The sequence below is a fragment of the Acidovorax sp. GW823-FHT01C06 genome (assembly GCF_058798375.1).
The window spans coordinates 55,465-110,705 of sequence record NZ_JBXAKN010000005.1 but is presented as its reverse complement, the minus strand read 5'-3'; the positions used below and the strand labels follow the sequence as shown (position 1 = coordinate 110,705).

The 55,241-nt window shown below is 69.9% G+C and carries 51 protein-coding genes (1 of these 51 running past the window's edge); 24 read left to right on the top strand and 27 right to left on the bottom strand.

What is annotated here, in order from left to right:
• Window positions 1-38: 38 nt before the first annotated feature.
• Entirely contained in the window at window positions 39-2,162 is a 2,124-nt protein-coding gene (gene priA / locus AC1RCS_RS12750) for a replication restart helicase PriA (protein ID WP_492245090.1), read from the bottom strand.
• Window positions 2,163-2,938: 776 nt separating this feature from the next.
• On the opposite strand from priA, the gene AC1RCS_RS12745 reads away from it, so the two are divergent.
• Entirely contained in the window at window positions 2,939-3,382 is a 444-nt protein-coding gene (locus AC1RCS_RS12745; protein ID WP_370627860.1) for a NuoB/complex I 20 kDa subunit family protein, read from the top strand.
• Window positions 3,383-3,388: 6 nt separating this feature from the next.
• Here AC1RCS_RS12745 and AC1RCS_RS12740 read toward each other — a convergent pair whose 3' ends face one another.
• The 4 genes from AC1RCS_RS12740 to AC1RCS_RS12725 form a co-directional block, all read right to left on the bottom strand.
• Complete coding sequence (locus tag AC1RCS_RS12740) at window positions 3,389-4,273, bottom strand: helix-turn-helix transcriptional regulator (RefSeq protein ID WP_492245091.1); 885 nt, start codon at window positions 4,271-4,273, stop codon at window positions 3,389-3,391.
• A gap of 14 nt (window positions 4,274-4,287) precedes the next feature.
• Entirely contained in the window at window positions 4,288-5,400 is a 1,113-nt protein-coding gene (gene hemE, locus AC1RCS_RS12735; RefSeq protein WP_492245092.1) for a uroporphyrinogen decarboxylase, read from the bottom strand.
• 144 nt (window positions 5,401-5,544) lie between these two features.
• Entirely contained in the window at window positions 5,545-7,128 is a 1,584-nt protein-coding gene (locus AC1RCS_RS12730) for an MFS transporter (RefSeq protein WP_218296896.1), read from the bottom strand.
• Window positions 7,129-7,281: 153 nt separating this feature from the next.
• A complete protein-coding gene (locus tag AC1RCS_RS12725) occupies window positions 7,282-7,806 on the bottom strand; it encodes a MarR family winged helix-turn-helix transcriptional regulator (RefSeq protein WP_218296897.1) in 525 nt (174 codons plus the stop codon).
• A 125-nt stretch (window positions 7,807-7,931) separates the two neighbouring features.
• On the opposite strand from AC1RCS_RS12725, the gene AC1RCS_RS12720 reads away from it, so the two are divergent.
• The 3 genes from AC1RCS_RS12720 to AC1RCS_RS12710 all read left to right on the top strand — a co-directional run bounded on the left by AC1RCS_RS12720 (window position 7,932) and on the right by AC1RCS_RS12710 (window position 11,670).
• The gene (locus AC1RCS_RS12720) at window positions 7,932-8,885 is read left to right on the top strand and encodes a tripartite tricarboxylate transporter substrate-binding protein (protein WP_218296898.1); all 954 of its coding nucleotides are present in this window, start codon (window positions 7,932-7,934) and stop codon (window positions 8,883-8,885) included.
• Window positions 8,886-9,032: 147 nt separating this feature from the next.
• Window positions 9,033-10,367 (top strand): sulfatase family protein, encoded by a 1,335-nt coding sequence (locus tag AC1RCS_RS12715; RefSeq protein WP_492245093.1) that lies wholly within the window; start codon window positions 9,033-9,035, stop codon window positions 10,365-10,367.
• Window positions 10,368-10,449: 82 nt separating this feature from the next.
• Complete coding sequence (locus tag AC1RCS_RS12710) at window positions 10,450-11,670, top strand: MFS transporter (protein ID WP_492245094.1); 1,221 nt, start codon at window positions 10,450-10,452, stop codon at window positions 11,668-11,670.
• Window positions 11,671-11,734: 64 nt separating this feature from the next.
• Here AC1RCS_RS12710 and paaN read toward each other — a convergent pair whose 3' ends face one another.
• Window positions 11,735-13,414: a phenylacetic acid degradation protein PaaN gene (paaN, locus tag AC1RCS_RS12705; RefSeq protein WP_492245095.1), complete on the bottom strand. Its 1,680-nt coding sequence runs from the start codon at window positions 13,412-13,414 to the stop codon at window positions 11,735-11,737.
• A gap of 144 nt (window positions 13,415-13,558) precedes the next feature.
• Between paaN and AC1RCS_RS12700 the strand changes: the two genes are divergently transcribed.
• The 14 genes from AC1RCS_RS12700 to AC1RCS_RS12635 all read left to right on the top strand — a co-directional run bounded on the left by AC1RCS_RS12700 (window position 13,559) and on the right by AC1RCS_RS12635 (window position 27,141).
• Complete coding sequence (locus AC1RCS_RS12700) at window positions 13,559-14,362, top strand: enoyl-CoA hydratase-related protein (protein WP_492245096.1); 804 nt, start codon at window positions 13,559-13,561, stop codon at window positions 14,360-14,362.
• A 7-nt stretch (window positions 14,363-14,369) separates the two neighbouring features.
• Window positions 14,370-14,837, top strand: coding sequence for a hydroxyphenylacetyl-CoA thioesterase PaaI (paaI, locus tag AC1RCS_RS12695; RefSeq protein WP_369643529.1), 468 nt, complete (start codon window positions 14,370-14,372; stop codon window positions 14,835-14,837).
• 27 nt (window positions 14,838-14,864) lie between these two features.
• On the top strand, window positions 14,865-16,172 hold the full coding sequence (paaK, locus tag AC1RCS_RS12690) for a phenylacetate--CoA ligase PaaK (protein ID WP_369643528.1): 1,308 nt from the start codon (window positions 14,865-14,867) through the stop codon (window positions 16,170-16,172).
• Window positions 16,173-16,194: 22 nt separating this feature from the next.
• Window positions 16,195-17,208: a 1,2-phenylacetyl-CoA epoxidase subunit PaaA gene (gene paaA, locus AC1RCS_RS12685; RefSeq protein WP_492245097.1), complete on the top strand. Its 1,014-nt coding sequence runs from the start codon at window positions 16,195-16,197 to the stop codon at window positions 17,206-17,208.
• Between the two features lie 25 nt (window positions 17,209-17,233).
• Window positions 17,234-17,563, top strand: a complete 330-nt coding sequence (paaB, locus tag AC1RCS_RS12680) for a 1,2-phenylacetyl-CoA epoxidase subunit PaaB (protein ID WP_186457925.1) — start codon at window positions 17,234-17,236, stop codon at window positions 17,561-17,563.
• Window positions 17,564-17,574: 11 nt separating this feature from the next.
• Complete coding sequence (gene paaC / locus AC1RCS_RS12675; RefSeq protein ID WP_492245098.1) at window positions 17,575-18,351, top strand: 1,2-phenylacetyl-CoA epoxidase subunit PaaC; 777 nt, start codon at window positions 17,575-17,577, stop codon at window positions 18,349-18,351.
• A complete protein-coding gene (paaD, locus tag AC1RCS_RS12670; protein ID WP_492245099.1) occupies window positions 18,351-18,902 on the top strand; it encodes a 1,2-phenylacetyl-CoA epoxidase subunit PaaD in 552 nt (183 codons plus the stop codon). The genes paaC and paaD overlap by 1 nt, the downstream gene beginning before the upstream one ends.
• A 25-nt stretch (window positions 18,903-18,927) precedes the next feature.
• Entirely contained in the window at window positions 18,928-20,013 is a 1,086-nt protein-coding gene (gene paaE, locus AC1RCS_RS12665) for a 1,2-phenylacetyl-CoA epoxidase subunit PaaE (protein ID WP_492245100.1), read from the top strand.
• A 134-nt stretch (window positions 20,014-20,147) separates the two neighbouring features.
• The gene (locus AC1RCS_RS12660; protein ID WP_492245101.1) at window positions 20,148-20,777 is read left to right on the top strand and encodes a TetR/AcrR family transcriptional regulator; all 630 of its coding nucleotides are present in this window, start codon (window positions 20,148-20,150) and stop codon (window positions 20,775-20,777) included.
• 125 nt (window positions 20,778-20,902) lie between these two features.
• On the top strand, window positions 20,903-22,060 hold the full coding sequence (locus AC1RCS_RS12655; protein ID WP_007852100.1) for an ABC transporter substrate-binding protein: 1,158 nt from the start codon (window positions 20,903-20,905) through the stop codon (window positions 22,058-22,060).
• 111 nt (window positions 22,061-22,171) lie between these two features.
• A complete protein-coding gene (locus tag AC1RCS_RS12650; RefSeq protein WP_145697155.1) occupies window positions 22,172-23,200 on the top strand; it encodes a branched-chain amino acid ABC transporter permease in 1,029 nt (342 codons plus the stop codon).
• A complete protein-coding gene (locus AC1RCS_RS12645; RefSeq protein WP_492245102.1) occupies window positions 23,197-25,110 on the top strand; it encodes a branched-chain amino acid ABC transporter ATP-binding protein/permease in 1,914 nt (637 codons plus the stop codon). Before AC1RCS_RS12650 ends, AC1RCS_RS12645 begins: the two co-directional genes overlap by 4 nt.
• The gene (locus AC1RCS_RS12640; RefSeq protein ID WP_218341295.1) at window positions 25,107-25,856 is read left to right on the top strand and encodes an ABC transporter ATP-binding protein; all 750 of its coding nucleotides are present in this window, start codon (window positions 25,107-25,109) and stop codon (window positions 25,854-25,856) included. The genes AC1RCS_RS12645 and AC1RCS_RS12640 overlap by 4 nt, the downstream gene beginning before the upstream one ends.
• 118 nt (window positions 25,857-25,974) lie before the next feature.
• On the top strand, window positions 25,975-27,141 hold the full coding sequence (locus AC1RCS_RS12635) for an ABC transporter substrate-binding protein (RefSeq protein ID WP_492245103.1): 1,167 nt from the start codon (window positions 25,975-25,977) through the stop codon (window positions 27,139-27,141).
• A gap of 128 nt (window positions 27,142-27,269) precedes the next feature.
• On the opposite strand, the gene AC1RCS_RS12630 is transcribed toward AC1RCS_RS12635, so the two are convergent.
• Window positions 27,270-28,175, bottom strand: a complete 906-nt coding sequence (locus tag AC1RCS_RS12630) for a LysR substrate-binding domain-containing protein (protein WP_492245104.1) — start codon at window positions 28,173-28,175, stop codon at window positions 27,270-27,272.
• Between the two features lie 264 nt (window positions 28,176-28,439).
• Between AC1RCS_RS12630 and AC1RCS_RS12625 the strand changes: the two genes are divergently transcribed.
• Genes AC1RCS_RS12625 through AC1RCS_RS12615 form a run of 3 tightly spaced genes read left to right on the top strand, consistent with a single transcriptional unit; the run spans window position 28,440 to window position 30,169 of the window.
• Window positions 28,440-29,420 (top strand): TerC family protein, encoded by a 981-nt coding sequence (locus AC1RCS_RS12625; RefSeq protein ID WP_218296915.1) that lies wholly within the window; start codon window positions 28,440-28,442, stop codon window positions 29,418-29,420.
• Between the two features lie 15 nt (window positions 29,421-29,435).
• Window positions 29,436-29,597, top strand: coding sequence for a hypothetical protein (locus AC1RCS_RS12620; RefSeq protein ID WP_218296916.1), 162 nt, complete (start codon window positions 29,436-29,438; stop codon window positions 29,595-29,597).
• Window positions 29,588-30,169 (top strand): DUF2062 domain-containing protein, encoded by a 582-nt coding sequence (locus AC1RCS_RS12615; RefSeq protein ID WP_492245105.1) that lies wholly within the window; start codon window positions 29,588-29,590, stop codon window positions 30,167-30,169. Before AC1RCS_RS12620 ends, AC1RCS_RS12615 begins: the two co-directional genes overlap by 10 nt.
• A 169-nt stretch (window positions 30,170-30,338) precedes the next feature.
• Here AC1RCS_RS12615 and AC1RCS_RS12610 read toward each other — a convergent pair whose 3' ends face one another.
• The 4 genes from AC1RCS_RS12610 to AC1RCS_RS12595 all read right to left on the bottom strand — a co-directional run bounded on the left by AC1RCS_RS12610 (window position 30,339) and on the right by AC1RCS_RS12595 (window position 34,325).
• Complete coding sequence (locus AC1RCS_RS12610; protein ID WP_218296917.1) at window positions 30,339-31,307, bottom strand: Bug family tripartite tricarboxylate transporter substrate binding protein; 969 nt, start codon at window positions 31,305-31,307, stop codon at window positions 30,339-30,341.
• A gap of 104 nt (window positions 31,308-31,411) precedes the next feature.
• Window positions 31,412-31,672: a DUF2783 domain-containing protein gene (locus AC1RCS_RS12605; protein WP_218297010.1), complete on the bottom strand. Its 261-nt coding sequence runs from the start codon at window positions 31,670-31,672 to the stop codon at window positions 31,412-31,414.
• 14 nt (window positions 31,673-31,686) lie between these two features.
• Entirely contained in the window at window positions 31,687-33,339 is a 1,653-nt protein-coding gene (locus tag AC1RCS_RS12600; RefSeq protein WP_369643520.1) for an FAD-dependent oxidoreductase, read from the bottom strand.
• A 26-nt stretch (window positions 33,340-33,365) separates the two neighbouring features.
• Window positions 33,366-34,325 (bottom strand): MBL fold metallo-hydrolase, encoded by a 960-nt coding sequence (locus tag AC1RCS_RS12595; protein ID WP_218296919.1) that lies wholly within the window; start codon window positions 34,323-34,325, stop codon window positions 33,366-33,368.
• Window positions 34,326-34,468: 143 nt separating this feature from the next.
• On the opposite strand from AC1RCS_RS12595, the gene AC1RCS_RS12590 reads away from it, so the two are divergent.
• On the top strand, window positions 34,469-35,278 hold the full coding sequence (locus AC1RCS_RS12590) for an IclR family transcriptional regulator (protein WP_492245106.1): 810 nt from the start codon (window positions 34,469-34,471) through the stop codon (window positions 35,276-35,278).
• A 13-nt stretch (window positions 35,279-35,291) separates the two neighbouring features.
• Here the strand turns inward: AC1RCS_RS12590 and AC1RCS_RS12585 are convergent, their stop codons facing one another.
• Together AC1RCS_RS12585 and AC1RCS_RS12580 are read right to left on the bottom strand one after the other, a co-directional pair.
• Window positions 35,292-36,617: an O-acetylhomoserine aminocarboxypropyltransferase/cysteine synthase family protein gene (locus AC1RCS_RS12585; protein ID WP_492245107.1), complete on the bottom strand. Its 1,326-nt coding sequence runs from the start codon at window positions 36,615-36,617 to the stop codon at window positions 35,292-35,294.
• Window positions 36,618-36,677: 60 nt separating this feature from the next.
• Window positions 36,678-37,193 carry a CoA-binding protein gene (locus tag AC1RCS_RS12580; protein ID WP_218341301.1) on the bottom strand — a complete coding sequence of 172 codons (516 nt, stop codon included), beginning with the start codon at window positions 37,191-37,193 and terminating at the stop codon, window positions 36,678-36,680.
• Window positions 37,194-37,284: 91 nt separating this feature from the next.
• On the opposite strand from AC1RCS_RS12580, the gene AC1RCS_RS12575 reads away from it, so the two are divergent.
• Window positions 37,285-37,635, top strand: a complete 351-nt coding sequence (locus tag AC1RCS_RS12575; RefSeq protein ID WP_492245108.1) for a hypothetical protein — start codon at window positions 37,285-37,287, stop codon at window positions 37,633-37,635.
• A gap of 128 nt (window positions 37,636-37,763) precedes the next feature.
• Here the strand turns inward: AC1RCS_RS12575 and AC1RCS_RS12570 are convergent, their stop codons facing one another.
• The 4 genes from AC1RCS_RS12570 to AC1RCS_RS12555 form a co-directional block, all read right to left on the bottom strand.
• On the bottom strand, window positions 37,764-38,369 hold the full coding sequence (locus AC1RCS_RS12570; RefSeq protein ID WP_218296925.1) for a thioredoxin family protein: 606 nt from the start codon (window positions 38,367-38,369) through the stop codon (window positions 37,764-37,766).
• Window positions 38,370-38,424: 55 nt separating this feature from the next.
• Window positions 38,425-40,665 carry a protein-disulfide reductase DsbD family protein gene (locus AC1RCS_RS12565; RefSeq protein WP_492245109.1) on the bottom strand — a complete coding sequence of 747 codons (2,241 nt, stop codon included), beginning with the start codon at window positions 40,663-40,665 and terminating at the stop codon, window positions 38,425-38,427.
• Window positions 40,666-40,869: 204 nt separating this feature from the next.
• A complete protein-coding gene (locus tag AC1RCS_RS12560) occupies window positions 40,870-44,670 on the bottom strand; it encodes a DUF748 domain-containing protein (RefSeq protein ID WP_492245110.1) in 3,801 nt (1,266 codons plus the stop codon).
• A gap of 408 nt (window positions 44,671-45,078) precedes the next feature.
• Window positions 45,079-45,834 (bottom strand): alanyl-tRNA editing protein, encoded by a 756-nt coding sequence (locus tag AC1RCS_RS12555; protein ID WP_218296928.1) that lies wholly within the window; start codon window positions 45,832-45,834, stop codon window positions 45,079-45,081.
• Window positions 45,835-45,965: 131 nt separating this feature from the next.
• On the opposite strand from AC1RCS_RS12555, the gene AC1RCS_RS12550 reads away from it, so the two are divergent.
• The gene (locus AC1RCS_RS12550) at window positions 45,966-46,832 is read left to right on the top strand and encodes a creatininase family protein (protein ID WP_218296929.1); all 867 of its coding nucleotides are present in this window, start codon (window positions 45,966-45,968) and stop codon (window positions 46,830-46,832) included.
• Between the two features lie 155 nt (window positions 46,833-46,987).
• On the opposite strand, the gene AC1RCS_RS12545 is transcribed toward AC1RCS_RS12550, so the two are convergent.
• The 10 genes from AC1RCS_RS12545 to AC1RCS_RS12500 all read right to left on the bottom strand — a co-directional run.
• Complete coding sequence (locus AC1RCS_RS12545; protein ID WP_492245111.1) at window positions 46,988-47,659, bottom strand: histidine phosphatase family protein; 672 nt, start codon at window positions 47,657-47,659, stop codon at window positions 46,988-46,990.
• 96 nt (window positions 47,660-47,755) lie between these two features.
• A complete protein-coding gene (locus tag AC1RCS_RS12540; protein WP_492245112.1) occupies window positions 47,756-48,739 on the bottom strand; it encodes a threonine dehydratase in 984 nt (327 codons plus the stop codon).
• Window positions 48,736-49,377 carry a LysE family translocator gene (locus tag AC1RCS_RS12535; RefSeq protein ID WP_218341811.1) on the bottom strand — a complete coding sequence of 214 codons (642 nt, stop codon included), beginning with the start codon at window positions 49,375-49,377 and terminating at the stop codon, window positions 48,736-48,738. The genes AC1RCS_RS12540 and AC1RCS_RS12535 overlap by 4 nt, the downstream gene beginning before the upstream one ends.
• 5 nt (window positions 49,378-49,382) lie before the next feature.
• The gene (locus AC1RCS_RS12530; protein WP_492245113.1) at window positions 49,383-50,066 is read right to left on the bottom strand and encodes a VOC family protein; all 684 of its coding nucleotides are present in this window, start codon (window positions 50,064-50,066) and stop codon (window positions 49,383-49,385) included.
• Between the two features lie 26 nt (window positions 50,067-50,092).
• Window positions 50,093-50,968, bottom strand: a complete 876-nt coding sequence (locus AC1RCS_RS12525; RefSeq protein WP_492245114.1) for a PhzF family phenazine biosynthesis protein — start codon at window positions 50,966-50,968, stop codon at window positions 50,093-50,095.
• Between the two features lie 178 nt (window positions 50,969-51,146).
• Window positions 51,147-52,010, bottom strand: a complete 864-nt coding sequence (locus tag AC1RCS_RS12520) for a PhzF family phenazine biosynthesis protein (RefSeq protein ID WP_218341813.1) — start codon at window positions 52,008-52,010, stop codon at window positions 51,147-51,149.
• Between the two features lie 8 nt (window positions 52,011-52,018).
• The gene (locus tag AC1RCS_RS12515) at window positions 52,019-52,645 is read right to left on the bottom strand and encodes a glutathione S-transferase (protein ID WP_492245115.1); all 627 of its coding nucleotides are present in this window, start codon (window positions 52,643-52,645) and stop codon (window positions 52,019-52,021) included.
• A gap of 96 nt (window positions 52,646-52,741) precedes the next feature.
• Window positions 52,742-53,944, bottom strand: coding sequence for an aminotransferase-like domain-containing protein (locus AC1RCS_RS12510; RefSeq protein ID WP_218296937.1), 1,203 nt, complete (start codon window positions 53,942-53,944; stop codon window positions 52,742-52,744).
• 88 nt (window positions 53,945-54,032) lie between these two features.
• Complete coding sequence (locus AC1RCS_RS12505) at window positions 54,033-54,362, bottom strand: DHCW motif cupin fold protein (RefSeq protein ID WP_218341815.1); 330 nt, start codon at window positions 54,360-54,362, stop codon at window positions 54,033-54,035.
• Between the two features lie 81 nt (window positions 54,363-54,443).
• Window positions 54,444-55,241 carry the 3' portion of a DMT family transporter gene (locus tag AC1RCS_RS12500; protein ID WP_218341816.1) on the bottom strand. It continues 117 nt past the right edge of the window, so the window shows 798 of its 915 coding nt (coding positions 118-915); its start codon lies beyond the right edge, outside the window; it ends in the stop codon at window positions 54,444-54,446.

The window sequence follows — 55,241 nt, the reverse complement described above, 5'->3', positions numbered from 1 at the left end:
ATCAAGCGCCAGGGCCATGAAGCCCCTGGATCTTGAGCCTAGATCACCAGCGGGTCCACATCCACCAGCCAGCGCACCAGCCCCTTGTGCGCGGGCTGGGCGCGCGTGGCCTGCAGCACCGGCTGCCAGGCGGCCAGGAAGCGCTGCAGCGCGGCGCGGCTCGGGCTTTCCATCAGCATCTGGGCGCGCTCCACGTTGGCCACGCGCTGGATGGTCAGCGGCACCGGGGGGAACAGCGTGACCGCGTCCAGCCCCGGCAGGCCGGCGGCATGGGCGGCGGCCGTGGCGGCGGCCAGGAAGCCCTGGGCCACCTCCTGCGTGCGGGCATCGGCGCGCACCAGGGCCTGGTAGGCGAACGGGGGCATGGCGGCTTCCTCGCGCTCCTGGAGCTGCTGGGCGGCGAAGGCGGGGTAGTCGTGGGTGCGCAGCGCCTCGTACACCGGGTGCTTGGGGTGGTAGCTCTGGATCCACATCTCGCACTGGGTGCCCTGCGCGGCCATGTAGGCGGCGTCGCGCCCCGCGCGGCCGGCGGCCTGCATGAGCAGCGCGAACAGGCGCTCGGGCGCGCGGAAGTCGCTGCTGAACAGCGCGCCGTCCGGCTGCACGGCCGCCACCAGCGTGATGCGCCGGAAGTCATGGCCCTTGGCGATCATCTGCGTGCCCACGAGCACATCCACCTCGCCCGCGTGCACCTGTGCCAGCTGGGCCTCCAGCGCGCCCTTGGCCTTGGTGGTATCGGCGTCGATGCGGGCGATGCGCGCGGGCGTGCGGTCGGGCCGCAGCACCTCGGACAGCAGGGTGGAGAGCTGCTCCTCCAGCTGCTCCGTGCCCCGCCCCATGGAGTGGATGTCGGGGCTGCCGCAGGTGGGGCAGGCGCGGGGCACGCGCACGGTGTAGCCGCAGTGGTGGCAGCGCAGGGTGCGGTCGGCCTTGTGGAAGACTTGGTGGGCGCTGCAGTGCGGGCAGTCGCTTTTCCAGCCGCAGTCGGCGCAGTGCAGCACGGGGGCGTAGCCGCGCCGGTTGAGCAGCACCATGCTCTGCTCGCCGCGCGCCACGCGTTCGGTGATGGCGGCCAGCAGCGGCGCGCTGAAGATCGCGCGGCGCGGCTGCTGGTTCATGTCCACGCGGCGCACCCGCGCCAGGGCGCCCGCGCCGATCCGGCTGGGCATGGCCAGGCGCGCGTAGCGCCCGCCCTCGGGGTCGTCCGGCGTGGGCGGGCGGCTGGCGTGCCAGCTTTCCAGCGAGGGCGTGGCCGAGCCCAGAAGCACCTTGGCGCCCTGCTCGCGCCCGCGCCAGATGGCCAGGTCGCGCGCGGAGTAGCGGGCACCCTCCTGCTGCTTGTAGCTGGGGTCGTGCTCCTCGTCGACCACGATGAGCTTGAGGCCCGGCATGCTCGCGAACACCGCCATGCGCGTGCCCAGCACGATGCGCGCGGCGCCGCCGTGCGCGGCCAGCCAGCTCTTGAGGCGCTGGGGGTTCGTCATGCCGCTGTGCAGCGAGACGACGGCCCCCGCGCCGAACCGCGGGGCGAAGCGGGAGACGAAGCGCTCCTCCAGCTGGGGCGTGAGGTTGATCTCGGGCACCATCACCAGCGCCTGCGCCGCCGGGTCCGCCTCCAGCATCTCCTGGGCGCAGCGCAGGTACACCTCGGTCTTGCCGCTGCCGGTGCTGCCGAACAGCAGGAAGGGGCCAGATTCTGAAGAAATCCGGGCCCTGGCGCTTTCCTGTTCAGCGGTGAGTGCTATTGTTTGCATAGCGTCCGTGGTGTCCCCGGCCGCCTTCGCGGGGCGGCGCAGGCGGCGGGCCAGCTGCTCGGGCCGCAAATCGCGCAGCTGGGGCGGCAGGGCCGCCAGCGCCACTTCGCCCAGCGCGCGCTGGTAGTAGCGCGCGGCAAAGGCCACCAGGCGGCGCCAGGGCAGGTCCAGCGGGGCCACGCCCTCCAGCACGCCCGCGATGGGGCGCAGGGTGGCCCCCTCGGGCAACTCGCCGGTGCCCTCGGCCGCGTCCCACACCACGCCCAGCACTTCGCGGCTTCCGAGCGGCACCCGCACCAGCGTGCCGGGCGGCAGGGCCTGGGGGCTGGCGTAGCTGAGCAGGTCCCCCACGCCGCTGTGGGACGGGGTGTGCAGCGCGACGTGGACGATGGCGAGGGAGGCGGGCACGGACGGGAGCGAGTTACAGAGGCTTGTGGAGGTGGTGTGGAGGTTCGGGGGCTAAGTGCTTGATTTGTTGGAGCGAGCGAGTAATCCCGTCTTTCTGTGGATAACTTTGTTGACATCCTGCCCCGGCACCCTGCCGGCCCGCATGAATACTGGGCCTGAACAGATTGCACACAAAATCGGCAGCTCCAAAAAATCCTTATGAATCAATCATCTGAAGGATTTTCGGTACAAATTCTGTGCTAAGGCTGCCGGGCCCGATTATGTTGCGTCGCATCAAGATTTGTGTGCATAAGTCGAACATCGATCGGCCGTCAAGGCCCGGGGAAGCCCCAAAATTGTGCTAGCTGCCCCATTCCCTGCTGAGGCCTTCCTGCGATGTAGGCCGCAAGTGCTTGATTTGCCTCAGGTTTTGCGAGAAATCCAGAATTTCTGTGGATAACTTTGTTGATATCCCCTGTGTTTGGCGTGCAAGCCCTTGTGCCGCCGTGCTTTCGCCGGAATGCCCGCAAAAAAAGCAATCCTGCTACATCCTTTGAAATCAATGACTTACGTGCTGGTTGAGAATATTTCCGTTCGGGCCTGCCTGGCGTGCCGCGCCGCGCGGACGGCGCGGGCCCTGCGCCAGTTTTGTGCATAAGTCAGGCCTTCGGCCGCACGGACTGGCTGGAAATGCGCCCGCGCGGCCGGGCATTGTCGCAGGGCGCGGCGGGCGGCCCTGAGGTCGCTTTGCTTCAAGACGGCGGGCACCGGCCTCGCCAAGATGCCGCCATGGCTTCATGCTGGCCCGGCTGGACGACGTGGTCCAGGCCGCGCGCTCCGACAGCCTGTGGTTCATGACCTTTGGCCTGGCCTGCTGCGCCGTGGAGATGATGCACGCGGCCATGGCGCGCTACGACCTGGACCGCTTCGGCATCATCCCGCGCTCCAGTCCGCGCCACAGCGACCTGATGATCGTGGCCGGCACGCTGACCAACAAGATGGCGCCCGCCATCCGCAAGGTCTACGACCAGATGCCCGAACCCCGCTATGTGATCTCCATGGGCTCGTGCGCCAATGGCGGAGGCTACTACCACTACAGCTACTCGGTGGTGCGGGGCTGCGACCGCATCGTGCCGGTGGACGTGTACGTGCCCGGCTGCCCGCCCACGGCCGAGGCGCTGCTCTACGGCATCCTGCAGCTGCAGGGCCGGATCCGGCGGCCCCGGGTCATCCCGCGCTAGCACCGGCTAGCGCCGCGCGCCAGGCGCCGCTGGCATTTGCGCGGGCCGGCGCAGCAGCCAGTCCGCGTCGTCGGCGGGCTGTTGCGCGTGGGTCCTGAGCGCCGCGGGGGAGCGCTCGTAGAGCGTGCGTGCCTCGCGGCTGAAATGGGCCTGGTCGGCGTAGCCGTGCCGCAAGGCCGCGTCGACGACGCTCGCGCCCGCGTCGCGCATGGCCAGCAGGGCGTGTTCGGCGCGCAGCATGCGCTCGACCTCGCCGGGGCGCAGGCCGGTGATCTGGTGCGCGCGCCGCTGCAGGTGGCGGGGCGTCCAGCCCAGCTCCCGGGCGAGGGCCTGGCGCGCCGGGCGCTCCCAGCGCCCCTGCAGCACGCGCAGCCAGGCCGCATGCTGCCGCGCCACGGCGGCCCAGCGGGGCGCCAGGAACGCCTCGCACAGGGCCATGCGGGCACCGTGGCCGGGGGCGGCGTGCATCGCCTCGAGCCAGCAAAGCCAGTCGGCGCGCCCGGGGCCGGCGGGCAGCCAGTCGCGCGCGTCCTGCACGCGGTCGGTGAGGGGCTGCAGGTCCTGCCCCGTCAGCAGCGCGAGCGCGCCTGGCTGGAAGGCCAGGCAGAAGAAGTCGCCCGCGGGTTCGGAGGTGGAGTGGTAGGCGTGCCGGTGCGCTCCCGAGAGCGCCGTGCGGGGCAGCCATTGGTCCGTGGCCTGGCCCGCGCATTCATGCAGGTGCACGGCGCCGCGCACCAGCCAGAGGATTCCGGGGTACGGGCTGGCCGGCACCCGCGTGTCGCGCGGAGCGCCGGCGGGCAGCGCGGCCAGGTCGCGCCAGATGTAGGCGCGCACGCAGCCGGCGAGCGCGGGCGGGGGCGCCAGCAGGGCCGATGCGGGCAGTGCCGCCATCGCTGGTGGCCGGTTCAGCCCTGGCGCTGCGCCCGGGAGTGGCCGTGCACCGCCTCGACCAGCGCGGCCACATGCTCGGGTGGCGTGAACTGGCTGATGCCGTGGCCCAGGTTGAAGATGTGGGTGGGGCCGGTGGTGGTGGGGTCGGTGTGCGGCGTGCCGAAGCTGTCCAGCACGTGGCGCACCTGCTGCGCGATCTGCGCGGGGGGCGCGAACAGCACGTTGGGGTCGATGTTGCCCTGCAGCGCCTTGCCGGGGCCGCCGGCCTGGCCGCCGACGATGGCCCGGGCCTTGCCCAGGTGGGCCGTCCAGTCCAGGCCCAGCACCTCGCAGTCGATGCCCTTCATGTCTTCGAGCCAGATGCCGCCACCCTTGGTGAAGACGATGCGCGGCACGTCGGTGCCGTCCACGCCGGTGCGCTTCAACTGCGCCAGCACGCGCGTGGTATAGGCCAGGCTGAACTCCTGGAAGGCGCCGTCGGCCAGCACGCCGCCCCAGCTGTCGAAAATCATCACGGCCTGGGCGCCCGCGTCGATCTGGGCATTCAGGTAGGCGGCCACGCTGTCGGCGTTGATGGCCAGGATGCGGTGCATGAGGTCGGGGCGGCTGTACATCAGGCTCTTGACGAGGCGGTAGTCGTCGCTGCCCTTGCCCTCGACCATGTAGCAGGCCAGGGTCCAGGGGCTGCCCGAGAAGCCGATCAGCGGCACGCGGCCGTTCAGGGCCTTGCGGATGCTGGTGACGGCGTCAAACACATAGCGCAGCTTGTCCATGTCCGGCACGGCCAGCTGTTCCACTGCGGCTTCGTCGCGCACCACTTTGGCAAAGCGCGGTCCCTCGCCCTCGGCGAACGAGAGCCCCAGGCCCATCGCGTCGGGCACGGTGAGGATGTCGCTGAACAAAATGGCGGCATCCAATGGAAAACGCTCCAGCGGCTGCAGGGTCACTTCGGTGGCGTAGTCCACATTCGTGGCCAGGCCCATGAAGCTGCCCGCCTGGGCGCGCGTGGCCTTGTATTCCGGCAGGTAGCGGCCCGCCTGGCGCATGAGCCACAGGGGGGTGTAGTCGGTGGCCTGGCGGCGGCAGGCGCGCAGGAAGGTGTCGTTGGAGAGGGGTGCAAAGCTCATGCACCGATTGTCGCAGGGTGGGCGGAGGCTCGGCTGATCTGTGCCAAGGGCGCGCCTCTGCCAGCGCCACCGTGGAACCGGCTTTGCCGGGCCACGGGTGGCGTCCCCCCTCAGGGGGAAGACGCGAAGCGGCTCAGGGGGGAGCTATCTCTCGGCGATGTAGTGCGACATGCGCACCACCTCGCCGGGCGCCAAGAAGGCCCGCACTTCCGTCTCCAGCGCCTGGTCGGCCATGGTGGCGCGGGCGCGCTGGTGCAGGTAGTCGGCCCAGGATTCGACGATGAAGCGCTCCACGTAGCGCGAGGGTTCGCCCAGGTCCTTGTACACGCGCCAGAAGGTGGCGCCGTCGCGCCGGCGCGGGGCCTTCATCTGGCTGATGGTGTCGAGGAAGGCGGCGTCGGTGCCGGGCGCGATGCGGTAGCCCACCTCCACGGCCACGGGGCCCGCCTCGGGCAGGGGTTCGGCCTCGATGAACAGCTCATCCCAGGGGGTGGCCTGCGTCACCTCGTGCAGCGCGCCCATGCGCAGCGGCATGGGGCGCGCCAGCAGCAGGCCCACGCCCATGAGCGCGGCGGCCACGTACAGCGTGGGGGCCAGGCCCATGATGTCGGACGCCGCGCCCCAGAACGCCGAGCCCATGGCGAACGCGCCCAGCGCCGCCACCATGTGCATGGCCACGGCGCGCGAGCGCACCCACTGCGGCGCGCTGGCCTGCGTGGCGGTGTTGAAGGTGGACATGGCCGACATCCATGCGGCCCCGGCGAACAGCATCGCGATGTAGACCAGCCAGGCCATCTTGGTCAGCGCCGCGACCAGCATGGCCATGGCGAACACCACCCCGCCCGCGCCCACGATGGCCTCCATGCCAAAGCGCGCGCGCAGGCGCCCCAGCACCAGGCCCACGGCCACGGCCCCGGTGCCCAGGCAACCCATGAGCAGGCCGAAGCCCTGTGCGCCCGTGCCCAGCTGGCGCTGGGCGATCACCGGCAGCAGCGCCCACAGGGCCGAGCCCGCCGCGCTGAAGGCCATCACCCGCACCAGCTGCGCGAGGATGATGCGCGAGTGCCAGGCAAAACGCAGGCCGCTCAAGGTGCCGCCCCACAGGCGTTCGGCCGGCAGCTTGGACGGGGGATGGGCCTTGGGCGGCCAGCGGCGGATGGACTGCCACATCACCAGCGTGGTGGTCACCGTGACGGCGAACACCCAGCCCGCGCCCAGCTGGGCAAACACCAGGCCGGCCATCGTGGGGCCCACGGCGCGCGCGGCGTTGTAGGCAATGCTGACGGCGGTGATGGCCTGCGGCCACTCGTCGCGCGGCACGGGGTCGATGACCGAGGAGTTCCATGCGGGCGTGAGCACGGCCGTGCAGCAGCCGCACACGAACACCAGGAACAGCACCGACGCCGGGCCGCCCCAGCCGCCCAGCACCAGCAGCGTGAGCAGCGCGCTGGCCCCCACCTGCGCCAGCAGCGCGCCGGAGATCAGGCGCCGCCGGTCGGTGGTGTCGGCCAGCACCCCCGCCGGCAAGGCCAGCAGGAACATGGGCATGAACACGGCCGTCTGCACCAGCGCGGCCAGGAACGAGGAGCCCGTGAGCTCCACCATGAGCCAGGCGGCCGCCATGGTTTGCATGCCGCTGCCCACGAAAAAGATGCCACCGCAGATCCACAGCCCCCGGAACGCGGGTTGGCGCAAGGGGCTCCACAAAGAGGTTGGGTGCTGGGACATGAAAGGTGGTCTGCGGGGGTGCGTCGTGGTGGGGCCGTCGGGCGGGAGAGACTCGGCTGGGCGGGCGCGCGGCCGCTTTCCGGCGGCGGCGGCATGCGGGATGGAAGGATATCGCCTCATCCCTGTTTTGGGGCGGTGCCGGCGGGATGCCCCTCAGTCGGTGTGCCGTCCGCCCCGCAGCCGGTAGGTGCGCGGCACGTCGGTGCGCGCCGCGACCAGCGCCTCGGCGCGCTGCTGCATGTCGGACAGCGCATGGTCCAGCGCCCGCACATCCGGCGCTTCCAGGCCGGCCAGCAGTTCCTGGTTGAGCGCCTTCACCTGCGGGAACAGCCCGTCGTGCACCGCCTGGCCCGCGGGCGTGAGGGTCAGCACGGCCTGGCGCCGGTCGCCGGGCATGGCGTCGCGGGTGATGAGTTTCTTGGCCAGCAGCGAGGTGACGGCCCGCGAGGTGCGTGCGCGGTCCAGTCCCAGGCGCCGGGCCAGCTCGGCCGGGGGCATGCCGGGGTGCTGGGCCAGCATCATGAGCAGGCCCCACTCGCGCCGCGTGACGCCGTAGCCGCCCTCGCACAGTCGCACCACCAGGCTGCCCGCCACGGCGAGCAGGCGGTTGAGCCGGTACATCAGCAGGTCGTTGGCGGCCTGCGGGTCGGTCAGGCGGTGGCCGGGCGGTGCGGGCATCAGGGTATTTCCGGGCGAGAATTGATTAGATCAATTGATTGTGTGGCCAATACAGTGCGCCCATCAACCTCACCACCTGCGCGGCCGCGCAGGGCCCATGCCCTTGCCCTGGAGATATTTCGACCATGTGGAAACCCCTTGCCTTTGCGTTCGCCGCCGCGCTTGCCCTGTCCGCGTCCCTGGTCCAGGCGCAGGAGACGCCCCTGCGCATCGTGGTGGGCTATGCACCCGGGGGCGCCACCGACCGCGTGGCCCGCATCGTGGCCGACAAGCTGGGCACCAAGCTCGGCACGCCCGTGATCGTGGAGAACAAGACCGGGGCGGGCGGCCGCCTCTCGGCCCAGGCCGTGAAGGCCGCGCCCGCCAACCAGCCCACCCTGCTGCTGGCCAACCCCGCCGTGATGCTGGTGGCGCCCCTGGTGTTCCCCGACGCGGGCTATGACCCCGAGCGCGACTTCCGTCCCGTGAGCCACGTCAACAGCTACGAGTTCGGCGTGGCCGTGGCCAGCGCCGTGCCCGTGAAGGAGCTGCCGCACCTGATGGCCTGGCTGCGCGCCAACCCGGACAAGGCCAACTTCGGCGTGCCCGCCACGGGCAGCCTGCCGCATTTCTTCGGGCTGATGGTGGGCGATGCCGCCAAGGTGCGCGCCGAGGTGGTGGGCTACCGGGGCTCGGCGCCGCTGCTCAACGACCTGCTGGGCGGGCAGGTGCCCGTGGCGTTCGACACCTTCGACACCCTGCTGCCCCAGCACGAGGCCGGCAAGATCCGCATCCTGGCCGTGTCGAGCGCCAAGCGCAGCCCGCTGGACCCGAAGATTCCCACCTTCAAGGAAGCCGGCATGGACCTGGCCGCCACCGGCTGGAACACCTTCTTCGCCCCGATGAGCATGCCCAAGGCCCAGGCCGAACGCCTGGCCGGGCTGATCGTGGAGGTGATGAAGGACCCCGACACCCAGCGCAAGTTCGAGACCGCCAAGATGGAACCCGTGGTGGCGACCATGGCCCAGACCGATGCCATGCTCAAGGCCTACCGCGCGCAGTGGGCGCCGGTCGTGCAGCGCTCGGGCTTCAAGCCTTGACAGGAAGCACCCCCTGAGCGGCTTTGCCGCGTCCCCCTCGAAGGGGACGGCGGCCTTGCTGCGGGGCGGCCCTTGCTTGCCGCCCCTCGCCTCGGCCGTGCCTGTTGCAAAGGCAATGGGCGCGGTTTAGTGAAACTGGACTTCGAGATGACCATCAAAACCCGCCCCAACATTATCTTCATCGTCGCCGACGACCTGGGCTATGCCGACCTGGGCTGCTACGGCGGGCGCGAAGCGGCCTTCGGCCCGGTCTCGCCCGTGCTCGACGGCCTGGCCGCGCAGGGCTTGAAGCTCACCCAGGGTTATTCCAACTCGCCCGTGTGCTCGCCCACGCGCTTCGCGCTGATGACGGCGCGCTACCAGTACCGCCTGCGCGGCGCGGCCGAGGAGCCCATCAACAGCAAGAGCCGGGGCAGCACCACGCTGGGCCTGCCGCCGTCGCACCCCACGCTGCCCTCGCTGCTGCGCGCGGGCGGCTACCGCACGGCGCTCATGGGCAAATGGCACCTGGGCTACCCGCCGGCGTTCGGGCCGCTGCAGTCAGGCTACGAAGAGTTCTTCGGCCCCATGTCGGGCGGGGTGGACTACTTCACGCACTGCAGTTCCAACGGCACCCATGACCTGTACCTGGGCGAAGAGGAAAAACAGCAGGACGGCTACCTCACCGACCTCATCACCGACCATGCGCTCGGCTACGTGGAGCGCATGGCGCCGGGCGCACAGGCCGGCACGCCGTTCTTTCTGAGCCTGCACTACACGGCGCCCCACTGGCCGTGGGAGACGCGCGATGACGGGGCGCTGGCGCAGGAGGTGAAGGGCAACCTGTTCCACCTGCATGGCGGCAACATCGAGACCTACCGCCGCATGATCCACCACATGGATGAAGGCATTGGCCGCCTGATGGACGCGCTGCGCCGCCTCGGCATCGAGCGCGACACGCTGGTGGTCTTCACCAGCGACAACGGCGGCGAGCGCTTCTCGGACAACTGGCCCCTGGTGGGCGGCAAGATGGACCTGACCGAAGGCGGCATCCGCGTGCCGTGGATCGCCCACTGGCCCGCCGTGATCGCGCCGGGCGGCGTGAGCCCGCAGACCTGCATGACCATGGACTGGTCGGCCACGATGCTCGATGCGGCCGGCGTGGCGGCGCATGGGGACTACCCGCTCGACGGCCGCTCGCTGATGCCGCTGCTGCGCGATGCCGCCCTGCACGATGCGCCGCCCCTGTTCTGGCGCATGAACCACCGGGGCCAGCGCGCCATGCGCCAGGGCGACTGGAAATACCTGCGTGTGGACGGCAACGACTACCTGTTCGATCTGTCGCAGGACGAACGCGAGCGCGCCAACCGGGCTCCCGTGGAACCCGAACGGCTGCGGGCGATGCGCGCGGCCTGGGAGGCATGGAATGCGTCCATGCCCGCGATCCCGGACGACGCGACGGTGAGCCTGGGCTACTCGGTCAAGGACATGCCGCAGCGGTGACGGGCAGCCGGCGGGGCTGTCGGCTATGGTGTGGGGGGCGCATGCCATCCGCCCGCCTTCCTTCCGAATCCATGCCTTGAAGATGCCCCCGTTGACTTCCTTTCCCCTGAGCGCGCCCATCGCCGTGTTTCTGGCGGGGCTCGCGGCCGCGCTGCACATCGGCAAGATCCCACCCGCCATCACCGTGCTGCGGGAGACGCTGGGGGTCTCGCTGGTCGAGGCGGGCTTCCTGCTGTCGGCGGTCCAGCTGGCGGGCATGCTGCTCGGCGTTCTGGTGGGGGCGCTGGCCGATGGTTTTGGCCTGCGGCGCAGCATGCTGTATGGGCTGGGCGTGTTGTGTATCGCCAGCCTGGCGGGCGTGTGGGCCCGCCATCCGGCGGACCTGCTGGCATTGCGGGCGCTGGAGGGGCTGGGTTTCCTGTGGGTTGTGCTGCCGGCGCCCAGCTTGATGCGGCAGCTGGTGCCCGCTGCCAGGCTGCCCGCCTTCATGGGGCTGTGGGGTGCCTACATGCCCGCCGGCGTTGCCCTGGCGCTTCTGGCGGGGCCGGTGGTCATGGGGCTGTGGAGCTGGCAGGCCTGGTGGGGTCTGCTGGGTGTGCTGGCGGGCTGCGCGGGGCTCTGGTTGGCCCTGGCCGTGGGCCCGGATGCGCTGCGCGCCACCGTGGCGCGGCCGCGCACGGACCCGCCGTCTCCCGCGGTGGTCCTTCTGGCGCGGCGGCTGCGGCTCACCCTGGCCAGTCCCGGGCCCTGGGTGGTGGCGGTGGCGTTTGGCATGTACTCCTGCCAGTGGCTGGCCGTCATCGGGTTTCTGCCCTCCATCTACATGCAGGCGGGCGTCAGCGGCGTGGCTGCCGGTGCGCTGACCGCACTGGCCTGCGCGGCCAATGTGGTGGGGAACCTGGGGGCCGGCGGCTTGATGCGGGCGGGTTGGCGCACGCACCGTCTGTTGTCCCTCGGTTTCGGCGGCACGGCATTGGCCACGGTGGTGGCCTTCAGCCCCTTGGCGGGGGATGGCGCGGTTCTTCGGTTCGCTGCCGTGGTGGCGTTTTCAGCGGTGGGCGGGATGATTCCGGCCACCTTGTTTGCCCTGGCGGTCCGGGTGGCGCCCAGCGAGCACACGGTGTCCACCACGATGGGCTGGGTGCAGCAGTGCTCGGCCTGTGGCCAGTTCCTGGGCCCGCCGCTGGTGGCCTGGGTGGCGGGCCTGGCGGGCGGCTGGCATTTCACCTGGGCGGTCACCGGCGTGGCTTCGGTGGTGGGCCTGGGGCTGTCGTGGTGGGTGCGCCGGCAGCACCCGGCCTGAGACCGCAAACATGTCCTGGCGGAGCGGGCAGGGCCGGGCGCCCCGCCACCTGCCGCCCGCCCGATCACGCTGCCGCAGCGGACCCCGCCTGCACATGCTCGCGCCGCTGCACGATCACGAAGCGGTCGGCCACGAAGGCCAGGTTGGTGTAGCTGGCGTTGGCGGCCGGGTTGCCGCCCGTGGCGTGGTAGTCCGAGAACGAGGCCGACTGGTTCACGAACACCCCTTGTGTGAGGTTGATGGACAGGGCCACGCGCGTGCGCCGGCCCAGGGCGATGGCGGCGTCGATGTAGGCGCGGTCGGTGGAGTACACGCCCAGCGTCAGCGCGCCATGCGCGCGCAGCGTGGCCTCGGCCACCTGCAGGCTGGCGGCGCCCGAATCGGTGGCCACCAGGTAGGACACGGGGCCGAAGCATTCCTGGCCGTAGATGGCGCTGTCGGCCTGCTCCAGCGCCACGATCACCGGCGTGTGGATCTGTGCGTTCGCGAACTCGGGGTGGGGCAGGGCGCGCGAGGCCAGCACCAGGCGGCCCTGGCCGCTGGCCCGCTGCATGCGCGCCACGGTCTCGGGCGAGCCCACGGCGCCCAGCACCGAGGTGGCCACGCGCGGGTTCGAAGCCAGCTCGGTCACGGCGGCGGCGAGGTCCGCGCACACCTGCTCGAAGCTCTTGTGCCCTTCGTCGGTGGCGATGCCGCCGCGCGGCACCAGGAGGTTCTGCGTGGTGGTGCACATCTGGCCGCTGTACAGCGACAGCGTGAACGCCAGGTTGCGCAGCAGGGCCGCGTACTGGTCGGTGGATTCGATGATCACCGTGTTCACGCCGGCCATCTCGGCATACACGCGCGCCTGGCGGGCGTTGTCGATCAGCCAGCGGCCGAACTGGTTGCTGCCCGTGAAGTCGATGCTGGCCACCGCGCTGTGCGTGGCCAGGGCCTGGGTGTCTTCGGCGCGGGGGCTCAGCGCCAGGGTCACGGTGTTCGGGTCCAGCCCCTGCTCGGCCAGCACCTCGCGCAGGATGTTCACCGAGATCGCGGCCGGCAGCACGGCATGGGGATGCGGCTTGACGATGACCGGGTTGCCCGTGGCCAGCGCGGCGAACAGGCCGGGGTAGGTGTTCCAGGTGGGGAAGGTGGCGCAGCCGACCACCAGCGCGACGCCGCGGCCCACGATCTCGTAGTGCTTTTGCATCACCAGCGGCGGGTTCTTGCCCTGGGGCTTGTCCCACAGCGCCTCGCCGGGCACGTCGGCCATGGCCTTCCAGGCGTAGGCGATGGCTTCGAGCGCGCGGTCCTGGGCGTGCGGGCCCCCGGCCTGGAAGGCCATCATCGGGCCCTGGCCGGTGGTCAGCATCACGGCGTGGGCGATCTCATGGCTGCGGCGGTGGATGCGCATGAGCGCCTCCAGCAGCACGCCCACGCGGCCTTGCGCGCCCAGTGCCTGCCACGCGGGTTCGGCCGCCTGGGCCGCTGCCACCAGCGCGTGCACGTCGCAGTCGGGGTAGCGCACATCCAGCGCCACGCCGTAGGGCGAGCGTTCTGTCGCCAGCCGGCCCTGTTCACCGGGCTGCTGCAGCGGGAAATCCTTGCCCAGCAGGGCGGCCACGGCCGCCTGGCCGTCGGCCTGGCCGGTCTCGCCATAGACCTTGGGCGAGGGCGATTCGGGGAAGGGCGTCCAGTGGCCGCGCGTGGCCAGGGCGTCCAGGGCGCCATCGAGCAGGGCACGGTGCGTATCGAACAGGGGCATGTATTTGTCTCCGTTAAGGGTTTGCCCTGAGGGGTTTGACTTGTGTCAGGGTTGTGGAAAGTTTATTCTCTACCGAACGGTCGGTCAATAATGTTTGCGGCCGATCAATACAACGTTTCCCCACTTTGGTAGGCAGGAGCATCCATGTCTGAACCCCTTGTCCTTGTGACGCAGTCGGGCGCCGTGCAAACACTGGCGCTCCACCGGCCCGCCGCGCTCAACAGCTTTACCGCCGAGTTGCATGCGCAACTGCTGGACGCCCTGGAGGCCGCTGCGGCTAACACCGAGGTGCGCTGCGTGGTGCTCACGGGCACGGGCCGGGCCTTCTGCGCCGGGCAGGACCTGGCCGACCCGGCCGTGGCGCCCGACCTCACGCCCGGCGCCGCGCCCAAGGACCTGGGTGAAGTGATCGAGAAACTCTACGGCCCGCTGTGCCTGCGCATCCGCAGCATGCCCATCCCCGTGGTGGCCGCCGTCAACGGTGTGGCCGCCGGCGCGGGCGCCAATCTGGCGCTCTCGTGCGACCTCGTGCTGGCCGCGCGCTCGGCCAGCTTCATCCAGGCCTTCACCAAGATCGGCCTGGTGCCCGACACCGGCGGCACCTGGCTGCTGCCGCGCCTGGTGGGCCGTGCGCAGGCCCTGGGCCTGGCGCTGCTGGGCGACAAGCTGCCCGCGGCCGATGCCGAGCGCCTGGGCCTGATCTGGCGCTGCGTGGACGATGCGGCCCTGCAGGACGAAGCGCAGGCCCTGGCCCAGCGCCTGGCCGCCATGCCCGTCAAGGCGCTGGTGGCCACGCGCAACGCGATGGATGTGGCGGCGCTGATGGACTACGGCCAGGCCCTGGCCCGTGAGGCGGCCGTGCAGCGCACGCTGGGCGCCTCGGCCGACTACCGCGAGGGCGTCGAGGCCTTCATCGGCAAGCGCGCTCCCGTGTTCAAAGACCGCTGAGCGACCCATGGACTCCACCACCTCCCCCATGGACCCCCAGGCCATCGCCGAGCACGTGCGCACCGGCATGCTCGCCAACGACCGCGCCACGCAGGGCCTGGGCATCGCCATCACGGCCATCGCGCCAGGGCGGGCCACGCTCGAGATGACCGTGCGTGCCGACATGCTCAACGGCTTCGACATCTGCCACGGCGGCTTCATCACCACGCTGGCCGACTCGGCGTTCGCCTTCTCGTGCAATGCGCGCAACGACATGACCGTGGCCTCGGGCCTGTCCATCGACTTCCTGGCGCCCGCGCGCGAGGGCGACCGCCTCACGGCCGTGGCCACCGAGGTCTCGCTGGCTGGCCGCACCGGCGTGTATGACGTGAACGTGCACAACCAGCGCGGCGAGGCCATCGCGGTGTTCCGCGGCCGCTCGTACTGCATGAAGGGCAAGCCCACCGTGCCGCTTGCCGATGCCGCCGGCTGCTGACCCCATACACCATTACAGGAGACATCCATGGCCGTGCGCCACCCCGCTCCAGGCGACCTGGAGCCCATCGAAACCGCCAGCCGCGACGAAGTCCAGGCCCTGCAGCTGCAGCGCCTGCGCTGGACGCTGCAGCACGCCTACGACAACGTGCCGCACTACCGCCGCGCCTTCGATGCCAAGGGCGTGCACCCGTCCGATCTGAAGCAGCTGTCCGACCTCTCCAGGTTCCCCTTCACCGTCAAGAAGGACCTGCGCGACAACTACCCCTTCGGCATGTTCGCCGTGCCGCGCGAGAAGGTGGCACGCATCCATGCCTCCTCGGGCACCACGGGCAAGCCCACGGTGGTGGGCTACACGCTCAAGGACATCGACACCTGGGCCGACCTGGTGGCACGGTCCATCCGCGCGGCCGGCGGGCGCGCTGGCGACCTGATCCATGTGGCCTATGGTTACGGCCTGTTCACGGGCGGCCTGGGCGCGCACTATGGTGCCGAGCGCGCGGGCTGCACGGTGATTCCCATGTCGGGTGGCCAGACCGAAAAGCAGGTGCAGCTGATCCGCGACTTCGGGCCCAGCATCATCATGGTCACGCCGTCCTACATGCAGGTCATCAACGAGGAGTTCGTGCGCCAGGGGCTGGACCCGCGCGAGAGCTCGCTCAAGGTCGGCATCTTCGGCGCCGAGCCCTGGACCGAGGCCATGCGCCGCGAGATCGAGACCAAGGCCGGCATCGACGCGGTGGACATCTACGGCCTGTCCGAAGTGATGGGCCCCGGTGTGGCCAGCGAGTGCATCGAGAGCAAGGACGGCCCCGTGGTCTGGGAAGACCACTTCTACCCCGAGATCATCGACCCCGAGACGGGCGAGGTGCTGCCCGACGGCCAGGAGGGCGAACTCGTCTTCACCTCGCTGAGCAAGGAGGCGCTGCCCATGATCCGCTACCGCACGCGCGACCTCACGCGCCTCTTGCCGCCCACTTCGCGCGCGTTCCGCCGCATGGGCAAGATCGTGGGCCGCTCGGACGACATGCTCATCATCCGCGGCGTGAACGTGTTCCCCACGCAGATCGAAGAGATCGTGCTGCAGAACGAGAAGCTGTCGGGCCAGTACCAGATCCTGGTGGCGCGCGACGGCAACCTCGACCAGGTCACCGTGCGCTGCGAGCTGCAGCCCGGCGTGGCCGACGGCGAGCGCCCCGACCTCACCGGCTGGGTGCAGCACCGCATCAAGACCCTGGTGGGCATCACCTGCCAGGTCGAGGTGCTGGCCACCGATTCCATCGAACGCACGCTGGTGGGCAAGGCCCGCCGCGTGATCGACCAGCGCCCACGCTAACCCTTCACGAAAGGACGACACCATGTACACCCAGGCCATGGACACCATGGGCAAGGAAGGCGGCGACGCCGGCAACAAGGCCCTGCGCAGCGCCGAGGAGATGCAGCGCCAGGAGGCCTTCGACGCGCGCATCGACGCGGGCGAATTCATCGAGGCCAAGGACTGGATGCCCGACCACTACCGCAAGACCCTGCTGCGCCAGATCAGCCAGCATGCGCACTCGGAGATCGTCGGCATGCTGCCCGAGGGCAACTGGATATCGCGCGCCCCCACGCTCAAGCGCAAGGCCATCCTGCTGGCCAAGGTACAGGACGAGGGCGGCCACGGCCTGTACCTGTACGCCGCGGCCGAGACGCTGGGCAGCTCGCGCGACCAGATGCTGGATGCGCTGCACACCGGGCGCGCCAAGTACAGCTCCATCTTCAACTACCCCACGCTGACCTGGGCCGACATGGGCACCATCGGCTGGCTGGTCGATGGCGCGGCCATCATGAACCAGGTGCCGATCTGCCGCTGCTCGTACGCGCCCTACGCGCGGGCCATGGTGCGCATCTGCCGCGAGGAGAGCTTCCACCAGCGCCAGGGCTACGACGCGCTGCTCACCATGATGCAGCAGGGCACCGACGCCCAGCGCGCCATGGTGCAGGACGCAGTCAACCGCTGGTGGTGGCCCTCCATCATGATGTTCGGCCCGCCCGACGACCAGTCGCCCAACTCCGCGCAGTCCATGCGCTGGGGCATCAAGCGCGTCTCCAACGACACGCTGCGCCAGAAGTTCATCGACGCCACGGTGGAGCAGGCCCGCGTGCTGGGCGTGACGCTGCCCGACCCCGACCTGCAATGGAACGAGGAGCGCCAGGCGCACGACTACGGCGCCATCGACTGGAGCGAGTTCTGGCGCGTGATCGGCGGCGACGGCCCCTGCAACGAAGAGCGCCTGGGCGCGCGCGTCAAGGCCTGGGACGATGGCGCCTGGGTGCGCGAAGCCGCCCTGGCCCATGCCGCCAAGCATGCCCCGGTGCGCGCAGCCGCCTGATTTCACCGATATCCGAGATTTCCCCATGACGACCCCATCCTCTCCCTCCACCCCCGCCGCCGATCCCGCGATGGCCACCGAATGGCCGCTGTGGGAAGTCTTCGTGCGCAGCAAGGCCGGCCTGGACCACAAGCACTGCGGCAGCCTGCATGCCGCCGACCCGCGCATGGCCATCCAGCTGGCGCGCGACGTCTACACCCGGCGCCAGGAAGGCACCAGCGTCTGGGTCGTGCGCTCCGACCAGATCGTGGCCAGCGACCCCGGCGAGAAGTCCATGTACTTCGATCCCGCGCAGGACAAGGTCTACCGCCACCCCACCTTCTACGTGCTGCCCGAGTCCGTGGACCACATGTGAGCACCACTGCCATGCAAGCCACCAGCATCCACACCAGCCAGGACCCGGGCGTGCAGTACCTGCTGCGCATCGGCGATACCTGCCTCATCCTGGCCCAGCGCCTCTCGGAATGGTGCGGCCACGGCCCCGTCCTCGAAGAGGACATCGCCCTGTCCAACATGGCGCTGGACCTCGTGGGCCAGGCGCGCGCCGTGCTCACCCGCGCCGGCCAGCTCGAAGGCCGCGGCCACGACGAAGACCAGCTGGCCTTCCTGCGCGACGAGCGCGACTATGTCAACGTGACCCTGGTGGAGCTGCCGCGCGGTGACTTCGCCTTCACCGTGGTGCGCAACGCCATGGTGGCCACCCTCTTCAAGCTGCTGTGGGAGCGCCTGGCCACCTCCAGCGACACGGAGCTGGCCGCCATTGCCGGCAAGGCGGTCAAGGAGGCGCGCTACCACCAGCAGCACGCCGCCGACTGGGTCGTGCGCCTGGGCGACGGCACGGCCGAATCGCGCCGCCGCACCGAAGCGGCCTTGAAGGCCCTGTGGCGCTACACGCCCGAGCTGTTCGTGGTCGACGCGGTGGACGAATCCGCCCACGTCACGGGCCTGGGCCCGCGCTGGGCCGACCTGCAGGACACCTGGACCGGCGAGATGGCGCAGATCCTGGCCGCGGCCAGCCTGGCCACGCCCCAGGCATCGGCGTTCCGCAGCACCGGCAAGCAGGGCGTGCACAGCGAGCACATGGGCTACATCCTGGCCGAGATGCAGTACCTGCAGCGCAGCTTTCCAGGGGGCGTGTGGTGATGGTGGCCGAAGCCATCGACCGCCCGGACGCAGCGGACACCTTCGCCGACGCACGCATTGCGCGCGCGTGGCAGGTGCTCGACGGCGTGCCCGACCCCGAGGTGCCCGCGGTCTCCGTGTGCGACCTGGGCATCGTGCGCGCCGTGCGCCTGGCGGGCGATGGCCTGGAGATCGTGCTCACGCCCACCTATTCGGGCTGCCCCGCCACCGAGGCCATCGAGCGCGACGTGCTCGCCGCCATCGAGGCGGCCGGCCTGGGCCCGGCCCATGCCACGCTGCAGCGCGCCCCGGCCTGGACCACCGACTGGATCACCGAACGCGGCCGCGTCCGCCTGCTGGCCTACGGCATCGCACCGCCCGGCCCGCTGCCGCCGGGTACCGAGGTGCCGCTGCGCTTCATGCCGCGCGCCGCAGCCGCACCGGCGCTGGCCTGCCCGCGCTGCGGCAGCCTGCAGACCGAGCGGCTCTCGGCCTTCGGCTCCACGGCCTGCAAGGCGCTGTACCGCTGCATGGCCTGCCGCGAGCCCTTCGAACATTTCAAGCCGCTGTGACGGCCACCCACCACAAGACACCGACATGAGCGTCATCTTCCATCCCCTGCGCGTGCGCGCCATCGAGCCCGACACGGCCGAGGCCGTCATCGTCTCCTTCGACGTGCCGCCCGAGCTGCGCGAGGTCTTCGGCTTCACCCAGGGCCAGTACCTCACGCTGCGCACCGACATCGGTGGCCAGGACCTGCGCCGCTCGTACTCCATCTGCGCCGGCGTGGACGACGCCGAGCTGCGCGTGGGCGTGCGCAAGGTCAACGGCGGCGTGTTCTCCAACTGGATCAACGCGCAGCTCAAGGTGGGCGACACCCTGCAGGTCATGGCGCCGCAGGGCCGCTTCTTCGTGCCCATCCAGGCTGCCGCGCAGCGCCACTACCTGGGCATCGCGGGCGGCAGCGGCATCACGCCCATCCTGTCCATCATGAAGACGGTGCTGGCGCGCGAACCCGGCAGCCGCTTCACGCTGATCTACGGCAACCGCACGCTGCAGTCCACCATGTTCAAGGAGGAGATCGAGGACCTCAAGAACCGCTACCTCACGCGCCTGGTGCTGCACCATGTGTTCTCGGCCGAGCAGACCGACGCGCCGCTGAACATGGGCTTCGTGAACCGCGAGAAGCTCGCCGAGTTCCTGAAGGCGCTGATCCCCGCGCAGAAGATCGATGAGGCCTTCATCTGCGGCCCCTTCCAGATGAACGACGAGGCCGAGGCCGGGCTGCTGGCCGGCGGCGTGCCGGCCGAGCGCATCCACGTGGAGCGCTTCGGCGTGGCCCTGCCCGCAGGAGGGCAGGTCGGCGCGGTGGTGCACGAGGCGCTGCCGGGCGATGCCAAGACCTCCCGCATCGCCATCGTCCGCGACGGCCTGCGGCGCGAATTCCCGTTCTCGGGCGAGCAGGCCAGCATCCTCGATGCGGCCTCGGCCGCCGGGCTGGAGGTGCCGTTCTCGTGCACCTCGGGCGTGTGCGGTACCTGCCGCGCCAAGTGCGTGGAGGGCGAGGTGCGCATGGAGCGCAACTTCGCGCTCGACAAGAACGAGGTGGCCGCCGGCTTCGTGCTCACCTGCCAGTGCCGGCCGCTGTCCGACAGCGTGGTGCTGTCGTTCGACGAACGCTGATGGTCGCTATGACGGCATCCACCGCTGCACACGGTGCCTGGCATCGGCAAGGAATGGGCCGCCGTGGGCCTGCGATGCCCCCGGATGCGGCAAGATGGCGCCCCTTCACTCCAGGATGCAAAGGAAAACTGCCCATGGCCCGAGGACGCTCCCCCGGATACGACGACCAGCGCGAAATGATCCTCCGCCATGCCGCCGAACTGTTCGCACGCCGCGGCTATCCCGCCACCTCGATGAACGAGGTGGCCGAGGCCTGCGGCCTGTCCAAGCCCACGCTGTACCACTACTTTCGCGACAAGTACAACCTGCTCGTGCACATCGCCGACGGGCATGTCTCGCGCCTGCAGGCGCTGGTGGAGGAGGTCGAGGCCCAGCAGCTCGCGCCCGAGGCGCGGCTGCGCGAGCTGATCCACCGCTTCGTCGAGGAATACGCCGAGGCCCAGCACGCCCACCGCGTGCTGACCGAGGACGTGCGCTTCCTGCAGTCCGAGGACAGCGAGCGCATCCTGGGCAAGGAGCGCGCCGTGGTGGCCGCCTTCGCCACCGCGCTGGGGCAACTGCGCCCCGACACCGATGCCGCGGGCCTGACCAAGGCGCTGACCATGCTGCTGTTCGGCATGATCAACTGGATGTTCACCTGGCTCAAGCCCGACGGCGAACTCGACTACGGGACCATGGCGCCCATCGTTGCGGACCTGTTCTTTGGTGGATTTCCTGCCGTCCGAATGCCCATTGAACAGGCCCAAAGACCCGCGCGTCCATGACAATGGCCACGCACGTTCACCACCGCGTACCCGATACCGGCCGACAAGAGCCGGAACAGCGCTGAATCTTCCTTGCTTGCCTGCGCTGACAACACCATCCTTTCTTTTCCACAGGAGACAAACGCATGAAAAAGACCCGCTTCGCACAACTCGCGCTGGTGGCCGCCGCCGCCGCCATGGCCTGCGGCGCCGCCCTGGCCGACATCACCGTCGGTGTCACGGTGTCGGCCACCGGCCCGGCCGCCTCGCTGGGCATTCCCGAGAAGAACACCATCGCCCTGATGCCGCGCACCATCGGCGGCCAGAAGGTCAACTACATCGTGCTCGACGACGCGTCGGACACGACCACCGCCGTTGGCAACACACGCAAGCTGATCAGCGAAAGCAAGGTCGACATCATCCTGGGCTCGAGCACCACACCCAACTCGCTGGCCATGATCGACGTGGTCGCCGAGGCCCAGACGCCCATGATCTCCATGGCCGCCTCGGCGCGCATCGTCGAGCCTATGGACGCCAAGAAGAAGTGGGTGTTCAAGACCCCGCAGAACGATATCATGATGTCGCTGGCCATCGTGGACCACATGGCCAACGCCGGTGTGAAGACCGTGGCCTTCATCGGCTTTGCCGACGCCTACGGCGAAGGCTGGTACCAGGAGTTCGGCAAGGCCGCGGCGATCAAGAAGATCCAGATCGTGGCCAACGAGCGCTATGCGCGCACCGACACCTCGGTGACGGGCCAGACGCTGAAGATGATCTCGGCCAAGCCCGACGCCGTGCTCATCGCCGGCTCCGGCACGCCGGCCGCATTGCCCCAGAAGGCGCTCAAGGAGCGCGGCTTTGCCGGTAAGGTCTACCAGACCCACGGCGTGGCCAATGCCGACTTCCTGCGCGTGGGCGGCAAGGACGTGGAAGGCACCTTCCTGCCCTCCGGCCCCGTGCTCGTGGCTTCGCAGCTGCCCGCCTCGCACCCGGTGAAGAAGTCGGCCAGCGCCTATGTGGCCGCCTATGAGGCCGCCAACGGCAAGGACAGCGTCTCCACCTTCGGCGCCCACGGCTGGGATGCCGGCGTGCTGATGGCCGCTGCCGTGCCCGTGGCCCTGAAGAAGGCCAAGCCCGGCACCGTGGAATTCCGCACGGCCCTGCGCGATGCGCTCGAGCAGATCAAGGAAGTGCCCGGCGCCCACGGCATCTTCAACATGTCCGAGAACGACCACCTGGGCCTGGACCAGCGCGCCCGCGTGATGGTCAAGATCGAGAACGGCACCTGGAAGTACCAGCCCTGACCGAGCAGAGCGAGGTCTGACGGCGCAGGGATGAGGGCGGCGGGCCGATGAAGTGCCCGCTGCCGGCGCAGCCCTGCGGCCTGCCTGACTTCAATAGACAGAAAGCCGAATATGGATTTGCAGATCGCCCTGCTCTTGGGGCAGGACGGCATTGTCAACGGCGCCATCTATGGACTGATGGCGCTGGCGTTGGTGCTGGTTTTTTCCGTGACCCGGGTGATCTTCATCCCCCAGGGCGAGTTCGTGGCCTTCGGGGCGCTGACCATGGCCATGATGCAGGGCGGGCGCATTCCCGCCACGCTGTGGCTGCTGGTGGGCATGGCCGCGGTGGTGCTGGTGGTCGAGGTGGTGCGCTTTCAGCGCGGCAGCCCCGTGAACTGGCCTGCCACCGTGGTCTGGTGCCTGGTGCTGCCGCTGCTGGCCACGGCGCTGATCCTCGGGCTGCGTCCGACTTCGCTGGGCATGCAGGCGCTCACCACGCTGATCCTGATCACGCCCATGGGGCCGCTGCTGTACCGTCTGGCCTATCGCCCGCTGGCCGATGCCACGGTGCTGATGCTGCTCATCGTCTCGGTGGCGTTGCATGGCGTGCTGGTGGGCCTGGGCCTGCTGTTCTTCGGTGCCGAGGGCTCGCGCACGCCACCGTTCTCGGAGGCGCGCTTCGACCTCGGCGGCATCCCCGTCTCGGGCCAGTCGCTGGTGGTGCTGGGTGTCACGCTGGCGCTGGTGATGCTGCTGTTCCTGTTCTTCGGCCGCTCCATGGTCGGCAAGGCGCTGCGCGCCACGGCCCTCAACCGGGTGGGGGCGCGCCTCATGGGCATTCCCACCGAGCTGTCGGGCGATGTGAGCTTCGCCCTGGCCGCGCTGATCGGTGCGGTCTCGGGCCTGTTGATCGCCCCGCTCACCACCGTGTACTACGACACAGGGTTCCTGATCGGCCTCAAGGGCTTTGTCGCGGCCATCGTGGGCGGCCTGGGCAGCTACCCCATGGCGCTGCTCGGCGCGCTGATCGTGGGCCAGCTGGAGGCCTTTGCATCGTTCTGGGCCAGTGCCTACAAGGAGGTTCTCGTGTTCACGCTGATCGTGCCCGTGCTGTGGTGGCGTTCGCTCAACAGCCGCCATGTGGAGGATGAGGAATGACCGCGCCCGTCAAGACAGATATGGCTGCCGGCGCACACGATGCAGGCACCTCGCGCGGCATCGCCACGCGCACCCAGCTCACGCTCGCGGCCGTGGCGCTGCTGGCCCTGTGCTGGGGCTTCCTGCCCGACTTCACCGTGGTCGTGCTCAGCTACATCGGCCTGTACGCCATCGTCGCGGCGGGCCTGGTCATGCTCACCGGCGTGGGCGGCATGACCTCCTTCGGCCAGGCGGCCTTCGTGGGCGTCGGGGCCTATGCCACGGCCTGGATCTGCACGGCGCCCGCGTCGGTGCAGGCGCTCTCGGGCCTGGTCGGCATGGCCGGCCTGCCCTGGGTGGGCCTGGTGCTGGGCCTGGTGATCACCTTCGCGCTGGCCTGGGGCCTGGGCTCGGTCACGCTCAAGCTCTCGGGCCACTACCTGCCGCTGTGCACCATCGCCTGGGGCCTGTCGCTGTACTACCTGTTCGGCAACATGGAATTCCTCGGCGGGCAGACCGGCATCACCGGCATCCCGCCGCTCATCGTGACCGGCGTCTCGCTGGCATCGCCGCGCGCCATCGGCGTGCTGATCTGGGCGGTGCTGCTGGTGTCGCTGTGGCTGCTGCACAACCTGCTCGACTCGCGCGAGGGCCGCGCCATCCGCGCGCTCAAGGGCGGGCGGGTGATGGCCGAGTCCATGGGCGTGGACACGGCGCGTTACCGCATCAAGCTTTTCGTGCTGGCGGCGCTGCTGGCGGCGATCTCGGGCTGGCTGTATGCGCACCTGCAGCGCTTTGTCAGCCCCACGCCGTTCAACCTCAACATCGGCATCGAATACCTGTTCATGGCCGTGGTCGGTGGTGCCGGCCACCTCTGGGGTGCGGTGCTGGGCGCCACCCTCATCACCCTGCTCAAGGAAAAGCTGCAGGACGTGCTGCCCTCGCTGCTGGGCACCAGCGGCAACTTCGAGGTCATCGTCTTCGGCCTGCTCATGGTCTTCGTGCTGCAGCGCTTTGCCGACGGCCTGTGGCCCACGCTGAACCGCCTGGGCGAGCGCTGGCTGCGCCGCGAGGCGCCGCGCACGGCAGGCCAGGCCACCGAACTGGCGCAGCGCACGCTGCCCGCGGCCGGCACGGTGCTGCTGCAGGCGCGCAACGTGACCAAGCGCTTCGGCGGCCTGGTCGCCAACAACAACGTGTCCATGGACGTGAAGGCCGGCGAGGTGCATGCGCTGATCGGGCCCAACGGCGCCGGCAAGAGCACCTTCTTCAACATGGTCTCGGGCGTGGACGACGCCACCGAAGGCGAGGTGCGCCTGGTGGACCAGGCCATGCTGCGCCGCCCCTCGCGCGCCTTCGCCCGCCTGGGCATGGCGCGCACCTTCCAGCACGTGCGCCTGCTGGGCCAGCGCAGCGTGGTCGAGAACGTCGCCCTGGGCGCGCACCAGCGTGCGCACCGCGGCTGGCTGGCCTCCATGCTGCGCCTGGACCGCGCCGAAGAGGCGGCCCTGCTGGCCGAGGCGCGCCGCCAGATCGAGCGCTGCGGCCTGGGGGTCTATGCCGATGCGCCCGCCGCCTCGCTGGCCCTGGGGCAGCAGCGCATCGTCGAGATCGCGCGTGCTTTGGCCGGCCAGCCGGCCATCCTGCTGCTCGACGAGCCCGCAGCCGGCCTGCGCCACCTGGAAAAGAAGGCCCTGGCCGACCTGCTGCGCCAACTGCGCGCCGAGGGCCTGGGCATCCTGGTGGTGGAGCATGACATGGAGTTCGTGATGAACCTGGCCGACCGCATCACCGTGCTGGAGTTCGGCACCGTGATCGCCGAGGGCACGCCCGTAGAGGTGCAGAGCAACCAGCGCGTGCTCGATGCCTACCTGGGCGGTGCCGACGACGACCTGCCCGCCGCTGCCGCCACCGAAGGAGCCCGCGCATGACCGCCTTGCTGCAACTGCAGGACCTCTCCGTGTCGTACGGCCCCGTGGAGGCCGTCCACCAGGTCCGGCTTGACGTGAACGAGGGCGAGATCGTCACCGTGATCGGCCCCAACGGCGCCGGCAAGACCACGCTGCTGTGCGCGGCCATGGGCCTGCTGCCTGCCACCGGCTCCATCACCCTGGCCGGCGAGCGCATCGCCCGCCCCAGCGTGGAAGCCATGGTGGCGCGCGGCGTGGCCCTGGTGCCCGAAAAGCGCGAACTCTTTGGCGAGATGTCGGTGGAGGACAATCTGCTGCTCGGCGGCTTCTCGCGCTGGCGCAAGGGCCAGCGCGACCAGGCGCAGCGCATGGAAGAGGTGTTCGGCATCTTCCCGCGCCTGCGCGAGCGCCGCGTGCAGCTGGCCTCCACGCTCTCGGGCGGCGAGCGGCAGATGCTGGCCATCGGCCGTGCGCTGATGGCCCGCCCGCGCCTGTTGATGCTCGACGAGCCCTCGCTGGGTCTGGCGCCGCTGATCGTGCGCGAGGTGCTGCAGGTGGTGTCCTCGCTGCGCCAGCATGGCGTGTCGGTGCTGCTGGTGGAGCAGAACGCCCGCGCCGCCTTGCGCGTGGCCGACCGCGCCTATGTGCTGGAGATGGGCGCCGTGGCGCTCACGGGCGCCGCGCAGGACCTGCTCAACGACCGCCGCATCATCGACACCTACCTGGGTATGGGAGGGGCGGCGCACGCCCGGGCCGAAGCCCATTGAAAGTCCCGAGGACCGCCGCGCAGCGCAGCGACCGTCCTGTTTCGCCCTTTCGCAGGCCTTGGGGCTGCGGAAGGGCTTTTGCGTTGTGAAGATCCATGAATACGACAGGAGACAAAGCATGAAGACAGGCGTTCAGCCAGGGTTGGCACGCAGGGCGTTTTTGCGTTCGGGTGGGGCATTGGCCGCGGGTCTGGCGGGAACGGCCTGGGCCCAGGACAGCGCGGGCGTGACCGACAGCGAGATCGTGATCGGCCAGTCCTGCCAGCTGAGCGGCCCGCTCGCGGCGCTGACCAGCGAGGTGCGCCAGGGCGCGGCCCTGTATTTCGACCATGTGAATGCCTCGGGCGGCGTGCGCGGCCGCAAGATCCGCGTGGTCGCCATCGACGATGCCTACGACCCCAAGAAGGCCGCCGAGAACACGAAGAAGCTGATCGACGAGGACAAGGTGCTCGCGCTGTTCCAGTACGCGGGCACCCCGCCCGCGCTGGCCGCCCTGCCGATCGCCGAGGAGCGCGGCGTGCCCTTCATCGCGCCGTTCACGGGCTCCGACGGCCTGCGCCAGGCCAGCAGCCGCTACGTGTTCAACATCAAGGCAGGCTATGCGACCGAGCTCGATGCCACCGTGAAGCAACTGGCCTCGGTGGGCATCGCGCGCATCGCGGCGGTCTACCTGAACAACCCCTTCGGCACGGGCGGGCTGGCCTCGGTCGAGAAGTCGGTCAAGAACCACAAGGTGGAACTCGTGGCCCAGGCCCCGCTGGAGGTGGATGGCTCGAAGATGGCGGACGCCGTGGCCTCGGTGGCCAAGGCCACGCCCCAGGCCATCATCGTCATCAGCGCGGGCAAGCCCAGCGTGGATTTCGTCGATGCCTACCTGGCGGCCGGCCACCGCTCCACCTTCTACATGCTCTCGGTGATCAGCAACGCCCAGCTGGTCAAGGCGCTGGGCGAGCGCGCGCGGGGCGTGGTGGTGTCGCAGGTCGTGCCCTCGCCGTGGAACCAGAGCATGCCGATCTCTCGCGAGTTCCAGACCCTGGCCAAGGCCAAGGGCATCACCGAGTACACCTTCAGCCAGATGGAGGGATTCATCTCCGCCCGCTTCCTGGTCGAGGCGCTGCAGCGCGCCGGTGCCAAGCCCACGCGCGCAGGGCTGGTGCAGGCCATGGAGTCGATGAAGAGCGTGAACCTGGGCGGCTACCCCGTGGAGCTGTCGGCCACGCAGCACAGTTCGGGCAAGTTCGTGGATCTGCTCATGATGGGCCGCGACGGCCGGTTCACGAAGTAGGAGCGACTCAAAAACTCTTCTGGGCGTCGTTGCTGCGTCTTGTCGTACTAGCGTACTGCCTGCGACGCAGCGCCTAGCCAGAACCGCTTCGCTGAGTTTGTGAGCCGCTCCGAGGCGGGGCGCGCTGCTCAGGAGGTGAGCAGTGCACCTCCCTCTGCGGCCTCCAGCAGTCGCGTGAGCAGCGGGTGCATGACCTTGCGCGCGTTGTAGATCAGGTGGAACTGCTCCTGCACGTCGGGCGTTGTGCCCACCTGCACCAGACCATGGGTCTTGAGCAGATGCGCGCCCACGGTCACGGGGGCCGGCATCACCCCCATGCCCGTGGCGGCAAAGGTGCTGAGCAGGGCGCTGTCCTCGAACTCGCCCGCAATGCGTGGGCGGATGCGTTCGCGCTCCAGCCAGTGGTCGATGCGCGCACGCATGGCGGCATGGTCGGTAGGCAGCAGCACGGGCACCACGGCCAGGCTCTGCGGAAACTGCCGCGCCGCCGCCTCGGCCCACACGGGTGGGGCATACCAGGCCACGGCGCTCGTGCCCAGCAGCTGGCTGGTGGTCTTGAGGGCCGGGTTGGGCGGCGCGGCGCGGTCGGCCAGCACCGCGTCGAGCTTGTGCAGCGCGAGCTCGCCGAGCAGCGGCTGGAACTCCCCCTCGTGGCACAGCAGGCGCAGGTGGGGCTCGTCGAGCACGGGCGTGAGCAGCCGGTGCATGGCCAGCTTGGCGATGCCGTCCGAGATGCCCAGGTTCAGCCGCAGCGTCTGGCCGCTGGCGGCCTCGCGCACGCGGTGGGTCAGCTGCTCGCCCAGGGCAAAGATGTGGTCGGCCTCGTGCAGCGCGGCCACGCCGGCCTCGGTGAGCACCAGGCTGCGCCCCTCGGTGCGCAGCAGGCTGGTTCCCAGGGCCTGCTCAAGGGAGCGCACCTGCGCGCTGATGGTCTGCACGGCCATGTCCAGCCGCTCGGCGGCGCGCGCGATGCCGCCCTCCTTGGCGACCACCCAGAAGTAGTACAGGTGGCGGTAGTTGAAGCTCTGGCTCATGGTCTTGCGTATCCCAGTGCGTTGAAGGGGTATCGGTGCAGGAACTGGTTGGTTCGTAAAAACCGAACAAATAGTACCGTGAAGGCAGGTTTTTAAGATGCAAAAGCATCCCTACAGTGCGGGCTTGTCCTGAATGCCAACCCATTGCACCGGAGAGAACCCATGCGCCACGCCGCACCCCTTCCCCTGTCCGCCCCGACCCCGGGCCTGCCACCCCTGCCGCGTTCGCGGCGCTGACGCCGTCGCGCGAAGGAGCAAGACTTCATGGAAACGATCGGAACCTGGTGGATGTGGGCGGGCTTTGCCGTCTTCGTGGTGGTGGCCATCGGCATCGACCTGCTGGTGATGGAGCGCCAGGGCGCGCACAAGGTCACGATGAAGGAGGCCGTGCGCTGGAGCCTGCTGTGGTTCTCGCTGGCCTTCGTGTTCGTGGGCATCCTCTGGTGGTACCTGGACGGCAGCCAGGGCCGCGAGGTGGCCAACACGGTGTCGATGCAGTTCATCACCGGCTACCTGGTGGAAAAAAGCCTTTCGGTGGACAACATCTTTGTGTTCCTGATGCTGTTCAGCTATTTCGCCGTGCCGCCGCAGTACCAGAAGCGCGCGCTCATCATCGGCATCATCGGCGCGATCGTGCTGCGCACGCTGCTCATCCTGGCAGGCGCCTGGCTGCTGGCCACCTTCCACTGGCTGCTGTACGTGTTCGGCGCGTTCCTCGTGGTCACGGGTGCCAAGATGTGGTTCGCGGCCGGGCAGGAGCCCGACATCGCGACCAACCCCGTGCTCAGGTTGCTGAAGAAGCGCATCCGCATCACCGACCAGTTCGACGGCGAAAAGCTCTCCACGCTGGTCCAGGGCGTCAAGCACTACACCCCGCTGTTCGTGGTGCTGGTGCTCATCGGCACCACCGACATCATCTTCGCGGTGGACAGCATCCCGGCCATCTTCGCCATCACCAGCGACCCGTTCATCGTGCTCACGGCCAACATCTTCGCCATCCTGGGCCTGCGTGCGCTGTACTTCCTGCTGGCGGACCTGGCCGACCGCTTCCACCTGCTGGCCTATGGCCTGGCCCTGGTGCTGGTGTTCATCGGCGGCAAGATGCTGCTCATCGACCTCGTGAAGATTCCGATCGGCTACGCGCTGCTGGTCACGGCATCGCTGATCGCGGGTTCGATCTTCCTGTCGCTGCGCAACTCGGCCCCGGGCGCCCACAAGCCCCTGGCATCGCCATCCAAGGACTGAAGGGAGTAGGAGACCATGCAATTGCTCGATGCCATCATGCTCTGTGTGCTGGTGGGCCTGGTGGGGGCGACGGTGACGGCGTACCGCGCCGGCAATGAGCGGCGGGACGTGCGCCTGCTGGCGGGCCTTGCCGCCCTGTGGGGCGCCGGCACGGCCGCGGCCCTGGCGTGGAGCTGATCAGGGTGGTGATGCAGATGCTGTGCACCCTGCGCCGCTGGCTGCGCGGCCTGGAACCCCGGGCCCGCGTGCACCTGGACCGGGGCTGGCTCGCCCGCTTGCGGCCCTGGCTGGAGCGGCGCGAGCTGTTCCGCTTTCAGCGCCAGCCGCTGGCGCGCGGTGTGGCGGCCGGCATGTTCTGCGGGCTCATTCCCGGCCCGCTGCAGATCCCCGGCACCCTGCTGGTGTGCGCGTGGCTGCGCGGCAACGTGGTGGCGGGCGGCGTGGCCACCTTCTATACCAACCCGTTCACCACCGTGCCGCTGTATGCCCTGGCCTTCTACCTGGGCGCGCTGGTGATGCCCGGCACGCAAACCCTGCCGCCATGGAGCAGCGTGGCGCCGGGCGGCGATTTCTCCGTGCAGGCGATGGCGGCCTGGATCCAGGCCCTGGGCACGCCACTGCTGATCGGCCTGCCCACGCTGGGATTGCTGCTCGCGGCGCTGGGTTACGCCGTGGTGCAGGTGCTGTGGCTGGCCCCCGCCCTGCAGCGCAAGCGCCGGCTGGCGCGCTGCCGCTCAGCCGCCGCGTAACGGACGAATCGGCGCTGCTCGCTTTCCGAAGCGCGAAATCCCGCAGATCCTGGAGTCCACGGGCTGCGAAACCGGCGCGCTGCTATCGCCAGTGCCACCGCGGAACTGGCTTGGCCAGGCCGCGGGTGGCGTCCCCCTGAGGGGGAGGCGGCGCAGCCGCTCAGGGGGCTCAATCCAGCTTGACGCCCACCTTGGTGATCACACGACCCCACTTCTCGCGTTCGGCGCGCGCGAAGCTCCCCATCTGCGCGGCGGTGCCGGGCAAGGGTTCGACACCCAGGGCCTGCAGGCGCGCACGCGTGCGCGTGTCGGCAAGGGCGGTTTGAAGGGCCTTGCTGAACTGGGCCACCGCCTCGGCCGAGGTGCCATGGGGGGCGACCAGCCCCTGCCACGCAAAGCCCTCGAAGCCCTGCAGGCCCTGTTCGGCAATGGTGGCCACGTCGGGCATGGTGCCCACGCGCTGCGGGCTGGCCACGCCGATGGCCTTGACCTTGCCGGCGGCAAGGAACGGGTACACGGTGGCGCTGTCGATCCACATGGCCGGGACCTGGCCGCCGATCACGTCCTGGATGGCCGGTGCCGCACCCCGGTAGGGCACGTGCGTGAGCCTGAGGCCGCTTTGCTCGCGGAACAGCTCGCCCACCAGGTGGTGCGGGCTGCCGGGCCCGGCCGAGGCCCAGTTCACGCCGTCGGGCAGGCCCTTGGCCCAGGCCATGAACTCCTTGAGGTTCCTGGCGGGCACGTTGTTGGACACCACGAGGAACATGGGGAAGCGCACCAGCAGGCCCACGGGCTGGAAGTCCTTCTCGGCGTTGTAGCTCAGCTTGCTGAACAGGAACGGGTTGGCCGCCAGCGTGGCGAAGTCGGCCGAGAAGATCAGGTTGCCGAAGTCCTTGTTGCGCGCGCTGTACTCGGCCGCGATGTTGGTGCCCGCGCCGGGCTTGTTGTTGATGACGATGGGGCGGCCCAGCGTGGCCGACATCGACTCGGCGATGGTGCGCGCGACGATGTCCGAGCCGCCGCCGGCGGCATAGCCCACCACCCATTCCAGCGGCTTGGTGTCCTGGGCATGGGCCTGGGGGAGGGTGGTGGCCAGGGCCAGCCCGGCAAGGGTGGCGAGGAAGTGTTTGCGCAGCATGGTGTCGTCTCCGGGGTGTCGTCAAAAGAATCGGGCAAAGCCAGGGCTTGCACCGTCCGTGCGGTGCCGAAGCCCCGGGGGGCGGATGGGGTGCGGGGGCGCGGCTAGGCCGCCAGGGCGTGCGTGGGCACCACGGGCGTGATGGCCTGGGTGGCGCGCCGGTCTGCCAGTGGCATCGCGGCGCCGCGCGCCAGCTGCAGGGCATGCAGCAGCGTGGCCTGGTCGCCGATGTGGTTGGCCAGCAGCAGCACGAGGCGGGCGTTCATGGCGTGGCTCTCGGGCGTGGACAGGCCCTGGTGCGCAGCGATCAGCGCCTCGTAAAAATCGTCGCAGGCCTGCAGGTGGGGCTGGGTGTTGAGCATGATGAAGGTGTTCCTTGTCAGGGGGCCGGCGCCGTGGCGTGGGCCAGGGCGGCACGCACCGCCGCTTCGGTGGGGGTGCGCCAACGTGCGCACACATGCTGGTCGGGGCGCACGAGGTACACGGTGCGTGGCTGGGCATCGAGCCGCTGCGCGGCCAGCGCCTGGTGGTCGATCACGTCGATGCCGATCTGCAGCACCCGCACATGGGCCAGGTCCCGGGCCCAGGTGGGGGCGGGGCCAAACACCAGCAGCGTGAAGTCCGGCCCCAGCTCGCGCAGCAGCCACGTGGGGCGGCCCTGTTTTGTCAGGGGAGCGTCGAGCAGCACCGCACCGGGCACCTGCGTGCCCGCGAAGGTGTCGGCGTCGGGCGTGTTCAGCGGCGACTGGTGCAGCGTGGCCGGCACCGACAGGCGTCCGCTGTTGACGATGCGCCGCGCAAACGCATGCTCGCGCGCCAGGTGCAGCGCGGCATCGCGGAACAGGCGGCTCACCTCGCTCTTGGGCGTGATGAAGTCGGTGGCGCGCGTGGAGTTGCACAGGTTCTCGTCCGCCGCGTATTCGCGCTCGGGCCCGTAGGTGGCCAGCAGGGCAGGGCCCACTCGGCCCTTGAGCACCCAGTCCAGCTTCCAGGCCAGGTTCTCGGCATCCTGCACGCCGCTGTTGGCGCCGCGTGCGCCAAAGGGCGAGACGCCATGCGCGCTGTCGCCCGCGAAGACCACGCGGCCGTGCACGAACTGGTCCATGCGCAGGCAGGCAAAGGTGTAGACACTCGCCCAGTCCAGCTCGAACTGCGCATCCGCGCCCAGCAGCGCCTGCACGCGCGGGATGATGTTCCCGGGCTTCTTTTCTTCTTCCGGGTCGGCGTCCCAGCCCAGCTGGAAGTCGATGCGCCACACGTTGTCCGGCTGGCGGTGCAGCAGCACGCTCTGGCCGGGGTGAAAGGGCGGGTCGAACCAGAACCAGCGCTCGGTCGGGAAGTCCGCATCGCCCGCCAGCTTCACGTCGGCGATCAGGAACCGGTCCTGGAAGATGCGGCCCTTGCTTTCCAGTCCCATCATCTGGCGCAGGGGCGAACGCGAGCCGTCGCAGGCGGCCACCCATTGCGCATCCACCTGGTAGGGGCCTTCGGGCGTGTCGATGCTGAGCAGGGCGCCGTCGTTGCGTGCGGCCACGGCGGTCACCTTGTTGTGCCAGCGGATGTCGATGCCGGGCAGCTGCAGCGCGCGCTCCACCAGGTAGGCCTCGGCGTAGTACTGCTGCAGGTTGATGAACGCGGGGCGCTCGTGGCCTTCTTCGGGCAGCAGGTTGAATTCGTAGAGCTGCTCGTCCTTGAGGAACACCTTGCCCACGTTCCACGACACGCCCTTGTCCACCATGCGCTGGCCCACGCCCAGGCGGTCCCAGATTTCGAGCGTGCGCTTGGCGAAGCAGATGGCGCGCGAGCCGATGGAGAGCTTGTGGTCGTTGTCCAGCACCACCACGCGCTGGCCGCGCTGGGCCAGGTCGATGGCGAGCGATAGGCCCACGGGGCCCGCACCCACGACCACGATGGGGTGCGGCGCGGGCGCGGCGCTGTCCTGGTCGGGCGAGCGCACGTAGCCGAAATCGATGGCCTGCACGTCCGGGCCGCTCGCGTGGAACGCCTCGGCAGGAATGTCTCTGGGGTTCATCTTTTGTCTCCTTCAGCCTCAGTGGCTCAGCCTTCCAGAGATTTCCACATCTGAATGTCGCGCTCGGCCGTCCAGATGCGCGGGTCGGGGTACTGCGTGGCCTCGTCGTAGGCGCGGGTCACGTCGAACGGCATGCAGTGGTTGAAGATCACCCAGTGGCCGTACTTGGGTTGCAGCTTCGCGAAGGTGGCCTCGTACACCTTGCGCAGGTCCTCGCCTTGGGCGGCGCTGGCCTTGACGCTTTCGTACAGGTCGCTGATGAAGGCGCGCGTGCCCGCCAGGCCCGCCTGCACCTGCTCGGGCGTCTGCAGCGCGGCGCCCCGGCCGGGCACTAGCTTCTCGGGCTTCAGGGCGGCCAGGTTGTCCAGGGTCTGCGGCCAGTCCTGGAAGTACGCATCGCCCGCATACGGCGTGGCGTCGAACTCCACCAGGTCTCCGGAAAAGAGGATTTTTTCCTGCGGCAGCCAGGCCACCGTGTCGCCCTTGGTGTGGCCCCGGCCCAGTTGCAGGATCTGCACTTCCACGCTGCCCAGCCACAAGGTCATCTTCTTGTTGAAGGTCATGGTCGGCCAGGTCAGGCCCTCGGGCACGCTCTCCACGTTCTGGAACAGGCGCGGAAAGCGGCCGATCTCACTGTCCTTGTCGAACTGGCCGCGCTCCACGATCAGGTCGCGCGTGTCTTCGCTGGCGATGATGTGCTCGGCGCCGTAGGCGCTGGCACCCAGCACGCGCACGGCGTGGTAGTGGGAGAGCAGCACGTACTTGATGGGCTTGTCGGTGACTTCGCGGATGCGGCGGATCACGTCCTGCGCCATCACCGGCGTGGCCTGCGTGTCGATGACCATCACGGCGTCGTCGCCAATGATGATGCCGGTGTTGGGGTCGCCCTCGGCGGTGTAGGCATAGGCGTGGTCGGAGAGCTTGTCGAAGCTCACCTTCTTCACTTCGAGGTCGGCGGCGGAGGCAAAGGTTTTGACGGTGCTCATGGTGGTGATTTGTTAATGATGAATGCGTTTATCTAAACGGAATGTGTTGATGTTAGGCAAGAAATTCGTTCATGTCTAATGCATTCGTTTAGGTGAAAACCCGAAGAGGCTTGCCTTGCCGCCAGGCGTGGACAATCGGGCCCATGCCCATCACGACCCCCGACCTGCCCCTTGCCGATGACGAAGACACGCCCCGCAGCCCGCGCGGCATCCAGAGCGTGGAGGTGGGTGGGCAGTTGCTGAAGGTGCTGGCGCGCACCGGCCGGCGCATGGCGCTCAAGGACCTGGCCCGCGCGGCGGACATGACGGCCGCCAAGGCCCACCCCTACCTGGTGAGCTTTGGCAAGCTGGGCCTGATCGAGCAGGACGCCGTGAGCGGCCACTACGGCCTGGGCCCCTTGGCCATGCAGCTGGGCCTGATCAGCCTGCAGCAGGTGGACCCGGTGCGCCTGGCCATCGCCGAGCTGCCCGCGCTGGCCCAGCGCATCGGCTACACCGTGTCGGCCTCGGTGTGGGGCGACAGCGGCCCGACCATCATCCGTGTCGAGGAAGGCCCCACGGCCGTGTACGTGGCCATGCGCCACGGCACCACGGCCTCGGTGCGCCACACGGCCACGGGCAAGGTGTTCGCGGCCTTCGGGCCGAGCGAACGCGCCGCCGCAGCCTTGGCGGCCGAAGGGTTCGCGGGCGCGCTGGATGAACCAGCGTTCGCGGCCGAACTGGAGGCGGTGCGCACGCACCAGATCAGCGAGGTGACCGACCAGCTCCTGCCCGGCATCAGCGCGCTGGCCACGCCGGTGTTTGACGGGTTCGGGCAGCTGGTGCTGTGCTTGGCGGTGATCGGGCCCAGCGCCACGCTGCGGACGGGTCCCGCCAGCCCGGCGGCGCGGCATCTGCGCGAGGCCGCGCGGAGCCTGTCACAACGGCTGGGGGCGCCGGTGAGCTCCGCCTAGTGCGCCAGGGCGTTCAGGCGGTTGCGCGCCCCAGCGCCTGGTCGATATCCCACAGGATGTCGTCCACATCCTCGATCCCCACCGACAGCCGCACCATGTCCGCGCTCACGCCCGCGCGGGCCAGCTCTTCTTCGCTCAGCTGGCGGTGGGTGGTGGAGGCGGGGTGGATCACCAGCGTCTTGGCGTCGCCGATGTTGGCCAGGTGGCTCAGGAACTCGCAGGCGTCGATGAACTTCTCGCCCGCCGCCGCGCCGCCCTTCACGCCGAACGTGAGGATGCCCGAGGCTCCGGGCGTTCCGTCCACGGCGCGGAACTGCTTTTGTGCCAAGTCGAAATACGGCGAATCTGCCAAACCGGGGTAGTTGACCCACGCCACCTGTGGGTGGCCTTGCAGAAACTTCGCCACGGCCAGCGCATTGCGGCAGTGCTCGCGCATGCGCAGGTGCAGCGTCTCGGCGCCCTGCAGCAGCTGCCAGGCGTTCATGGGCGAGAGCACGCCACCGAAGGTGCGGTTGACCTCCATGCGCGCCTTCATGGTGTAGCCGAAGTCGCCGAAGGTCTCGTAGAACTTCACGCCGTGGTAGGCGCGGCTGGGCTCCACCATCTCGGGGAACTTGCCGTTGTCCCACGGGAACTTGCCGCCCTCCACCACCACGCCGCCCATGGTCGTGCCGTGGCCGCCGATGTACTTGGTGGCGCTGTGCACCACGATGTCGGCGCCCAGGGCCAGCGGGTTGCACAGGTAGGGGCTGGCCACCGTGTTGTCGATGATGAGCGGCACGCCGTGCGCATGCGCCACCTCGGCCACGGCCGCGATGTCGAGCACGTTGACCAGCGGGTTGCCGATGGTCTCGCCGTACACGGCGCGGGTGTGGGGGCGCATGGCGCGGGCAAAGTTCTCGGGGTCGGCCGGGTCCACGAACGTGGTCTCGATGCCGAGGCGGCCAAAGCCCACGCCGAGCTGGCCCACCGTGCCGCCATAGAGCGTGCTGGCCGCCACGATGTGGTCGCCGGTCTTCAGGATGGCCAGCAGCGCCGCCATCTGCGCGGCCATGCCGCTGGCGCAGGCCAGCGCCGCGCGGCCGTTCTCCAGGCTGGCGATGCGCTCCTCGAACACGGCCACCGTAGGGTTGCTGATGCGGCTGTAGACGTTGCCGAAGGTCTGCAGGTTGAACAGGCTGCTCGCGTGTTCGGCGTTGTCGAACACGAAGCTGGTCGTCTGGTGGATCGGCGTGGCGCGTGCGCCGGTCACGGGGTCGGGCTGGGCGCCGGCGTGGATGGCGCGGGTGCCGAAGCCGAAGTCGCGGTCGGCGCCGGAGGGGTGGTCTGATGAGGACATGGTCTTGAATGAAATTGGCCGCAAGCGCTTGATGGGCAAGCGCTGACTGCTATGAATTTGCTAGTAAGGCAGTTGCCGCAGGCGCTTGGCGCTGATGACGCGCGTGTTCACGCCCATCCAGCCCAGGCCGCCAAACAGCCGCGCGTGCTCGATCTTCACGCAGCGGTTTTCGACCACCTGCAGCCCGGCGGCCTCTGCCTGCAGGCGGGCGGCCTCGTTGAACACGCCCAGCTGCAGCCACAGGCAGCGCGCACCGATGGCGATCGCCTCCTCGGCCAGCGGGGGGATGTCCTCGCTCTTGCGAAAGCAGTCCACCATGTCGATGCGTTCGCCCCGGGCCGCGAGCGCCCGGGCGGCATCGGCCACGCTGGCGTAGGCCGTCTCCCCCAGAATCTGCCCGCCCTCGCGCGCGACGAGCGGATTCACCGGCACGATGCGGTAGCCATGCGCCTGCATGTACTTGGCCGCGAAATAGCTGGGCCTGTGCCATTGGGGCGACAGTCCCACCACCGCAAGGGTGCGGCAGTGCGTCAGAATATCGCGCAGGGTGCTGATGGTGTCGGGCGTGCGTGTCATACATGGCAGTGTATGGGGACGGACTGCTGCGGCGCCAGAGCACCGTTGTCCATCCACACTGTGGCCCCGCCCCAGATTCCGAGGAGATCCCGTGCAGAACCCCCCACGCGCTCGCCGCGCCACTGGCCTTGTGGCCGCCGCCGTTGTCCTGTCCACCGTTGCCCTGAGCGCCTGCACGCCGCCCCGCGCGCCCGATGTCCCCAAGGTCCAGCGTGTCACGACCTACTCCTGTGACCGTGGCCCCATGCTGGTGGTGCACTGGCCCGCCCAGCCCGATGGCCCGGCGCTGCTGGAGATGAACGGCCGCACCGTGCCGCTGCAGCCTGAGCGTGTGGTCACCGGCTTTGGGTACGGCGACGGTGGCACCTACATCCGTGGCCAGGGCAACACGATGTTCTTCCAGGCGCCCCGTGTGCTGCGCGTGAACTGCGTGGCGCGCTGAGCCGAGCCCGCCACACTCGTAAAAACTGGCGCGCTCCCCACACCAGTGCCACCGTGGAACTGGCTCCGCCAGGCCACCGGTGGCGTCCCCCGCCGGGGGGAAGGCGCGCAGCGCCTCAGGGGGGCTTCCTACTTGTACTTGATGCTGCAGCCATACGGCGCGGTCGTCGCGGCCGTGATGGGCTTGCCCGCCAGCGCCTCGGCCAGCCCCACCTTCACATAGTTGGTGGCCTTCTCGATGTCGGCCGGGCGGGCCGAGGGGATGCTGTCGATGCCGCCCGCATAGACCAGCACGCCCTGCGGGTTGACGATGTACAGGTGCGGCGTGGTGCGCGCGCCATAGCTTTTGCCCACGGTGCCTTCCTCGTCCATGAGCACGGCGGTGGGCACGGCCTTGCGTTCGGCGAGCCAGGCCGTGAGTTTGGCGGGCTCCAGGTAGTCGCTGCTGGCCTTCTCGGTGGAATTGACCGCCAGCCACACCACGTTCTGGCCGGTGGCGTGCTTCTGCGTGGCGGGCATGTTGCCGCTGTCGTAGTGCTTGCGCACGAAGGGGCAGCCGGGATTGGTCCACTCCAGCACCACATGTTTGCCCCTGAAGTCCGACAGGCGCACCGTCTTGCCGGCGGCGTCCTTGAGCGTGAAGTCCGGGGCGGGCTGGCCCACGGTCGCGGCGGCCTGGGCACCCAGCGCCACCAGCGCGGCGGTGGCAATCAACGTACGGCGAAGCATCTTCATGGCGGACTCTCCTGAAGGGTTGGCTGTCGATGGAAAAGAAACGGGGTGAAAACCTCTACAACTGGGCAATGGTGGAGCGCACCTCGTCCACGCTGAGCACCTCGGTCAGCACCACGGGCGGCTTGCCGGGCCGGTAGAACACATACACGGGCACGCCGCTGCGGCCCAGCGCCGCCAGCGCGGCGGTGATGTCGGGGTCGCGGCGCGTCCAGTCCGCGCGCAGCAGGGCCACGTTCCTGGCCTGCAGGTCGGCGATCACGTCGGCGTCGGCCAGCGTGGTCTTCTTGTTGTATTGGCAGGTCACGCACCATGCGGCGGTGAAGTCCACGAACACGGGGCGGCCCGTGGCCACGATCTGCTCGGCCGCGCCGGGTGCCCAGGGCTGCCAGCCGTTGGCGGAAACCTGCGGGGCGGCCTGCGTGGCGGGCATGGTGGTGATATGCGGCGCAAAGGCCCAGACCAGCAAGGCCATCGCCGCGATGGACACACTGGCCATCCACACGCGCGCGCGGCCCGCCAGCGACAGCGCCCACACCACCAGCGACAGCCCCACCAGCAGGATCAGCAGCGCACCGGCGCCGTCGATGCCGCTTTGCTGGCCCAGCACCCACACCAGCCAGACCACGGTGGCCAGCATGGGGAAGGCCATGAGCTTGCGGAAGGTGTCCATCCACGCGCCGGGGCGCGGCAGCGCGCGGGCCACGGCGGGGATGAAACTCGCGGCCAGAAACGGCAGCGCCAGGCCCAGGCCCAGCGCTGCGAACACGGCCAGCGCCTGCGGCGCGGGCAGGGTGGCCGTGAGGCCCAGCGATGCGCCCATGAATGGTGCGGTGCAGGGTGATGCCACGGCCACGGCCAGCACGCCGGTCAGGAAGCTGTCGGCCACCGGGTGGCGCGCCTGCAGGCTGGCCACCGAGGACGGCAGGAACTGCCCGAACTCGAACACCCCCGCCAGGTTGAGCGCGATCAGCGTGAACAGCGCCGCCAGCGAGGCCACCACGGCCGGCGACTGCAGCTGAAAGCCCCAGCCAATGGCCTCGCCCGCCGCGCGCAGGCCCAGCATGAGCGCGCCGAGCAGCATGAACGACAGCACCACGCCCGCCGCGTAGGCCATGCCGCTGAGCCGGTGCGCGCGGCGGTCCTGCGCGTGCCGGGTGAAGCCCACCACCTTGATCGCCAGTACTGGGAACACGCAGGGCATGAGGTTGAGGATGAGGCCGCCGAGCAAGGCACCCAGCAGCGCCGCCGCGAGGGTGAGTGGCGATGCGCCGGAGCCTGCGGCCGACGCCGCTGCTCCTCCCGCTTGCGCTGCATTGGCCTTGAGCGCGGCCTCCAAGGCAGGCGACACGCTGGCCACCGAGGCAGCAGGAGGCCAGGTGCCCAGCACCTTGAGCTCGGCCCGGTAGCCGGTGCGGGTGTCGGGGCCGGTGGCGTGCGCGGCCATCTGCTCGGCCAGCACCACGGGCATCAGCGTGGGGCTGTTGCTGCGCTGGGCAGACAGGGGAATCTGCGCGGTCCAGACGGTGCCGTTCCAGGCCTGCTTCCAACTGGCGGCGTTGTCGATGACCTCGGCGGTTTCGGGGAACAGGTCCAGCGTCTTGCCCCGCAGCGCCACGGGCAGGCCCTGCACGCTGACCTGCAGCGCATTGCCGTCGGAAATCTGCGCCTGGCTGTCCGGCACGATGCCGCCGGTGCCCGCCAGCACGGGCCGGGGCTGCGCCTGGGCGGCCGCCTCGAACGCGGCGCCGTTCAGGGCCGTGGTGCTGCGCAGGGGCAGTTGCAGCGTGAATTCGCCCTCTTCGGGGATGCACTCCTTGCGGCAGACCAGCCAGGATGCGCGCAGCTTGATCGTGGCGTCCCTGGCGAGCGGCCCGGCGGCAAAGCTGCCGGCCACCGTGACGGGCACGGGCAGCAGCACCGTGCCTTCATAGCCGTAGTTGGCCAGGGTGCCGATGGGGATCTTGCGGGGCAGGGGCCAGGCGATCTCGCCCGCGTCCAGGCCGGCGGGCAGCGTCCAGGCCAGGTCGGTGGGCAGGCCGGAGTCGCCGGGGTTCTTCCAGTAGGTATGCCACTCGGGCTGGTGGGTGATCGAGAGGCCGAGCCACAGCGGCTGGCCGGGCGCTACGCCCTGGGGGGCATGGGCCATCAGCTCGGCCCGCACATACGGCGTGGTGACCACGCTCGTGCCCTGGCCGCTGGTTTTGGGGCTGAATTGGGCGCTAGCGCTTGTCCATAAAGCGCTAGCAGCTATGAAAAGCAGAGTGACTGCAAGGCGGTGGAGCAGGCGTTGGGGCATGGTTGCAGTGTGGGAGCAGGCGCGGCGCCGTTGGTTCCGGCGCCCGGCCGTCCATTCAGTGAATCCGCCATTGTGCGCGGGACCGCCCTCCCTCTGGAACGGGGCGCCCCCCGCGGGCCCCCTGGGGAAACGGGCGCAGCAGCTCCGGCACGAGGCGCCGGGGACCGCTCCGAAGAGCCGCCGCGTCTCGTGGCGGCACGGGGGCTACTGGGTGTTCAGGCTCAGTTCCGCACGCGGTGTCCATTTGTCGGGCTGGCTGCCCGACTTGGGCGCGGCCACGAACAGCCGTTCGGCGGGCAGCTTCTGCGCCACCAGATAGGCCCGGATCGCCTGGCCGCGTTCCTGCGCGAGTTCGGCGGCCATCGCGTCGGTGGCGCTCTGGCTGGTGATCAGCAGGGTTTCCATCTCGGGCACCGTGAGGTCCTTGGCCAGGCCCACCAGGTTGCGCGGCTTGGGGATGTCGGCGCGGCGGTACACCTCCTTGAGCAGGGCGGGGTACTCGGCCGCCGACACGGGCGCTGCCGTGTCGCCCCCGCCCGCACGGCGCTTTTCGGCGGCCACCAGCTGCTGCAGGCGTTCGCGCTGCAGGCCTTCGCGCTCGTCCTTGAGGCTCGCCATGCCGGTCACGGTGATCTTGAGGGCCGGCCGGTCGGTCAGCGCCTTCACCACCTTGTCCAGATTCTGTTTCGCCTCGGCCGTGAGCGCGGCGCTGCCCGGCGCGAAGGCCACATGGCTCAGCTCGTTGCCGCCGCCAAAGGCGCTGGCCAGCAGGCTGAAGGGGGCGGTGAGGGCCTTGCCGATGAGGTTGACGATGATCCGGCCGATCACCGGGCCCAGGCGGAACTGCGGGTCGTTCAGCGAGCCGCTGATGGGCAGGTCCAGGTCGATCACGCCGTCGCGGTCGGCCAGCAGCGCCACCGCCAGCTTCACCGGCAGGCTGTTGGGCGCACCCTCCACCGGCTCGCCAAAGGTCAGCTGGTTGAGCACCAGCCGGTTGCTGGCCGTGAGCTGGCCGCTCGGCAGCACCTTGTAGTTCACGTCCATGCTGAGCTTGCCGCGCTCGATGCCGTGTCCGGCGTACTTCACCGCATACGGCGTGAGCGGCGGCAGCTCCAGGTCGCGCACCTTGCCCACGATGTCGAGCGCCAGGGGCTTGGCCAGCGGGTTGAGCTTGCCGGTGACTTCCAGCGACGCCGAGCCCTCGGCACGGCCGCGCAGCTCCAGATCGGCCAGCATGGGTTCGCCGCCCGGCGCCTCGGAAGAGAACGCGCTGAGCCGGCCGGTCAGCTCCGAGAGGTCGGCCGAGTAGTTGGGCCGGATGAAGAAGTCCGAGAACGCCACCCGGCCATTGACCAGGCTCACCGGCCCGAACTGCACCACCGGGGCCAGCGGGTCGGCCTGGGCCACCGCGGCGCTGGCGGGGGCCGCGGCGGAGGCAGAGGCCGCGGGGCCGCTCGCTGCGGCGCTGGCGGCGTTCGCGGCCTGCGCCTCGGCGGGGGTCTTGGCGATGTCGCTCAGGTTGATGCGGCCGGCCTCGTTCACGGTGATGCGCGCGAAGAAGTCCACCAGGCTGGTCTCCTTGACCTCCACGCGCGGCGCCGTGCCCGGCGCCGTGGCCACGGACAGGCCGCGCAGGCTCAGGCTTTTCCAGGCCAGCAGTTCCTCGCCCACCTGCGCCTCGGTCTTGGGCGTGGAGGCGGCCGTGCTGTTGGCCTTGAGTTCGTCGACGGCGGCGTCGCCCGCCAGGCGCAGGCTGGTGCCCTTGTCGTTCTGCGCCAGCGCGACCTGGCCCCGGAAACCCACGTCCGCGCGCAGCAGCTCCACCGACAGCTGGCTGGCCAGGTAGCCGTCCAGCGCATGCAGCGGCAGCCGCGCGATGTCGAGCTTGCCCTGCGCGGCCAGGGGCTGCAGGGCCAGGGTGCCCTGGTAGTCGATCCGGCCTGCCTCGGGCTTGCCCGCGCCCCTGGCGCCACCCTTGCCGGGCGCGGCCACGCGCGCCGAGAGCTGGAAGGCCTCGGGCCTGGCGCCGTCGCTGGCAAGGTTCCTGGCGCTCAGGTTCAGGGCGGAAACTTCCAGGGCCACGGGCCGTGCCTGGGCGTTGTCGGCGAAGGAGACCACGCCTCCCTGCACGGCGAAATCGGCCACGCGCAGCTTCCAGGGGGCGGCCGCGGCGGTGCCTGGGGGCGGGCTGGCGGGGGCTGGCGACGGGCTGGCGCCCTTGGCCCAGCGCTCGAACATCCAGCGCCCGTCCGCGCCCCGGTCCACCGTGGCCTGCGGCTGGCTGAGGGTCAGCTTCTCCAGCGTGACCGTGCGGGCATCCAGCGGCACCTGGGCGCCCTGCACCTCCAGCTTGCCCAGGCTGGCCAGCGTGGTCCTGCCCTGCTTCACCGACAGTTGCTCCAGGGCCAGGGGGCCGGCCGTCAGGGTGACGCCGGTGGCGCCGGCCTGCGCGGCCTTGGGGCTGGGCGCCTCCCACAGCACGGCCACGTCGCCCGTCAGCTGTCCGGACACCTGCGGCTCCAGCGCCTGCGCCAGATAGGGGGCCGCCAGCTGCAGGGCCAGCGCGTTGACCGAGACAGTGGTCTGCGCCCGCCGGTCGGTGGCTTCGCCCACGAAGGCCAGGGCGCTGCCTTGCACGTTGAGGCCCCCCTTGAAGGTGAAGGGCTTCGACGATTCAGTGAAGGGCAGGGCGATGCCGGCGGCGTCCAGCGTGAAGTCGGTGGCCTGCAGCGCGGCGGCCGGGCGCGTGCCCTGGTCGACCCAGCGCACGGTGCCGCCCCGCACCGCGGCGCTGGCGACGGACACCTCCCAGGGCGCGGGCGCGCGGGGGGCTGCGGCCCTGGCGCGCGCGGGGCCCGATGCAGCGCCGCTGGCGGGTGTTGGGGGCGCTGCCTCGGAGCTGGCGGGCCCGCGCGCGGCGCTGGCCGGCGCGGCCTGTGCGACCTGCGCGGGGGCCGACGGCGCCTGGGCCAGCTGGGCCCAGTTGATGTCGCCCGACGCGTTGCGCGTGGCGGTCACCACGGGCGCGGTCAGCTCCACATGGCTCAGGCGCACGATCTGTTCCAGCGGCCGCACATCGGCCATGTCGATCTTCAGCCCGTCGTAGGCCAGCAGGTCCTGACCGCCCCGGTCGGTCATGCGCACATCGCGTGCCTGTACGGTCCCGCTGAGCTTCACGGCCATGCGGGGCGCCTGCTCGAACGCCACTTTCACATCCACATCCAGCGTGGCGCCCTGCACCTTGACCGGCAGGCTCGCGGGCAGGTACCCCAGATAGGGCGCGAGATTCAGCCCCTGCCAGCGGACGTTCGCGTCGGCATGGGTGGTCTGGGCAAAAGGGGTGCCCTGGGCGGAGGAGTCGAAGCGGCTGCCGCCCAGCACGAACGCCAGGTGGGGCTCGACCTTCACGTCGCGCTGGCTGGAAAGCGTGCTCACGAACGGCACCTGCAGCGCCAGCTCGCGCACCTCGTGGGTCTTGCCCACGCTGCTGTCGGTGAAGTCGATGCTGCCGCCGGTCAGCGCCAGGTTGTAGAGCGCCAGGCGCGCCGGCCCCGTGTCGGGCTCGTTCGTGGGCGCGGTGACCTTGGCGATGATGTCGTCCACGTCGTAATGGCCATCGCCGCGGTGCGTGAGGCGCAGCACGGGGTTTTCCACGGTGAAGGCATCCACCACGGGCGCCAGGCGCAGCAGTGACTGCAGTTCGCCGTCGGCGTAGATGCGGCCGATGGTGAGCTGGGGTGGCGCGCCCTCGTCGGCGCCGGCCACCGCCACGTCGCGCAGGGCCAGCTCCAGCGTCCAGGGCTTGAAATCGATCGCGCCCACCGTCACGGCACGGCCCAGCTGCGCGGTGGCTGCGCGCTCCAGCGGGCCCTTGAGCAGCGGCGGCACGGCCAGCCAGGTCAACAGCCACAGCCCGGCCAGGGCCAGGGCGGCGCGCACGATGGGGCGGAACCAGCGGTGCTGGCGGACGGAGGCAGGGGTGACGGAGCGCAGGGAAAACGGCATGGCGGCAGGCAGAAGTGAGCGCCGCCGTCCCAGGAGGCCTGGTGCAAGACCGCGTGCGCGGGCCGCTATTGTCCCTGTTGTACGTCAGGCCGCGTAAACCAATGCAACGGGGGTACCGCCCTGGCTCAAGATTGTTGACATTTGAGGGGGTGGCCAGGGCGTGGGCTCACTGGGCAAAGCCCGGTGCCACCCTGCGGGTGGTGGCCAAGTGCCACGTCTTTTGGTGCGCACTCATTTGCGCTGCGCACCCATGAGTGCACCCCAAGGAAAAGCGCTCTTCGCTGCGCTCACTGGGCAAAGCCCAGCACCACCCTGCGGGTGGTGGGGCAGTGCCACGTCTTTTTGGGGGCACTCATTTGCGCTGCGCACCCATGAGTGCTCCCCAAAGAAAAGCGCTCTTCGCTGCGCTCACTGGGCAAAGCCCAGCACCACCCTGCGGGTGGTGGCGCTTTTCTTTTCAATCTTCGTCACCACGATGGCGCCGATCTCGGACGTGTTGGCCACATGGGTGCCGCCACAGGGCTGCAGGTCGATCAGCGGTGCACCGCTGTCACCCCCGATGCGGATGGTGCGGATGCGCCCCGTGCCGCGCGGGGGCTGCACGCTCATGCTTTTGACCAGGGCAGGGTTGGCGTCCAGTTCTTCGTCGCTGATCGAGGCCACCGTGAGCGGGTGCGCGGCGGCCACCAGGGCGGCGATGGCGGCGGTGAGGGCTTCCTTGTCGAGCGGGTCGGTCATCGCAAAGTCCAGCCGCGCGTAGTCGGGGGTGATGGAGCAGCCGTTGACCAGCTGCGGCACCACATGGCACAGCAGGTGCGAGGTGGTGTGCAGGCGCATCATGCGGTGGCGGCGTTCCCAGTCGATGCGGGCGGTCACGGCGGTGCCTGCCGCGAGCTGGGCCACGCGGTCTTCCTGCCCCGGGGCGGGGACATGCACGATGTCGCTGGTGGCATGGCCTTCGGCGTCCTTGCCCTTGCGGGTGTCGGCGATGGCGATGCTGCTGCCGTCGGCGAGCAAGAGCACGCCGCTGTCGCCGGCCTGGCCCCCGCCCAGCGGATAGAACACCGTGCGGTCCAGCACGATGGCGCCGGTGTCGGTGATGGCGGTGACGTGCGCATCGCAGTCGCGCAGGTAGGCGTCTTGTCGGAAGATGTCTTGGGTCATGCGGTGATGGTAGCGGCATGGGCGGCGCCCCGTGGCTGCAGGGATACCACGGGCGCGGGCCGCCGGCTGCCATGGGCTGGGCAAGGCGGCGCCGAAGTGACGCGGCCCCGGACAGGCCCTAACATCGCGGCATGACCGCTGCCGCCGCGACCTCCTCCGCCCGCCCCGCCTTGCCCTCCCGCTTCTGGGCCGATCTGTCCACCCGCGACTTTGCCGCGCTGCAGGGCACGGGCCAGGCCGGCCAGGTGGTGGCCGTGCTGCCCGTGGCCGCCGTCGAGCAGCATGGCCCGCACCTGCCGCTGTCGGTGGATGCCACCCTGCTGCAGGGCGTGATCGACGCGGCGCTGCCGCAGCTGCCCGCCGACCTGCCCGTGCTCTTCCTGCCGCCGCAGAACGTGGGCCTGAGCCCGGAGCACATCCGCTTTCCGGGCACGCTCACGCTGTCTCCAGCCACGGTGATCGCGCTGTGGACCGAGATCGGCGAATGTGTGGCCCGTGCGGGCATCAAGAAGCTGCTGCTGTTCAACGGCCACGGCGGCCAGGTGAGCGTGATGGACATCGTGGCGCGCGAACTGCGCACGCGCTGCGACCTCATCGTCTACAGCGCCAGCTGGTTCAGCCTGCCGCTGCCCGATGCGGTGGCGGGCCAGTTCAGCGGCGAGGAGCACCGCTTTGGCATCCACGCGGGCGAGATCGAGACCTCGATGATGCTGCACCTGGCGCCTGGCGCGGTGCACATGGAGCACGCGCGGGATTTCCGCTCCACGTCGCAGGACCGGGCGGAGCGTTACGCCATTCTGGGCAACGGCAAGAGCGCCAAGCTGGGCTGGCAGATGCAGGACTACCACCCCGCGGGTGCCGTGGGCAATGCCGCTGGCGCCACGGCGGGCAAGGGGCGCGCGGTGGTGGAGGCCGCGGCGGGCCAACTGGTGGCGTTGCTGCAGGAGCTTGCGGACCTGGCGCCGCAGACGGTGCGCCCCGATACGGAATGGGAATAGGCCCGGATGTGCTGGCCGAGCCCGTCGTGGCCCGGCGGCGCCATGCTTCGCCGGGCTTTGCCACGGCTGCGCCCGTGAGCTCGAACCCCGTGCCCTGAACCCGGTTCCGGGCGCGCTGGATGGTCAGGCAGGGGAACAGGCGGGCCCGCTGGCGGCTATGCGTGCGTGATCCAGTCCAGGTGCGGCCCCTCGTTCAGGTGCGGCAGGGTGTTGAAGGTCTGCATCATCAGCCGCTTGGGCGCGATGGAGAACTCCGTCACCGCGCTGTTGCGCAGGCGCATGTTCAGGGCGATCGTCACCTCGGGCGCCGTGCCCAGCACCTCGCCCACGGCGGTCGAGATGGGGCCGCCGCTGCTCACCAGCAGCACGTTGTGGCCTACGTGGTGATGGCGCACATGGTCCAGTGCCGCGCGCACGCCGGCGGAGAATTCGTTCCAGCTGGGCATGCCCTGCGGGCTGATGACGCCGGCCATCCACTGGGCGAGCGCGTCGCACAGGATGCGGAAATGCTGGCGGTACAGCTCGGGCGTGTCGGCGCGGCCCAGGGGCTGGGGGTGGATGGCGGCGATCAGCGCATGGCTGTCGTACTCGTTGAGCCCCGGCAGCCGCAGCACCTCGGGCGCGGTCCGCAGGCCCTCGGCGATGCCTTCCAGCGTTTGTGTGTGGCGGCGCAGCGTGCCGGTGATCACGGCGTCGAACGCCAGGCCGCGCGCGCGCCAGTATTCGCCCAGGCGCACGGCCTGCTCACGGCCCCGCGCGCTCAGCTGGTCGTAGTCATCCGCGCCAAACGAGGCCTGGCCGTGGCGCACGAGGTAGAGGGTTCCCATGCGGCGGATTGTGGCCAGATCCGGGCCCTGGCGCTTGTCGCACAAGCGACCAATGCTACTGAAGATGTAGCAATTGAGCCCGTATGGACAAGGCGGTCAGGCCGCCAGGACGCTGCCGAACACCGGCGCGTCGACGTTGCCTCCCGTCAACGCCAGGCCCACTGCCTGCCCCTGGAGCTGCGCGCGCTCCTGCAGCGCCGCCGCCAGCGCGGCCGCGCCCGCGCCCTCGGCCACGTTGTGCGTGTCGGTGAAAAGGGCACGCATGGCGGCGGCCACCTCGTCGTCGCTCACCTGCACGATGTGGTCGATGTGCGGGGCGATGATGGCCAGCGCCTCCCGGTCGGCCACGCGGCAGGCCATGCCGTCGGCCAGGCGCGTGGTGACCGGCGCCTCGACCACGCGGCCTGCGGCCAGCGAGTCGGCGTAGGTGGTGGCATGGCTGCTGACCACGCCCACCACGCGCACGCCGTGGCCCAGCGCCAGCTTGGCCGCGATGGCCGAGCACGCGCCCGAACCCTGGCCGATGGGCACGTACACCACGTCGAGCTGGGGCACGGCGCGCAGGAACTCCCACCAGTAGGTGCTCACGCCGCGCAGCAGGTCGGGGTGGAAGCTGGGCACCATGTGGGCGCCGCGCTCGGCCGCGAGGCCCATGGCGAACTCGCGCGCCTCCTGGAAGTCGCTGCCGTGCTCGATGAGCGTGACGCCCAGCGCGCGCATGGCGGCGTTCTTCTCGACCGAGTTGCCTTCGGGCACGACGATGGTGCAGGCCACGCCGTGGCTGCGCGCGGCCCAGCCCATGCTCTGCCCGTGGTTGCCGCGCGTGGCGCTGATCACCTCCCGGGGCATGGCGCCGCGCCGGGCAAGCTGGTCGAAGTAGGTCAGGCCGCCGCGGATCTTGAAGGCGCCCACGGGCGTGTGGTTCTCGTGCTTGAGCCAGCAGTCGGTGCCCAGGCGTTCGCTCAGCAGGCCCCAGCGGTACTGGGGCGTGGGCGGAAAGTCGCGGTACACCACCTGCGCGGCGGCCTCGATGTCGGCCAGGGTGGGCAGGAGGGGGGCGGTGTCGAGGCGGGCGTTCATGCGGCGGCTTTCTTTTCGGTGAGCAGTCTGAGGGCGAGCAGGCCGAGCACCGTGCCCATGAAGTAGCGCTGGGCCCGCATCCATGCGGCGTTGCGGTTGAGGAACAGCGCCACGCGGGCGGCGCACAGGATCAGCAGTGCGTTGACGGCCGCGCTGGTGGTGATCTGCACCGCGCCCAGCGTCAGGCTCTGCAGCAGCAGGTGGCCGCGCTCGGGATGCAGGAACTGCGGGAAGAACGACAGGTAGAACATGGCGACCTTGGGGTTCAGGAGGTTGGTCATGAAGCCCATGAGGAACAGCGTGCGCGGGCCGTCGTGCGGCAGGTTGCGGGCCTCGAAGGGCGCGGCGCCGCCGGGCTTGACGGCCTGCCAGGCCATCCACAGCAGGTAGGCGGCCCCGGCGTAGCGGATGGCATCGAACGCCACGGGCACGGCGGCCAGCAGCGCGGTGAGGCCCAGTGCCGCCGCCAGCAGGTGCACCAGAAAGCCCAGCACCACGCCCGCCAGCGAGATCAGCCCCGCGCGCGGCCCCTGCGTGAGGCTGCGCGAGACGCAATAGACCATGTTGGGGCCGGGCGTGAGCACCAGCACGAGGGCGGCGAGCGCGAAGAGCAGCAGTTCCTGTGCGGAAAAGAGCATGGTGGTTACTCCGGAATGAAGGATGAAAGGGTGACCGGGCCGCGCGGCGTGGAGAGCTGGGCGGTGAGGCGGGGCACATCCCCCGCGCCCACGGCCACGTGGGCCGCCACGCCGACGGCTGCGCAGGCGGCCTGCAGCGTGGCCGATTGCGGGTGCTGCAGCGCTAGGGACTGCAGTTGCACGCCAGATACCGGCAGGCTGTCGCAAGGGTGCGCATCGCTCCACTGGATGAGCGTGGGCAGGCAGCCGTCCATCAGGCGCAGCCCGTCGCCGCGCACGGTGATCTGCCACTGCAGCAGCCCTTGCGGCGTGGGACGGCTGGCGGTGACGATGGCGCCGCGCTCCATGCCGAGCGCCGACAGCGCGGCGCACCCTTCGGCCACGTCGGGCACGGAAGCCACCCAGTGGATGAGCCGTGGGCCGTGTTGCGCCACCTGGTGCTGCAAGGCGGCATCATCCATGTCAAACCAGCGTCTGGCGCTTTCTGGTATTGCGCGAGCAGCTCCTGGGTTGATAGCAATGATCTCCAGGTAGGTGCGTGGATGCGCGGTGCTCCCGACATTCAGGATGCGATTGTGCGTGCCCATCAGCGGGTGTTCGCCGCCTGCCGTGGGTGTGATGCCCAGCGTGCGTTCGCACCACGACACGCCCGAGGCCAGGTCGGCCGCGAGCACGACCAGATGATCCACGCAGGGCGGCCTGGGCGCGGCGACCGTCACAGCAGCACCTCGCCCGACACGCAGGTGACGGAGCTGCCGCCCACCCAGATGGTGTCGCCGTCCTGCTCCACGAACACGCGGCCCGCGCGGGCCAGGCAGGTGCCCTGGCTGGCCACGTACCGGGTGGGGGCCAGGCCGGCGCCGATGAGCCACTGGGCCAGCGCGGCGTTGAGGCTGCCGGTCACCGGGTCTTCGGCCAGGCCGTTGTTGCCGGGGAAGAAGGCGCGCACCTCGAAGGCAATGCCCTCGGCGTCGGTGCTGCCGATGACGCCCACTTTTCCGCGCGGGCCCACCACGCCCACGTCCAGATGGCCGAGGATGCTGGCGTCCGGCCTGAGCGCCAGCACCTGCTCGGCCGAGCGCAGCATCACGCCGCGCCAGTTGGGACCGTTGTCGCACCAGGCGTGGTGCAGGATGTCGCCGCGCGCCACGCCCAGGCCGCGCGCGATCAGGGCGACATCGGCTTCGGGCAGCGGGCCGCTCTTGATGAGCGCGGGCGCCGCGAACGCGAGGCGCTCGCCGTCCTGGCGCAGCGTGACCAGGCCCACGCCGCACTCCTGCACCACGGTGCCGGCCACCCGGGGCTGGCCCCCGGCTTGCAGCCAGGCGTGGCAGCTGCCCAGCGTGGGGTGGCCGGCAAAGGGCAATTCGCGCCCGGGGCAGAAGATGCGCACGCGGTAGTCGGCACCGGCGGCGCGGCCTTCGGGCGTGGGGGGCAGCAGGAAGGTGGCTTCGGACAGGTTGGTCCAGTTGGTGAACTCCTGCATGGCCTCGGTGCTGAGGCCGGTGCCATCGAGCACCACCGCCAGCGGGTTGCCGCGGTAGGGCTGGTCGGTGAAGACGTCGACTTGCTTGAAGGGGCGCTGTTGCATGGTGGTCGTGGTCCTTGGAACAAAAAAGTGGTGAAACGGGCGGCGGATCGATCGGGGGAGGGCACGCCGGGGGCTGACCGGGGACGTGGCTCGGTGTTTTTCAGCTGTGTTCGGTGGGCGCCGGGGGGAGCCCACGGGGTCGGGGTTCAGCCGCTGGGGCGTGGGGTCTTGGGCGAGGTCATAGCAGCACCGTGCCTTCAATGCAGGTGACGGCGCGCCCGCCCACCCAGAGCTGGTGGTCGTCGTCCTGGCGGATGTGCACGCGGCCCGCACGGCCCAGGCACTCGCCCTGGGCCACCAGGTAGCTGCGCGGGGCCAGGCCGTCGGCGATCAGCCATTCGGCGAGGCTGGCATTGAGGGTGCCGGTGACCGGGTCTTCCGGGTTTCCCATGGGCGCGGCAAACGCGCGCACCACCACGCCGGGCCGGCTGGTGTCGCTGGCGGCGGGGCCCACATGGATCACGCCCACGTCCTGGCCCAGGTCCTTCAGGCGCGCATGGTCGGGCTTGAGGCCCAGCACGGTGTCCGCGCTGTCGAGCAGCAGGCCCAGCCACACGGGGCCGTTGTCCAGCAGCTGCGCGCCCTGGATCTGCTGGGGGCGCACGCCGAGCGCGCTGGCGATCAGCGGCACCAGCGCGGGGCTGGGCGCGCTGCGCTGGAGGGGCGGTGCGGCAAAGGCCAGGGTGTCCTTTGCCTGCGCGATGCGCACCAGGCCCAGCGCGCACTCCTGGATCGCCAGGCCGCTCTGGCGCGGCGTGTTGCCCGCCTGCAGCCAGGCGTGGCAGGTGCCCAGTGTGGGGTGTCCGGCAAAGGGCAGCTCGCCATTGGGGCTGAAGATGCGCAGGCGGTAGTCGGCGCCCGCAGCGCGCCCGGCCTCGGTGGGGGGCAGCAGGAAGGTGGTTTCCGACAGGTTGGTCCAGGCCGCGAAGCGGCGCATGTCGCTGTCGTCCAGGCCGTCGGCATCCAGCACCACCGCGACCGGGTTGCCGTAGCCGGGCCGGTCGCTGAAGACGTCGATCTGCTTGAAGGGGCGCTGGTGCATGGTGAGGTTCAGGAGAGAGGCTGGTCCAACACGCCCCGAGCGCCGGGGCGGGTGCTGACCGTGTTGTACCACCGCTCCAGGTGCGGCCGCGCGATGCGGTCCTGCGGCAGGCCCCACCAGCGGTGGATCTCGCAGCCCACGGGAATGTCGGCCATGGTGAACCGGTCTCCCGCCATGAAGGGCTGGCGTGCCAGGTGCGCATCCAGCATCGCCAGCAGGGGCTCGGTGGCCGCCACCGACGCGGCAATCAGCGCCTCGTTGCGCTGGGCTGGGGGCGTGCGTATCCACTGGATGAAGGCATCGCGCCCGGCCGGGTTCAGCGTGGTCTGCTGCCAGTCCATCCACTGCTCGGCCACGAAGCGCTCGCGCAACGCATCGGGGTACAGCTCGCCCATGGAATGCCGGGCACACAGGTAGCGCACGATGGGGTTGGACTCCCACAGCACGGCGCCCGTGTCGTCATCCTCGATCAGCGGGACGAGGCCGTTGGGGTTGAGCCCGAGGTAGCGGGCCTCGCGCACGATGCCGAACTGCCCCCCCGCATCGGTGCGCTGCAGCGTGATGCCCAGCTCCTGCGCCGCCCACACCACCTTGCGCACGTTGATGGACGAGAGCCGTCCCCAGAGCCTCAGCATGTTGAATCAACTTTCATGGTGCGTTGCGCGGCCCGTGACGCAGCAGGAAGCGGGCGCGGCCCAGGCGAGGTGGCCGCGCTGCGCCGCAGGGGTTGTTCACTTGCTATCGCGGATCGCGGCGGCCAGCGCGGCGATGCCCGTGGCGATCTGCTCCACCGTGGACGTGACGAACGACAGGCGCAGCGTGCGCGGGTCGGCGTTGTCGGCATAGAAGGCCGCGCCGGGCACGAAGGCCACATTGCGCTCCACCGCCTTGGGCAGCAGCTCGATGGCGCTCATGCCCTCGGGCAGGCGCACCCACAGGAACATGCCGCCGTCGGGGCGGTTCCATTGGACGGACAGGCCCTGCATCTCCTTGTCGAGCGCGGCCAGCATGGCCTCGCACTGCTGCTTGTACAGCGCGCGGATGGTGGGCACGTGGCGGTCCAGGAAGTTGCCCTTCATCACCTCGGCCACCAGGCGCTGGTTGTAGCCGGGCGTGTGCAGGTCGGCCGCCTGCTTGGCCTGCAGCAGCTTGGGGTACACGGCCTTGGGCGCCACGACGAAACCCAGGCGCAGGCCAGGGGCCAGCACCTTGGAGAACGAGCCCATGTAGATGCAGCCCTCGGGGTTGCGCGCCGTGAGCGGTGCGGGTGGCGGCGTGTCGAACCACAGGTCGCCGTAGGGGTTGTCCTCCACCAGCGGCAGATTCAGTTCGGCGGCGGCCTGCACCAGGGCGGCGCGGCGGGCTTCGCTCATGGTGCGGCCCGTGGGGTTCTGGAAGTTGGGCAGCACGTACAGGAAGCGCGCCTTGCCGGCGCCCGTGCCCACCTTGGCCTTCAGGTCGTCAATCAGAACGCCTTCATCGTCGCTGGCCACGGACACCACGGCGGGCTCCATGGGCGTGAAGGCCTGCAGCGCGCCCAGGTAGGTGGGTGTTTCCACCAGCACGCGGCTGTCCGTGTCGATCAGCACCTTGGCGATCAGGTCCAGCGCCTGCTGCGAGCCGGTGGTGATCAGCACCTGGTCGGCGTCCACGTCCCAGGGCAGGAAGTCGGCGATGGCCTGGCGCAGCGGGGCGAAGCCTTCGCTGGCGGCGTACTGCAGCGCGGCCGGGCCGTCGTTGGCCAGCACGGCGGCGGAGGCTTCGGCAAAGGCCGAGACCGGGAAGGTCCTGGGCGAGGGCAGTCCGCCGGCCAGGCTGATGATGCCGGGCTTTTCGGTGACCTTGAGGATTTCGCGGATGACCGAAGGGTTCATGCGCTCGGCGCGGCGCGCCAGGGTCCAGGTGCTGGTCTGTGGAAGGTCGTTCAGTTTCACTCTCGTCTCCTGCGGGCAGTCCACAAGGACCGCCCCTGTTGCAAAGTCGTCAAAAAATCGGATGCGGCGCGCCGGGCCGGGCACTGCGTCAGTCCACGATGAACAGGGTGGCGCCCTGTGGCGACGTGGATCGATGGGGTTCCGCATTGTCGGCCACCTGGTAGCTCATGCCCGGCGCCAGGGTGAACTGGCGGCCGTCGGCCAGCTCGGTGTGCAATTCTCCGCTCAGGCACAGCAGCACGTGGCCTTTGACGCACCAGTGGTCCGACACATACCCTGGCGTGTACTCCACCATGCGCACGCGCACATCGCCAAACTGCTGCGTGCGCCAGAAGGCCTGGCCGGCCTGCGCGCTTTTTTCCTCGCGGGGAATGCCAGACCAGTCGGTGGTGGCAAACGGGATGTCGTGTAGCTGCATTTTCTCCTCAGTCCTGCAGGGAAGCCATGGCGTTGATCTCGGCCGCGCCCCGGGGGCGCAGGCGCTGCGCAAGGCCCGCCTTCATGCGGGGGCTCCTTGCCGGACGGGCATCCTCTTGCCCATGAACACCGTGGCGATCACCGCCAGGCCGAAGCCCAGGGTGGCCGCGTCCAGGCGCTCGCCCAGCAGCGGCACGGCGAAGAGCAGGCTCAGGAAGGGCTGGATGAGCTGCAGCTGGCTCACGCGCACGGCACCCAGCGCGAGGGCCCGGTACCAGGCAAAAAAGCCGATCCACATCGAGAACAGGGCCACGTAGACGAAGCCCAGCCAGCTCATGCCGCCGATGGAAGAGGGCACGGCGGGCGCGAACCACCAGGCCACCGGGATGGTCAGCGGAAGGCTGCACACGAGCACCCAGCAGATCACCTGCTCGGCGCCCAGGCGCGGCGTGAGCCGTGCCCCGCCGATGTAGCCGAAAGCGCCCGTGGTCATCGCAATGAGGAGATAGATGTTGGCCGCGCCCAGGTACAGCCCCCCTGCACGCCACACCATGAAGCCCAGCACCAGGCCGCTGCCCAGTACCGCGCACGCCCAGAACCCCGCGGAGGGCCGCTGGCGGAACCACAGCGCGCCGAGCACGGCGGTGGACAGGGGCAGCAGCGCCGTGACCACCGCGCCGTGGGTGCTGGGCACATGGCGCAGCGCCAGCGCGAGGAAGAGCGGAAACCCCACGATCACGCCAAAGGCCGTGATGGCGAGCAGCGGCCACTCCGCGCGGCGCGGCACGTTGAGCCGCCCGCGGCCGTGCTGCCACGCCAGGTAGGCCACGGACAGGAGCCCGGCCACCGCCGCGCGGCCGAAGGTGACGAACCAGGGCGA

What these genes read in the sequence shown, in the direction of transcription:
- AC1RCS_RS12745 (WP_370627860.1), top strand. Translation starts at nt 2,939, where the DNA reads ATGCTGGCCCGGCTGGACGACGTGGTCCAGGCCGCGCGCTCCGACAGC.
- AC1RCS_RS12740 (WP_492245091.1), bottom strand. Translation starts at nt 4,273, where the DNA reads ATGGCGGCACTGCCCGCATCGGCCCTGCTGGCGCCCCCGCCCGCGCTC.
- hemE (WP_492245092.1), bottom strand. Translation starts at nt 5,400, where the DNA reads ATGAGCTTTGCACCCCTCTCCAACGACACCTTCCTGCGCGCCTGCCGC.
- AC1RCS_RS12730 (WP_218296896.1), bottom strand. Translation starts at nt 7,128, where the DNA reads ATGTCCCAGCACCCAACCTCTTTGTGGAGCCCCTTGCGCCAACCCGCG.
- AC1RCS_RS12725 (WP_218296897.1), bottom strand. Translation starts at nt 7,806, where the DNA reads ATGCCCGCACCGCCCGGCCACCGCCTGACCGACCCGCAGGCCGCCAAC.
- AC1RCS_RS12720 (WP_218296898.1), top strand. Translation starts at nt 7,932, where the DNA reads ATGTGGAAACCCCTTGCCTTTGCGTTCGCCGCCGCGCTTGCCCTGTCC.
- AC1RCS_RS12715 (WP_492245093.1), top strand. Translation starts at nt 9,033, where the DNA reads ATGACCATCAAAACCCGCCCCAACATTATCTTCATCGTCGCCGACGAC.
- AC1RCS_RS12710 (WP_492245094.1), top strand. Translation starts at nt 10,450, where the DNA reads ATGCCCCCGTTGACTTCCTTTCCCCTGAGCGCGCCCATCGCCGTGTTT.
- paaN (WP_492245095.1), bottom strand. Translation starts at nt 13,414, where the DNA reads ATGCCCCTGTTCGATACGCACCGTGCCCTGCTCGATGGCGCCCTGGAC.
- AC1RCS_RS12700 (WP_492245096.1), top strand. Translation starts at nt 13,559, where the DNA reads ATGTCTGAACCCCTTGTCCTTGTGACGCAGTCGGGCGCCGTGCAAACA.
- paaI (WP_369643529.1), top strand. Translation starts at nt 14,370, where the DNA reads ATGGACTCCACCACCTCCCCCATGGACCCCCAGGCCATCGCCGAGCAC.
- paaK (WP_369643528.1), top strand. Translation starts at nt 14,865, where the DNA reads ATGGCCGTGCGCCACCCCGCTCCAGGCGACCTGGAGCCCATCGAAACC.
- paaA (WP_492245097.1), top strand. Translation starts at nt 16,195, where the DNA reads ATGTACACCCAGGCCATGGACACCATGGGCAAGGAAGGCGGCGACGCC.
- paaB (WP_186457925.1), top strand. Translation starts at nt 17,234, where the DNA reads ATGACGACCCCATCCTCTCCCTCCACCCCCGCCGCCGATCCCGCGATG.
- paaC (WP_492245098.1), top strand. Translation starts at nt 17,575, where the DNA reads ATGCAAGCCACCAGCATCCACACCAGCCAGGACCCGGGCGTGCAGTAC.
- paaD (WP_492245099.1), top strand. Translation starts at nt 18,351, where the DNA reads ATGGTGGCCGAAGCCATCGACCGCCCGGACGCAGCGGACACCTTCGCC.
- paaE (WP_492245100.1), top strand. Translation starts at nt 18,928, where the DNA reads ATGAGCGTCATCTTCCATCCCCTGCGCGTGCGCGCCATCGAGCCCGAC.
- AC1RCS_RS12660 (WP_492245101.1), top strand. Translation starts at nt 20,148, where the DNA reads ATGGCCCGAGGACGCTCCCCCGGATACGACGACCAGCGCGAAATGATC.
- AC1RCS_RS12655 (WP_007852100.1), top strand. Translation starts at nt 20,903, where the DNA reads ATGAAAAAGACCCGCTTCGCACAACTCGCGCTGGTGGCCGCCGCCGCC.
- AC1RCS_RS12650 (WP_145697155.1), top strand. Translation starts at nt 22,172, where the DNA reads ATGGATTTGCAGATCGCCCTGCTCTTGGGGCAGGACGGCATTGTCAAC.
- AC1RCS_RS12645 (WP_492245102.1), top strand. Translation starts at nt 23,197, where the DNA reads ATGACCGCGCCCGTCAAGACAGATATGGCTGCCGGCGCACACGATGCA.
- AC1RCS_RS12640 (WP_218341295.1), top strand. Translation starts at nt 25,107, where the DNA reads ATGACCGCCTTGCTGCAACTGCAGGACCTCTCCGTGTCGTACGGCCCC.
- AC1RCS_RS12635 (WP_492245103.1), top strand. Translation starts at nt 25,975, where the DNA reads ATGAAGACAGGCGTTCAGCCAGGGTTGGCACGCAGGGCGTTTTTGCGT.
- AC1RCS_RS12630 (WP_492245104.1), bottom strand. Translation starts at nt 28,175, where the DNA reads ATGAGCCAGAGCTTCAACTACCGCCACCTGTACTACTTCTGGGTGGTC.
- AC1RCS_RS12625 (WP_218296915.1), top strand. Translation starts at nt 28,440, where the DNA reads ATGGAAACGATCGGAACCTGGTGGATGTGGGCGGGCTTTGCCGTCTTC.
- AC1RCS_RS12620 (WP_218296916.1), top strand. Translation starts at nt 29,436, where the DNA reads ATGCAATTGCTCGATGCCATCATGCTCTGTGTGCTGGTGGGCCTGGTG.
- AC1RCS_RS12610 (WP_218296917.1), bottom strand. Translation starts at nt 31,307, where the DNA reads ATGCTGCGCAAACACTTCCTCGCCACCCTTGCCGGGCTGGCCCTGGCC.
- AC1RCS_RS12600 (WP_369643520.1), bottom strand. Translation starts at nt 33,339, where the DNA reads ATGAACCCCAGAGACATTCCTGCCGAGGCGTTCCACGCGAGCGGCCCG.
- AC1RCS_RS12595 (WP_218296919.1), bottom strand. Translation starts at nt 34,325, where the DNA reads ATGAGCACCGTCAAAACCTTTGCCTCCGCCGCCGACCTCGAAGTGAAG.
- AC1RCS_RS12590 (WP_492245106.1), top strand. Translation starts at nt 34,469, where the DNA reads ATGCCCATCACGACCCCCGACCTGCCCCTTGCCGATGACGAAGACACG.
- AC1RCS_RS12585 (WP_492245107.1), bottom strand. Translation starts at nt 36,617, where the DNA reads ATGTCCTCATCAGACCACCCCTCCGGCGCCGACCGCGACTTCGGCTTC.
- AC1RCS_RS12580 (WP_218341301.1), bottom strand. Translation starts at nt 37,193, where the DNA reads ATGACACGCACGCCCGACACCATCAGCACCCTGCGCGATATTCTGACG.
- AC1RCS_RS12570 (WP_218296925.1), bottom strand. Translation starts at nt 38,369, where the DNA reads ATGAAGATGCTTCGCCGTACGTTGATTGCCACCGCCGCGCTGGTGGCG.
- AC1RCS_RS12565 (WP_492245109.1), bottom strand. Translation starts at nt 40,665, where the DNA reads ATGCCCCAACGCCTGCTCCACCGCCTTGCAGTCACTCTGCTTTTCATA.
- AC1RCS_RS12560 (WP_492245110.1), bottom strand. Translation starts at nt 44,670, where the DNA reads ATGCCGTTTTCCCTGCGCTCCGTCACCCCTGCCTCCGTCCGCCAGCAC.
- AC1RCS_RS12555 (WP_218296928.1), bottom strand. Translation starts at nt 45,834, where the DNA reads ATGACCCAAGACATCTTCCGACAAGACGCCTACCTGCGCGACTGCGAT.
- AC1RCS_RS12550 (WP_218296929.1), top strand. Translation starts at nt 45,966, where the DNA reads ATGACCGCTGCCGCCGCGACCTCCTCCGCCCGCCCCGCCTTGCCCTCC.
- AC1RCS_RS12545 (WP_492245111.1), bottom strand. Translation starts at nt 47,659, where the DNA reads ATGGGAACCCTCTACCTCGTGCGCCACGGCCAGGCCTCGTTTGGCGCG.
- AC1RCS_RS12540 (WP_492245112.1), bottom strand. Translation starts at nt 48,739, where the DNA reads ATGAACGCCCGCCTCGACACCGCCCCCCTCCTGCCCACCCTGGCCGAC.
- AC1RCS_RS12535 (WP_218341811.1), bottom strand. Translation starts at nt 49,377, where the DNA reads ATGCTCTTTTCCGCACAGGAACTGCTGCTCTTCGCGCTCGCCGCCCTC.
- AC1RCS_RS12525 (WP_492245114.1), bottom strand. Translation starts at nt 50,968, where the DNA reads ATGCAACAGCGCCCCTTCAAGCAAGTCGACGTCTTCACCGACCAGCCC.
- AC1RCS_RS12520 (WP_218341813.1), bottom strand. Translation starts at nt 52,010, where the DNA reads ATGCACCAGCGCCCCTTCAAGCAGATCGACGTCTTCAGCGACCGGCCC.
- AC1RCS_RS12515 (WP_492245115.1), bottom strand. Translation starts at nt 52,645, where the DNA reads ATGCTGAGGCTCTGGGGACGGCTCTCGTCCATCAACGTGCGCAAGGTG.
- AC1RCS_RS12505 (WP_218341815.1), bottom strand. Translation starts at nt 54,362, where the DNA reads ATGCAGCTACACGACATCCCGTTTGCCACCACCGACTGGTCTGGCATT.